The sequence below is a fragment of the Citrobacter sp. MGH105 genome (assembly GCF_001037485.2).
GTDB classification, from domain to species: Bacteria; Pseudomonadota; Gammaproteobacteria; order Enterobacterales; family Enterobacteriaceae; genus Citrobacter; species Citrobacter portucalensis.
Map to the genome: position 1 here is coordinate 4,767,429 of NZ_CP073048.1, position 57,671 is coordinate 4,825,099.

General features: G+C 52.7%; 41 protein-coding genes, 6 tRNA genes, 6 rRNA genes, 1 pseudogene and 1 riboswitch (1 of these 55 only partly in view). Of the genes and pseudogenes, 16 read left to right on the forward strand and 38 right to left on the reverse strand.

The window, feature by feature from the left end:
• Positions 1 to 152: 152 nt before the first annotated feature.
• On the forward strand, positions 153 to 977 hold the full coding sequence (iclR, locus tag SK35_RS22820; protein WP_048215151.1) for a glyoxylate bypass operon transcriptional repressor IclR: 825 nt from the start codon (positions 153 to 155) through the stop codon (positions 975 to 977).
• 86 nt (positions 978 to 1,063) lie between these two features.
• Here iclR and aceK read toward each other — a convergent pair whose 3' ends face one another.
• The 4 genes from aceK to metA form a co-directional block, all read right to left on the reverse strand.
• Entirely contained in the window at positions 1,064 to 2,845 is a 1,782-nt protein-coding gene (gene aceK / locus SK35_RS22825) for a bifunctional isocitrate dehydrogenase kinase/phosphatase (RefSeq protein WP_048215152.1), read from the reverse strand.
• Between the two features lie 102 nt (positions 2,846 to 2,947).
• Positions 2,948 to 4,252, reverse strand: a complete 1,305-nt coding sequence (gene aceA / locus SK35_RS22830) for an isocitrate lyase (protein WP_003826506.1) — start codon at positions 4,250 to 4,252, stop codon at positions 2,948 to 2,950.
• A gap of 31 nt (positions 4,253 to 4,283) precedes the next feature.
• Positions 4,284 to 5,885, reverse strand: coding sequence for a malate synthase A (aceB, locus tag SK35_RS22835; protein ID WP_048215153.1), 1,602 nt, complete (start codon positions 5,883 to 5,885; stop codon positions 4,284 to 4,286).
• A gap of 268 nt (positions 5,886 to 6,153) precedes the next feature.
• Entirely contained in the window at positions 6,154 to 7,083 is a 930-nt protein-coding gene (gene metA / locus SK35_RS22840) for a homoserine O-acetyltransferase MetA (RefSeq protein WP_003826503.1), read from the reverse strand.
• Positions 7,084 to 7,240: 157 nt separating this feature from the next.
• Here metA and SK35_RS22845 point away from each other — a divergent pair, with 157 nt between their 5' ends.
• Entirely contained in the window at positions 7,241 to 7,678 is a 438-nt protein-coding gene (locus SK35_RS22845) for an acetyltransferase (protein ID WP_003826501.1), read from the forward strand.
• 213 nt (positions 7,679 to 7,891) lie between these two features.
• On the opposite strand, the gene rrf (SK35_RS22850) is transcribed toward SK35_RS22845, so the two are convergent.
• The 3 genes from rrf (SK35_RS22850) to SK35_RS22860 all read right to left on the reverse strand — a co-directional run bounded on the left by rrf (SK35_RS22850) (position 7,892) and on the right by SK35_RS22860 (position 12,791).
• Positions 7,892 to 8,007 (reverse strand): 5S ribosomal RNA (gene rrf, locus SK35_RS22850).
• A 100-nt stretch (positions 8,008 to 8,107) separates the two neighbouring features.
• Positions 8,108 to 11,014, reverse strand: a 23S ribosomal RNA gene (locus SK35_RS22855).
• A gap of 235 nt (positions 11,015 to 11,249) precedes the next feature.
• A 16S ribosomal RNA gene (locus SK35_RS22860) occupies positions 11,250 to 12,791 on the reverse strand.
• The 16S, 23S and 5S rRNA genes sit together here, the layout of an rRNA operon.
• Before the next feature lie 624 nt (positions 12,792 to 13,415).
• On the opposite strand from SK35_RS22860, the gene purH reads away from it, so the two are divergent.
• Both purH and purD read left to right on the forward strand, forming a co-directional pair.
• On the forward strand, positions 13,416 to 15,005 hold the full coding sequence (gene purH, locus SK35_RS22865) for a bifunctional phosphoribosylaminoimidazolecarboxamide formyltransferase/IMP cyclohydrolase (protein WP_048215154.1): 1,590 nt from the start codon (positions 13,416 to 13,418) through the stop codon (positions 15,003 to 15,005).
• A gap of 15 nt (positions 15,006 to 15,020) precedes the next feature.
• On the forward strand, positions 15,021 to 16,310 hold the full coding sequence (gene purD / locus SK35_RS22870; RefSeq protein WP_048215155.1) for a phosphoribosylamine--glycine ligase: 1,290 nt from the start codon (positions 15,021 to 15,023) through the stop codon (positions 16,308 to 16,310).
• On the opposite strand, the gene zraR is transcribed toward purD, so the two are convergent.
• Both zraR and zraS read right to left on the reverse strand, forming a co-directional pair.
• Complete coding sequence (gene zraR, locus SK35_RS22875) at positions 16,307 to 17,632, reverse strand: sigma-54-dependent response regulator transcription factor ZraR (protein ID WP_048215156.1); 1,326 nt, start codon at positions 17,630 to 17,632, stop codon at positions 16,307 to 16,309. The genes purD and zraR overlap by 4 nt on opposite strands.
• Before the next feature lie 5 nt (positions 17,633 to 17,637).
• Positions 17,638 to 19,023, reverse strand: a complete 1,386-nt coding sequence (zraS, locus tag SK35_RS22880; RefSeq protein ID WP_032945658.1) for a two-component system sensor histidine kinase ZraS — start codon at positions 19,021 to 19,023, stop codon at positions 17,638 to 17,640.
• A 265-nt stretch (positions 19,024 to 19,288) separates the two neighbouring features.
• On the opposite strand from zraS, the gene zraP reads away from it, so the two are divergent.
• The gene (zraP, locus tag SK35_RS22885) at positions 19,289 to 19,732 is read left to right on the forward strand and encodes a zinc resistance sensor/chaperone ZraP (protein WP_032945657.1); all 444 of its coding nucleotides are present in this window, start codon (positions 19,289 to 19,291) and stop codon (positions 19,730 to 19,732) included.
• 61 nt (positions 19,733 to 19,793) lie between these two features.
• On the opposite strand, the gene SK35_RS22890 is transcribed toward zraP, so the two are convergent.
• The 6 genes from SK35_RS22890 to nudC form a co-directional block, all read right to left on the reverse strand.
• Positions 19,794 to 20,486, reverse strand: coding sequence for a DUF1481 domain-containing protein (locus SK35_RS22890; RefSeq protein ID WP_048216366.1), 693 nt, complete (start codon positions 20,484 to 20,486; stop codon positions 19,794 to 19,796).
• Between the two features lie 11 nt (positions 20,487 to 20,497).
• Entirely contained in the window at positions 20,498 to 20,770 is a 273-nt protein-coding gene (gene hupA / locus SK35_RS22895; protein WP_001044509.1) for a nucleoid-associated protein HU-alpha, read from the reverse strand.
• A 186-nt stretch (positions 20,771 to 20,956) separates the two neighbouring features.
• Positions 20,957 to 21,547 carry a YjaG family protein gene (locus SK35_RS22900; protein WP_003842015.1) on the reverse strand — a complete coding sequence of 197 codons (591 nt, stop codon included), beginning with the start codon at positions 21,545 to 21,547 and terminating at the stop codon, positions 20,957 to 20,959.
• A gap of 33 nt (positions 21,548 to 21,580) precedes the next feature.
• Positions 21,581 to 22,261 (reverse strand): deoxyribonuclease V, encoded by a 681-nt coding sequence (nfi, locus tag SK35_RS22905; RefSeq protein ID WP_048215157.1) that lies wholly within the window; start codon positions 22,259 to 22,261, stop codon positions 21,581 to 21,583.
• Positions 22,262 to 22,270: 9 nt separating this feature from the next.
• The gene (hemE, locus tag SK35_RS22910; RefSeq protein ID WP_048215158.1) at positions 22,271 to 23,335 is read right to left on the reverse strand and encodes a uroporphyrinogen decarboxylase; all 1,065 of its coding nucleotides are present in this window, start codon (positions 23,333 to 23,335) and stop codon (positions 22,271 to 22,273) included.
• 50 nt (positions 23,336 to 23,385) lie between these two features.
• On the reverse strand, positions 23,386 to 24,159 hold the full coding sequence (nudC, locus tag SK35_RS22915) for an NAD(+) diphosphatase (protein WP_003033074.1): 774 nt from the start codon (positions 24,157 to 24,159) through the stop codon (positions 23,386 to 23,388).
• A 96-nt stretch (positions 24,160 to 24,255) separates the two neighbouring features.
• Here nudC and SK35_RS22920 point away from each other — a divergent pair, with 96 nt between their 5' ends.
• The 7 genes from SK35_RS22920 to thiH all read left to right on the forward strand — a co-directional run bounded on the left by SK35_RS22920 (position 24,256) and on the right by thiH (position 30,368).
• Entirely contained in the window at positions 24,256 to 24,744 is a 489-nt protein-coding gene (locus SK35_RS22920; protein ID WP_003826892.1) for an Rsd/AlgQ family anti-sigma factor, read from the forward strand.
• 50 nt (positions 24,745 to 24,794) lie between these two features.
• Positions 24,795 to 24,917: riboswitch (TPP riboswitch) on the forward strand.
• A gap of 83 nt (positions 24,918 to 25,000) precedes the next feature.
• Positions 25,001 to 26,899, forward strand: a complete 1,899-nt coding sequence (gene thiC, locus SK35_RS22925; RefSeq protein WP_048215159.1) for a phosphomethylpyrimidine synthase ThiC — start codon at positions 25,001 to 25,003, stop codon at positions 26,897 to 26,899.
• On the forward strand, positions 26,899 to 27,534 hold the full coding sequence (thiE, locus tag SK35_RS22930; RefSeq protein ID WP_048215160.1) for a thiamine phosphate synthase: 636 nt from the start codon (positions 26,899 to 26,901) through the stop codon (positions 27,532 to 27,534). Before thiC ends, thiE begins: the two co-directional genes overlap by 1 nt.
• Positions 27,527 to 28,285: a HesA/MoeB/ThiF family protein gene (locus SK35_RS22935; RefSeq protein ID WP_003826902.1), complete on the forward strand. Its 759-nt coding sequence runs from the start codon at positions 27,527 to 27,529 to the stop codon at positions 28,283 to 28,285. The genes thiE and SK35_RS22935 overlap by 8 nt, the downstream gene beginning before the upstream one ends.
• On the forward strand, positions 28,266 to 28,466 hold the full coding sequence (gene thiS, locus SK35_RS22940; RefSeq protein ID WP_016155307.1) for a sulfur carrier protein ThiS: 201 nt from the start codon (positions 28,266 to 28,268) through the stop codon (positions 28,464 to 28,466). Before SK35_RS22935 ends, thiS begins: the two co-directional genes overlap by 20 nt.
• Before the next feature lies 1 nt (position 28,467).
• The gene (gene thiG, locus SK35_RS22945) at positions 28,468 to 29,238 is read left to right on the forward strand and encodes a thiazole synthase (RefSeq protein WP_048215161.1); all 771 of its coding nucleotides are present in this window, start codon (positions 28,468 to 28,470) and stop codon (positions 29,236 to 29,238) included.
• The gene (gene thiH / locus SK35_RS22950; RefSeq protein WP_008787119.1) at positions 29,235 to 30,368 is read left to right on the forward strand and encodes a 2-iminoacetate synthase ThiH; all 1,134 of its coding nucleotides are present in this window, start codon (positions 29,235 to 29,237) and stop codon (positions 30,366 to 30,368) included. The genes thiG and thiH overlap by 4 nt, the downstream gene beginning before the upstream one ends.
• A 120-nt stretch (positions 30,369 to 30,488) precedes the next feature.
• On the opposite strand, the gene cspG is transcribed toward thiH, so the two are convergent.
• Entirely contained in the window at positions 30,489 to 30,701 is a 213-nt protein-coding gene (gene cspG, locus SK35_RS22955; RefSeq protein WP_003033098.1) for a cold shock protein CspG, read from the reverse strand.
• 1,093 nt (positions 30,702 to 31,794) lie between these two features.
• Here cspG and SK35_RS22960 point away from each other — a divergent pair.
• On the forward strand, positions 31,795 to 32,100 hold the full coding sequence (locus SK35_RS22960; RefSeq protein ID WP_003033102.1) for a PTS sugar transporter subunit IIB: 306 nt from the start codon (positions 31,795 to 31,797) through the stop codon (positions 32,098 to 32,100).
• 4 nt (positions 32,101 to 32,104) lie between these two features.
• Complete coding sequence (locus SK35_RS22965) at positions 32,105 to 32,422, forward strand: PTS lactose/cellobiose transporter subunit IIA (protein WP_048215162.1); 318 nt, start codon at positions 32,105 to 32,107, stop codon at positions 32,420 to 32,422.
• A gap of 102 nt (positions 32,423 to 32,524) precedes the next feature.
• Here SK35_RS22965 and rpoC read toward each other — a convergent pair whose 3' ends face one another.
• The 13 genes from rpoC to SK35_RS23030 form a co-directional block, all read right to left on the reverse strand.
• Positions 32,525 to 36,748 carry a DNA-directed RNA polymerase subunit beta' gene (rpoC, locus tag SK35_RS22970; protein WP_048215163.1) on the reverse strand — a complete coding sequence of 1,408 codons (4,224 nt, stop codon included), beginning with the start codon at positions 36,746 to 36,748 and terminating at the stop codon, positions 32,525 to 32,527.
• Positions 36,749 to 36,824: 76 nt separating this feature from the next.
• The gene (gene rpoB, locus SK35_RS22975) at positions 36,825 to 40,853 is read right to left on the reverse strand and encodes a DNA-directed RNA polymerase subunit beta (RefSeq protein ID WP_003033111.1); all 4,029 of its coding nucleotides are present in this window, start codon (positions 40,851 to 40,853) and stop codon (positions 36,825 to 36,827) included.
• A 320-nt stretch (positions 40,854 to 41,173) separates the two neighbouring features.
• The gene (gene rplL / locus SK35_RS22980; RefSeq protein WP_003033114.1) at positions 41,174 to 41,539 is read right to left on the reverse strand and encodes a 50S ribosomal protein L7/L12; all 366 of its coding nucleotides are present in this window, start codon (positions 41,537 to 41,539) and stop codon (positions 41,174 to 41,176) included.
• A 66-nt stretch (positions 41,540 to 41,605) separates the two neighbouring features.
• Positions 41,606 to 42,103, reverse strand: coding sequence for a 50S ribosomal protein L10 (gene rplJ / locus SK35_RS22985; RefSeq protein WP_001207203.1), 498 nt, complete (start codon positions 42,101 to 42,103; stop codon positions 41,606 to 41,608).
• A gap of 419 nt (positions 42,104 to 42,522) precedes the next feature.
• Complete coding sequence (rplA, locus tag SK35_RS22990) at positions 42,523 to 43,230, reverse strand: 50S ribosomal protein L1 (RefSeq protein ID WP_003033119.1); 708 nt, start codon at positions 43,228 to 43,230, stop codon at positions 42,523 to 42,525.
• A gap of 3 nt (positions 43,231 to 43,233) precedes the next feature.
• Complete coding sequence (gene rplK, locus SK35_RS22995) at positions 43,234 to 43,662, reverse strand: 50S ribosomal protein L11 (protein ID WP_003033122.1); 429 nt, start codon at positions 43,660 to 43,662, stop codon at positions 43,234 to 43,236.
• Between the two features lie 154 nt (positions 43,663 to 43,816).
• Positions 43,817 to 44,362, reverse strand: coding sequence for a transcription termination/antitermination protein NusG (gene nusG, locus SK35_RS23000; protein ID WP_003033125.1), 546 nt, complete (start codon positions 44,360 to 44,362; stop codon positions 43,817 to 43,819).
• Position 44,363: 1 nt separating this feature from the next.
• Positions 44,364 to 44,747: a preprotein translocase subunit SecE gene (secE, locus tag SK35_RS23005; RefSeq protein ID WP_003033128.1), complete on the reverse strand. Its 384-nt coding sequence runs from the start codon at positions 44,745 to 44,747 to the stop codon at positions 44,364 to 44,366.
• 230 nt (positions 44,748 to 44,977) lie between these two features.
• Positions 44,978 to 46,162, reverse strand: coding sequence for an elongation factor Tu (gene tuf / locus SK35_RS23010; RefSeq protein WP_003031109.1), 1,185 nt, complete (start codon positions 46,160 to 46,162; stop codon positions 44,978 to 44,980).
• Positions 46,163 to 46,280: 118 nt separating this feature from the next.
• Positions 46,281 to 46,356 (reverse strand) — tRNA-Thr (locus tag SK35_RS23015).
• 5 nt (positions 46,357 to 46,361) lie between these two features.
• A tRNA-Gly gene (locus tag SK35_RS23020) sits at positions 46,362 to 46,436 on the reverse strand.
• Between the two features lie 114 nt (positions 46,437 to 46,550).
• Positions 46,551 to 46,635: transfer RNA gene (locus SK35_RS23025), tRNA-Tyr, on the reverse strand.
• Positions 46,636 to 46,643: 8 nt separating this feature from the next.
• A tRNA-Thr gene (locus SK35_RS23030) sits at positions 46,644 to 46,719 on the reverse strand.
• 19 nt (positions 46,720 to 46,738) lie between these two features.
• Between SK35_RS23030 and SK35_RS26955 the strand changes: the two are divergent.
• Together SK35_RS26955 and coaA are read left to right on the forward strand one after the other, a co-directional pair.
• A pseudogene (locus SK35_RS26955) lies at positions 46,739 to 46,819 on the forward strand (hypothetical protein); the annotation flags it as partial.
• Between the two features lie 289 nt (positions 46,820 to 47,108).
• On the forward strand, positions 47,109 to 48,059 hold the full coding sequence (coaA, locus tag SK35_RS23035; protein WP_043018507.1) for a type I pantothenate kinase: 951 nt from the start codon (positions 47,109 to 47,111) through the stop codon (positions 48,057 to 48,059).
• Positions 48,060 to 48,091: 32 nt separating this feature from the next.
• Here coaA and birA read toward each other — a convergent pair whose 3' ends face one another.
• The 9 genes from birA to btuB all read right to left on the reverse strand — a co-directional run.
• Complete coding sequence (gene birA, locus SK35_RS23040; RefSeq protein ID WP_003826969.1) at positions 48,092 to 49,054, reverse strand: bifunctional biotin--[acetyl-CoA-carboxylase] ligase/biotin operon repressor BirA; 963 nt, start codon at positions 49,052 to 49,054, stop codon at positions 48,092 to 48,094.
• Positions 49,051 to 50,079, reverse strand: a complete 1,029-nt coding sequence (gene murB / locus SK35_RS23045; RefSeq protein WP_048215164.1) for a UDP-N-acetylmuramate dehydrogenase — start codon at positions 50,077 to 50,079, stop codon at positions 49,051 to 49,053. Before murB ends, birA begins: the two co-directional genes overlap by 4 nt.
• Before the next feature lie 533 nt (positions 50,080 to 50,612).
• Positions 50,613 to 50,728: ribosomal RNA gene (rrf, locus tag SK35_RS23050) — 5S ribosomal RNA — on the reverse strand.
• Positions 50,729 to 50,828: 100 nt separating this feature from the next.
• Positions 50,829 to 53,735: ribosomal RNA gene (locus SK35_RS23055) — 23S ribosomal RNA — on the reverse strand.
• A gap of 209 nt (positions 53,736 to 53,944) precedes the next feature.
• A tRNA-Ala gene (locus SK35_RS23060) sits at positions 53,945 to 54,020 on the reverse strand.
• Positions 54,021 to 54,129: 109 nt separating this feature from the next.
• Positions 54,130 to 54,206: transfer RNA gene (locus SK35_RS23065), tRNA-Ile, on the reverse strand.
• Positions 54,207 to 54,277: 71 nt separating this feature from the next.
• A 16S ribosomal RNA gene (locus tag SK35_RS23070) occupies positions 54,278 to 55,819 on the reverse strand.
• Between the two features lie 380 nt (positions 55,820 to 56,199).
• Positions 56,200 to 57,051, reverse strand: coding sequence for a glutamate racemase (gene murI / locus SK35_RS23075; protein WP_048215165.1), 852 nt, complete (start codon positions 57,049 to 57,051; stop codon positions 56,200 to 56,202).
• Positions 56,996 to 57,671 carry the 3' end of a TonB-dependent vitamin B12 receptor BtuB gene (btuB, locus tag SK35_RS23080; RefSeq protein ID WP_048215166.1) on the reverse strand. 1,181 nt of this gene lie beyond the right edge of the window, so 676 of the gene's 1,857 nt are visible here — the last part of the coding sequence; its start codon lies beyond the right edge, outside the window — the gene reads right to left on this strand; the stop codon is at positions 56,996 to 56,998. The genes murI and btuB overlap by 56 nt, the downstream gene beginning before the upstream one ends.

Genomic DNA, 57,671 nt, shown 5'->3' on the forward strand with positions numbered 1-57,671 from the left:
AGGTCATACTGGCACAAACCTGAGAGGCGGAAAAGAGAACAACGGCCAACATGAGACATGTTCAGCTTCACTCATCCGATCAGTACAGGAATTCTTGCATTATAATTGAATAAAACGAAAATGATTTCCACGATACAGAAAAGGAGTCTGCCATGGTAGCCACTGTCCCCGCGAAACGCGGTAGAAAACCCGCCGCCGCTACTGCGCCTGCAGCCGGGCAGGTTCAGTCTCTGACCCGCGGCCTGAAGCTGCTGGAGTGGATTGCGGAATCCAACGGCAGCGTGGCGCTGACCGAGCTGGCTCAGCAGGCCGGCCTGCCAAACTCCACGACTCACCGTTTGCTGACCACCATGCAGCAGCAGGGTTTTGTCCGTCAGGTGGGTGAATTAGGCCACTGGGCCGTAGGTGCGCATGCGTTCATCGTAGGCAGCAGCTTTTTGCAAAGCCGTAATCTGCTGGCAATTGTGCATCCGATCCTGCGCAAGCTGATGGAAGATTCCGGTGAGACGGTAAACCTGGCCGTGCTGGATCAAAGCGACCATCAGGCCATTATTATCGACCAGGTGCAGTGCACCCAACTGATGCGCATGTCCGCGCCTATCGGCGGCAAGCTGCCGATGCACGCCTCCGGTGCGGGTAAGGCGTTTTTATCCCAACTGAGCGAAGAACAAGTGACTGGCCTGCTGCACCGCAAAGGCCTGCATGCTTATACACACGCCACGCTGGTGTCGCCAGTGCATCTGAAAGAGGATTTGGCCCAGACGCGCAAGCGCGGCTATTCCTTTGATGATGAGGAACATGCGCTGGGTCTGCGCTGCGTGGCGTCGTGCATTTATGACGAGCACCGCGAGCCGTTCGCTGCGATTTCCATCTCCGGACCCATTTCGCGTATTACCGACGATCGCGTGACCGAGTTTGGCGCCATGGCGATCAAAGCGGCGAAAGAAGTAACGCTGGCGTACGGCGGATTTCGCTAAGATGGGGTTGCCGGGTGGCGGCTACGCCTTACCCGGCCGGCTATCCAAGGTTAGGGCAGATTTGTAAGCCTGATAAGCGTAGCGCATCAGGCACGGCGCACATTGCCGGATGGCGGCGCAAGTGCTTTATCCGGCCTACGGTCGGTTTCATAACGCACGCTGAACCGCTGACGACGTCGGTAGGCGTAAACATCTTCCACGTGACCGTGTTTGATGCGCGTCTGTAGGCCGCGCCAGTAGTCAGCGCTGAACAGGTCAGCGTGCATCTCTTCAAATAGCGGCCCTATACGCGGGTCGGCACATAGCCAGTGACGAAACTCTTCCGGGAAGACATCTCCCGGCGATACGCTGTACCACGGCTCAGCGCTCATCTCATCTTCCGGGTAGCGTGGCGGCGGGATATGACGGAAATTCACCTCCGTCATGTAGCAGATTTCATCGTAATCGTAGAACACCACACGCCCGTGACGGGTCACGCCGAAGTTCTTAAATAGCATATCGCCGGGGAAAATATTGGCGGCGGCCAGCTGACGAATGGCGTTGCCGTACTCTTCAATGGCATCGCGCAGTTGCTGACCTTCGACCTGCTCCAGCCAGATATTCAGCGGCACCATCCGTCGTTCAATATACAGATGGCGAATGACGATCTGATCGCCGAGATCGGTAATTTTTTCCGGGGCTTCCTGCAATAACAGCGCCATCAGCGCCGGATCGATTTGCCGTTTCTCCAGCACAAAATTCTCGAATTCCTGGGTGTCAGCCATCCGCCCAACACGATCGTGTTCTTTGACCAGTTGATAGCAGGCGCGGACGTGGGCGGCAGACATCTCTTTTTGCGGGGCAAATTTGTCTTTGATGATTTTAAACACTCGGTCAAAACCCGGCAGCGTAAACACCAACATCACCATGCCGCGGATCCCAGGTGCTTCAATAAATTGCTCATCGCAATGGGCAAGATAGAGCAGATATTCGCGGTAACTTTCGGTCTTCGCGTGTTTCTGACAGCCAATCGCCATGTACAGTTCGGCGGTGGTTTTACCGGGCAGGATCTCGCGCAGCCACTCCACCAGCGCCGCGGGCAAAGGAGCGTAAACCATAAAATAGGAGCGGGCGAAGCCAAACACAATGCTTGCCTCCGCCGTCGTGGTCAGACAGGTATCGACAAACAATTCGCCTTCATCAGTCCGGTGGATTGGCAGTAAAAACGGTAGCGTCCCAGAAGGAGTAATCAACTTACCGACCAGCCAGGCGGCCTTGTTGCGATAAAACAGTTCGTTCGCCACCTGTAAATGGCAACCCGACAACACATCCGCTCCCAGGGTTTCGGTCAGGTGTTCGATGATGTAGTGGATATCACGATGTTTGTTCTGCCACGGCAGACGCAGGGGCAGATCGCTAAGGACGCGTGTCAGCAGCCACTCCCAGCCGGTATCAGGAAAAAAGTCTTTCGCCAGCGGACGTGGGATCGTGCGAAAACGGCGCTCTGGCTGAGAACTGAAAATAAACAGCCGCTCGGGAGTCAGCGAGCGGTGGTCAAATAACCGACAGTAAACGGAGTTAAAGAAACTCTCCGCAATCTCGAAGCGCGGGTAATCCGGCAGTAGCCGGGTGTAATGCTCTTTCACGCGAAGTAAAAAATCCGCGTCGGTACTTTTGCCGTCAGTAATGCAGCGCAACTGCTCCACCACCAGACCTACGTGATGATCGTAAAGGTGAATACGGCTTTTCATCGCCTGCTGAACCGCATGCCAGTCGGCATGTTCAAAACGCTGCTGCGCGCCGGAGGTGACTTCCAGAAAACGCCCGTACTGGGCGTCGAAACCTTGCAAGATAGTCTGAGCAATCAGTAATTCCAGGCCACGCGTCATCAATGTCTCCCATCCGGCACAACGTCATGCCGGATGGCGCGTTCGCTTATCCGGCCTACATCCCTTCGTAGGCCCGGTAAGCGCAGCGCCACCGGGCATTAATCAAAACTGCGATTCTTCGGTCGAGCCAGTCAGCGCGGTCACCGAGGAAGCTCCGCCCTGAATGATGGTGGTGACTTTGTCGAAGTAACCTGTGCCCACTTCCTGCTGATGGGAGACGAAGGTGTAACCGTCTTTAGCTGCCGCAAATTCTGGCTGCTGAACCTTCTCAACATAGTGGCGCATGCCTTCACCCTGCGCATAGGAGTGCGCGAGGTCGAACATGTTGAACCACATGCTGTGGATACCCGCCAGGGTAATGAACTGGTATTTGTAACCCATATCCGACAGCTGCTGCTGGAAGCTGGCGATAGTTTTGTCATCCAGGTTTTTCTGCCAGTTAAACGACGGCGAACAGTTGTAAGCCAGCAGTTTGCCAGGGTATTTCGCGTGGATCGCATCGGCAAAGCGCTTCGCCAGCTCAAGGTCCGGCGTGGAGGTTTCACACCACACCAGATCCGCATACGGTGCGTAGGCCAGACCACGGCTGATCGCCTGCTCAATACCCGCATGCGTACGGTAGAACCCTTCGCTGGTACGTTCGCCAGTGATGAATTCGCTGTCGTATGGGTCGCAATCAGACGTAATCAGATCGGCTGCGTCGGCATCGGTACGTGCAATCACCAGCGTCGGCACACCCATGACGTCGGCTGCCAGACGGGCGGCCACCAGTTTCTGGATAGCTTCCTGAGTCGGAACCAGCACTTTGCCGCCCATGTGACCACATTTTTTCACCGATGCGAGCTGATCTTCGAAGTGAACGGCCGCTGCACCAGCCTCAATCATCGATTTCATTAGTTCAAACGCGTTCAGTACGCCGCCAAACCCTGCTTCCGCATCGGCAACGATCGGCAGGAAGTAATCGACATAGCGAGGATCGTTCGGCTCAATACCGGTTGACCATTGGATCTGATCGGCGCGACGGAATGTGTTGTTGATCCGATCCACCACCGCCGGGACAGAGTTCGCCGGATACAGCGATTGGTCCGGGTACATGCTGGATGCCAGGTTGGCATCTGCCGCCACCTGCCAGCCTGAAAGGTAGACCGCTTCAATACCGGCTTTCGCCTGCTGCAGCGCCTGACCGCCGGTCAGCGCGCCGAGGCTGTTGATATAACCTTTCTTCGATTCGCCGTGCAGCAGACGCCACATTTTCGCCGCGCCAAGCTGCGCCAGCGTGCATTCCGGGTTGACCGAGCCACGTAATTTCACCACTTCCTCCGCGCTATATGGACGGGTGATGCCTTCCCAGCGCGGTTGAGTCCATTCTTTCTGTAATTCTTCGATTTGTTGAGTACGGGTTTTCATGTGCAGATGCTCCATATTGTTATGCGGTGAATTACGCCAGCAGGCGGTAGCCTGGCAGGGTCAAGAAATCGATCAGTTCATCCGAGGTAGTGATTTGCTCCATCAGGCGCGCGGCATCGTCAAAACGCCCGCTGCTGTAGCGGTGTTCGCCCAGCTCGTCCTGAATCACCAGCATCTCTTCGGCCAGCATCTGACGGAACAGCGGTTTGGTAACCGGCTTGCCGTTGCTGAGCGTCTTCTCGTGGTGGATCCACTGCCAGATGGAGGTACGGGAGATTTCGGCGGTGGCCGCGTCTTCCATCAGACCGTAAATCGGTACGCAGCCGTTACCGGAGATCCACGCTTCGATGTACTGCACCGCGACACGGATATTGGCGCGCATGCCTTCTTCAGTACGCTCACCTTCACAAGGTGCCAGCAGTTGCTCTGCGGTAATCGGGGCATCTTCTTCACGGGTCACGAACAGCTGATTTTTGTTTTCACCGAGTACGTCGTTGAACACCGCCATGGCGGTATCTGCCAGTCCCGGATGGGCAATCCATGTGCCGTCATGACCGTTATTTGCTTCCAGTGCTTTGTCCGCTTTTACCTTGGTCAGAACCTGGTTGTTACGTTCCGCATCTTTGCTGGGAATGAACGCTGCCATGCCGCCCATCGCGAATGCGCCACGTTTATGACAGGTTTTAATCAGCAGACGCGAATAGGCGCTGAGGAATGGTTTATCCATCGTCACCACCTGACGGTCCGGCAGCACGCGATCCGGGTGGTTCTTCAGTGTTTTGATATAGCTAAAAATGTAGTCCCAACGACCGCAGTTCAGACCCACAATGTGGTCACGCAGGGCGTGCAGAATTTCGTCCATCTGGAAGACGGCAGGCAGCGTTTCAATCAGCAGGGTCGCTTTAATGGTACCGCGCGGCAGGTTAAAGCGGTCCTCTGCATAGCTGAACACTTCGCTCCACCATGCCGCTTCTTGCCAGGCCTGCGTTTTTGGCAGATAGAAATAAGGGCCGCTGCCTTTCGCCAGCAACGTTTTGTAGTTGTGGAAGAAATAGAGGGCAAAGTCGAACAGGCTACCCGGGATAGATTCGCCACGCCAGGTGACGTGTTTTTCCGGCAGGTGCAGACCACGAACGCGACATACCAACAGAGCCGGATTAGGTTTGAGCTGATAAATTTTACCCGCTTCGTTGGTGTAGCTAATGGTGCCATTGACCGCATCGCGCAGGTTGATCTGCCCGTCGATAACTTTGCTCCACTCAGGAGCCAGTGAATCTTCGAAGTCAGCCATAAAGACTTTGACGTTCGCGTTCAGCGCGTTGATGACCATCTTGCGCTCAACGGGTCCGGTGATCTCTACGCGGCGATCCAGTAAATCATCAGGAATTCCGCGAATTTTCCAGTTACCTTCACGAATGGAAGCTGTTTCCGAAATAAAATCAGGCAACTTACCGTCATCAATATCCTGCTGCTGCTGGATACGTGCAGCCAGAAGTTTATTCCGCTTTGGCGTAAATCTTGTCACCAGTTCAGTCAGAAACTCCACTGCTTCAGCGGTCAGAATTTGCTGTTCCTGTTCGCCACACGGCCTGGTGAAGACCAGTTCATCGGTTGTCGTTGCCTGTTGATTCATTGCGTAGTTCCTCGTCATTGATCCAAACACATCCCCAATGCGAACGAAGGATCGTTGTGCGCTTTTCGTTCAGCACAACTAAGACTACTCATTTAAATTTCAAAATCAAAAACAATTTCCATTTTTAATTTAATTATCAATTAACCTATTGATAACAATATAAATAAAATTTAATTACACGATGAGGTGCGTTTCGGAAATAAAAAAGGCACCCGAAGGTGCCTGATTCAATATGCTGAAACGCTTAAGGATCGTCTGCTACAGAAGATTAATCCAGCGTTGGATTCATGTGACGCAGATCATATGGCGTGATCTGGTAGACGTAATAGTTGAGCCAGTTGGTAAACAACAAATTACCGTGGCTACGCCAGGTTGCCCGCGGTTTGTTTTGCGGGTCATCTTTCGGGAAATAGTTATAGGGTACTTCCGGCGATAAGCCCGCTTCGACGTCACGAAAATATTCGCTGCCGAGTGTATGGTCGTCATACTCAGGGTGACCCGTCACGAAGGCGATACGTTTGTCTTTGCTGGCAAACAGGTAGGCATCTCCCTCTTCGGTTTCAGCAAAGATCTCGAGATCGGTGTAGTCGCGGATAAGCGCTGCAGGGAAATCAGCATAGCGGGAATGCGGGGCCAGGAACGCATCATCGAATCCACGCGTCAGTAGCGCATGAGGGTGCAGAATATGGTGCTCATAGACGCCTGAGAGTTTGTCCGTGCGGGTTTGCTTGGGAATTCCGTACAGGATATTCAACGCGGCCTGCACCGCCCAACAGACAAATAGCGTCGAGGTAACGTGATCTTTGGCCCATTCAAGCACTTGTTTAATCTGCGGCCAGTAAGCCACATCATTAAATTCAACCAGGCCCAACGGCGCGCCGGTCACGATCAATCCGTCAAAGTTCTGATCGCAGATATCCTCGAAATTACAGTAGAAGTTATTCAGATGCTCCGTTGGGGTGTTGCGTGACTCGCGGGCATCGATGCGCAATAGCTGAACATCTACCTGCAGCGGTGAGTTAGACAGTAAGCGCAGGAACTGGTTTTCCGTTTCAATCTTCTTGGGCATCAGGTTGAGGATGAGCACCTTCAGTGGACGAATTTCCTGACCGGAAGCGCGGGATGTCGTCATCACGAAGACGTTTTCCTCACGCAAAAAATTGACGGCGGGTAGCTCGTCCTGCACGCGAATTGGCATAACCTGATAACCTCACAACATACGTTTAAACGTTTAGACATCCAGATAGCTGAAGATACCCAGGAATCATGCGAATGTCGAGCTTGCATCCTCAAGTTGAGAAAGTTTCACGGCTCCTTGCTGTAGAATAGTGCAGTAAAGAAAAAAGGAGAATGCTATGAACCTTACCATTCGTCGTTCGCGTCAGGACGAAGGAGATAAGTTAGTTTCTATTTGGTGTCGCTCAGTAGATGCCACGCACCATTTCCTCTCTGCGGATTATCGGATTGAGCTGGAGGAGCTGGTACGTTCATTTTTACCAGAAGCCCCTCTGTGGGTTGCAGTGACAGAACAGGATGAGCCCGTCGCTTTTATGCTCCTGACCGACCAGCATATTGATGCTTTGTTTGTCGATCCGGATGTGCGTGGTAGTGGTGTTGGTAAACTGCTGATTGAACATGCTTTATCAATGAGTTCAACGCTAACAACCAACGTTAACGAGCAGAATGAGCAAGCGGTTGGATTCTATAAGAAGATGGGATTTAGCGTGACGGGACGTACAGAGGTGGACGATCTCGGACGACCGTACCCGTTACTCAACCTCGTACGCGGGTAGCAGGACTAGCTTTTGTAGGCCGGATAAGGCGATATGCCGTATCCGGCAGTGTGCAGACGTGTTGCCTGATGCGCTGCGCTTATCAGGCCTACAAAATACGTTCAGCCCGGCCCCTGTAGGCCGGATAAGGCGGTACGCCGCATCCGGCGGTTTTCATTCCACACAGACGCAAAAAAGCCCATCCGTCAGGATGGGCTTCTTCACTAAATTAATGCCTGGCAGTTCCCTACTCTCGCATGGGGAGACCCCACACTACCATCGGCGCTACGGCGTTTCACTTCTGAGTTCGGCATGGGGTCAGGTGGGACCACCGCGCTACAGCCGCCAGGCAAATTCTGTTTATCAACACACCTCCTGGGCATGTCGATGTAATCTGTAATCAAACTGAATCTTGTGTCTGTCTCTTCGCCAAAACATCTTCGGCGTTGTAAGGTTAAGCCTCACGGTTCATTAGTATCGGTTAGCTCAATGTATCGCTACACTTACACACCCGACCTATCAACGTCGTCGTCTTCAACGTTCCTTCAGGACCCTTAAAGGGTCAGGGAGAACTCATCTCGGGGCAAGTTTCGTGCTTAGATGCTTTCAGCACTTATCTCTTCCGCATTTAGCTACCGGGCAATGCCATTGGCATGACAACCCGAACACCAGTGATGCGTCCACTCCGGTCCTCTCGTACTAGGAGCAGCCCCCCTCAATTCTCCAGCGCCCACGGCAGATAGGGACCGAACTGTCTCACGACGTTCTAAACCCAGCTCGCGTACCACTTTAAATGGCGAACAGCCATACCCTTGGGACCTACTTCAGCCCCAGGATGTGATGAGCCGACATCGAGGTGCCAAACACCGCCGTCGATATGAACTCTTGGGCGGTATCAGCCTGTTATCCCCGGAGTACCTTTTATCCGTTGAGCGATGGCCCTTCCATTCAGAACCACCGGATCACTAAGACCTGCTTTCGCACCTGCTCGAGCCGTCACTCTCGCAGTCAAGCTAGCTTATGCCTTTGCACTAACCTCCTGATGTCCGACCAGGATTAGCTAACCTTCGTGCTCCTCCGTTACTCTTTAGGAGGAGACCGCCCCAGTCAAACTACCCACCAGACACTGTCCGCAACCCGGATTACGGGTCTACGTTAGAACACCAGCCATTAAAGGGTGGTATTTCAAGGATGGCTCCATGCAGACTGGCGTCCACACTTCAAAGCCTCCCACCTATCCTACACATCAAGGACCAGTGTTCAGTGTCAAGCTATAGTAAAGGTTCACGGGGTCTTTCCGTCTTGCCGCGGGTACACTGCATCTTCACAGCGAGTTCAATTTCACTGAGTCTCGGGTGGAGACAGCCTGGCCATCATTACGCCATTCGTGCAGGTCGGAACTTACCCGACAAGGAATTTCGCTACCTTAGGACCGTTATAGTTACGGCCGCCGTTTACCGGGGCTTCGATCAAGAGCTTCTCCTTACGGATAACCCCATCAATTAACCTTCCGGCACCGGGCAGGCGTCACACCGTATACGTCCACTTTCGTGTTTGCACAGTGCTGTGTTTTTAATAAACAGTTGCAGCCAGCTGGTATCTTCGACTGATTTCAGCTCCATGAGTAAATCACTTCACCTACATATCAGCGTGCCTTCTCCCGAAGTTACGGCACCATTTTGCCTAGTTCCTTCACCCGAGTTCTCTCAAGCGCCTTGGTATTCTCTACCTGACCACCTGTGTCGGTTTGGGGTACGATTTCGTGTTACCTGATGCTTAGAGGCTTTTCCTGGAAGCAGGGCATTTGTTACTTCAGCACCGTAGTGCCTCGTCATCACACCTCAGCGTTAAAAGGTACCGGATTTACCTGGAACCTCCGCCTACATGCTTAAACCGGGACAACCGTCGCCCGGCTAACATAGCCTTCTCCGTCCCCCCTTCGCAGTAACACCAAGTACAGGAATATTAACCTGTTTCCCATCGACTACGCCTTTCGGCCTCGCCTTAGGGGTCGACTCACCCTGCCCCGATTAACGTTGGACAGGAACCCTTGGTCTTCCGGCGTGCGGGTTTTTCACCCGCATTATCGTTACTTATGTCAGCATTCGCACTTCTGATACCTCCAGCATACCTCACGATACACCTTCAACGGCTTACAGAACGCTCCCCTACCCAACAACACATAGTGTCGCTGCCGCAGCTTCGGTGCATGGTTTAGCCCCGTTACATCTTCCGCGCAGGCCGACTCGACCAGTGAGCTATTACGCTTTCTTTAAATGATGGCTGCTTCTAAGCCAACATCCTGGCTGTCTGTGCCTTCCCACATCGTTTCCCACTTAACCATGACTTTGGGACCTTAGCTGGCGGTCTGGGTTGTTTCCCTCTTCACGACGGACGTTAGCACCCGCCGTGTGTCTCCCGTGATAACATTCTTCGGTATTCGCAGTTTGCATCGGGTTGGTAAGTCGGGATGACCCCCTAGCCGAAACAGTGCTCTACCCCCGAAGATGAATTCACGAGGCGCTACCTAAATAGCTTTCGGGGAGAACCAGCTATCTCCCGGTTTGATTGGCCTTTCACCCCCAGCCACAAGTCATCCGCTAATTTTTCAACATTAGTCGGTTCGGTCCTCCAGTTAGTGTTACCCAACCTTCAACCTGCCCATGGCTAGATCACCGGGTTTCGGGTCTATACCCTGCAACTTAACGCCCAGTTAAGACTCGGTTTCCCTTCGGCTCCCCTATTCGGTTAACCTTGCTACAGAATATAAGTCGCTGACCCATTATACAAAAGGTACGCAGTCACACCCCGAAGGATGCTCCCACTGCTTGTACGTACACGGTTTCAGGTTCTTTTTCACTCCCCTCGCCGGGGTTCTTTTCGCCTTTCCCTCACGGTACTGGTTCACTATCGGTCAGTCAGGAGTATTTAGCCTTGGAGGATGGTCCCCCCATATTCAGACAGGATACCACGTGTCCCGCCCTACTCTTCGAGTTCACAACACATGCACTTTTGTGTACGGGACTTTCACCCTGTATCGTGCGACTTTCCAGACGCTTCCACTAACACACATGCTGATTCAGACTCTGGGCTGCTCCCCGTTCGCTCGCCGCTACTGGGGGAATCTCGGTTGATTTCTTTTCCTCGGGGTACTTAGATGTTTCAGTTCCCCCGGTTCGCTTCATTACGCTATGTATTCACATAATGATAGTGTGACGAATCACACTGGGTTTCCCCATTCGGAAATCGCCGGTTATAACGGTTCATATCACCTTACCGACGCTTATCGCAGATTAGCACGTCCTTCATCGCCTCTGACTGCCAGGGCATCCACCGTGTACGCTTAGTCGCTTAACCTCACAACCCGAAGATGTTTCTTTCGATTCATCATCGGCTTGCAAAAATTTGAGAGACTCGAACACACCGCTTTTCATTTCTTATTACGGAGAAATGAAACAGTGTGTCGTTTCAATTTTCAGCTTGATCCAGATTTTTAAAGAGCAAAACTTCTTAATGCACTCGAAAGTACATTCAGAAGTTCATCATTCATCAGACAATCTGTGTGAGCACTGCAAAGGTCGGTTCTTTAAGGTAAGGAGGTGATCCAACCGCAGGTTCCCCTACGGTTACCTTGTTACGACTTCACCCCAGTCATGAATCACAAAGTGGTAAGCGCCCTCCCGAAGGTTAAGCTACCTACTTCTTTTGCAACCCACTCCCATGGTGTGACGGGCGGTGTGTACAAGGCCCGGGAACGTATTCACCGTGGCATTCTGATCCACGATTACTAGCGATTCCGACTTCATGGAGTCGAGTTGCAGACTCCAATCCGGACTACGACATACTTTATGAGGTCCGCTTGCTCTCGCGAGGTCGCTTCTCTTTGTATATGCCATTGTAGCACGTGTGTAGCCCTACTCGTAAGGGCCATGATGACTTGACGTCATCCCCACCTTCCTCCAGTTTATCACTGGCAGTCTCCTTTGAGTTCCCGACCGAATCGCTGGCAACAAAGGATAAGGGTTGCGCTCGTTGCGGGACTTAACCCAACATTTCACAACACGAGCTGACGACAGCCATGCAGCACCTGTCTCAGAGTTCCCGAAGGCACCAAAGCATCTCTGCTAAGTTCTCTGGATGTCAAGAGTAGGTAAGGTTCTTCGCGTTGCATCGAATTAAACCACATGCTCCACCGCTTGTGCGGGCCCCCGTCAATTCATTTGAGTTTTAACCTTGCGGCCGTACTCCCCAGGCGGTCGACTTAACGCGTTAGCTCCGGAAGCCACGCCTCAAGGGCACAACCTCCAAGTCGACATCGTTTACGGCGTGGACTACCAGGGTATCTAATCCTGTTTGCTCCCCACGCTTTCGCACCTGAGCGTCAGTCTTTGTCCAGGGGGCCGCCTTCGCCACCGGTATTCCTCCAGATCTCTACGCATTTCACCGCTACACCTGGAATTCTACCCCCCTCTACAAGACTCTAGCCTGCCAGTTTCGGATGCAGTTCCCAGGTTGAGCCCGGGGATTTCACATCCGACTTGACAGACCGCCTGCGTGCGCTTTACGCCCAGTAATTCCGATTAACGCTTGCACCCTCCGTATTACCGCGGCTGCTGGCACGGAGTTAGCCGGTGCTTCTTCTGCGAGTAACGTCAATTGCTGCGGTTATTAACCACAACACCTTCCTCCTCGCTGAAAGTACTTTACAACCCGAAGGCCTTCTTCATACACGCGGCATGGCTGCATCAGGCTTGCGCCCATTGTGCAATATTCCCCACTGCTGCCTCCCGTAGGAGTCTGGACCGTGTCTCAGTTCCAGTGTGGCTGGTCATCCTCTCAGACCAGCTAGGGATCGTCGCCTAGGTGAGCCGTTACCCCACCTACTAGCTAATCCCATCTGGGCACATCCGATGGCAAGAGGCCCGAAGGTCCCCCTCTTTGGTCTTGCGACGTTATGCGGTATTAGCTACCGTTTCCAGTAGTTATCCCCCTCCATCGGGCAGTTTCCCAGACATTACTCACCCGTCCGCCACTCGTCACCCAAGGAGCAAGCTCCTCTGTGCTACCGTTCGACTTGCATGTGTTAGGCCTGCCGCCAGCGTTCAATCTGAGCCATGATCAAACTCTTCAATTTAAAAGTTTGATGCTCAATGAATTAAACTTCGTAATGAATTACGTGTTCACTCGTTGAGACTTGGTATTCATTTTTCGTCTTGCGACGTTAAGAATCCGTATCTTCGAGTGCCCACACAGATTGTCTGATAAATTGTTAAAGAGCAGTTGCGACGCGCTTTAGCGCTCTGTCGCGAGGTGGCGTATATTACGCTTTCCTCTTTCAGAGTCAACCCTCATTTTCAGGTTTTTCTCTTCAACCTAACCGGCTGTTTGTGTGAAGTGATTCACATCCGCCGTGTCGATGGAGGCGCATTATAGGGAGTTTCCTGCGGCCCGCAACCCTTAAATGACAGAAAAATGACTGACTGCTGCATTCCACAGCAAAACCCTGCCTTATACCCATTTACACACAGAGTTATCCACAAACCACACGATCGTATCTACGATCCTCTCGTTATATCAGCCTCCTTCAACAGAAAAAGAAGAGGTCAAAATCGAAAATTAAAAATTCGCGAGCGTTGCGCAAACGTTTTCGTTACAATGCCCCCGCAAAACAAGGATGCCCCGTAAGGGGCGTTAGCTGAGTTTTTAGCCAAGAATTCACCTAACGCTCTCTGTAATAGTCAAATCCAGGGGATTTACCATGCAACAACGTCGTCCAGTCCACCGCGCTCTGCTCAGTGTTTCTGACAAGGCCGGTATCATCGAATTCGCTCAGGCACTTTCCGCACGTGGTGTGGAGTTGCTGTCTACAGGTGGCACTGCGCGCCTGTTAGCGGAGAAAGGTCTGCCAGTGACCGAAGTTTCCGATTACACCGGCTTCCCGGAAATGATGGATGGACGCGTGAAGACCCTGCATCCGAAAGTCCACGGCGGCATTCTTGGTCGTCGCGGTCAGGATGACGGAATTATGGAACAGTACGGTATCGCCCCTATCGATATGGTGGTTGTAAACCTGTATCCGTTCGCCGAGACAGTGGCACGCGAAGGCTGCTCGCTGGAAGATGCGGTAGAGAACATTGATATTGGCGGCCCTACCATGGTGCGTTCCGCTGCCAAGAACCATAAAGACGTAGCGATCGTTGTGAAGAGCAGCGACTACGACGCCATTATTAAAGAGATGGATGCCAACGAAGGCTCCCTGACTCTGGAAACCCGCTTTGACCTCGCGATTAAAGCCTTCGAACACACCGCCGCCTACGACAGCATGATTGCCAACTACTTTGGCAGCATGGTTCCGGCTTACCACGGTGAGAGCAAAGAGGCCGCCGGTCGTTTCCCGCGTACGCTGAACCTGAACTTCATTAAGAAGCAGGATATGCGCTACGGCGAGAACAGCCACCAGCAGGCTGCCTTCTATATAGAAGAGAATGTTAAAGAAGCGTCCGTTGCCACCGCGCAGCAGGTACAGGGCAAAGCGCTTTCCTACAACAACATCGCCGATACCGACGCGGCGCTGGAGTGCGTGAAAGAGTTCAGCGAGCCAGCCTGTGTGATCGTTAAGCACGCTAACCCGTGCGGCGTGGCGGTAAGTACCTCTATTCTCGACGCTTACGACCGCGCCTATAAAACCGACCCGACCTCCGCATTCGGCGGCATCATCGCTTTCAACCGCGAACTGGATGCCGAAACCGCGCAGGCAATTATCTCCCGTCAGTTCGTGGAAGTGATCATCGCCCCGTCCGCAACCGAAGACGCACTGAAAATCACCGCCGCCAAACAGAACGTTCGCGTTCTGACCTGCGGTCAGTGGGCACAGCGTGTACCGGGCCTCGACTTCAAACGCGTTAACGGCGGTTTGCTGGTTCAGGACAGGGATCTGGGGATGGTGAGCGAAGGCGAACTGCGCGTGGTGTCCAAACGTCAGCCGACCGAGCAAGAGCTGCGCGATGCACTGTTCTGCTGGAAAGTCGCCAAGTTCGTGAAATCCAACGCCATTGTTTATGCCAAAGAGAACATGACTATCGGCATAGGCGCAGGCCAGATGAGCCGCGTGTACTCCGCAAAAATCGCCGGGATTAAAGCGGCTGACGAAGGTCTGGAAGTGAAAGGCTCTGCAATGGCCTCTGACGCCTTCTTCCCGTTCCGCGATGGTATTGATGCTGCCGCCGCCGTTGGCGTGAGCTGCGTTATCCAGCCAGGTGGTTCTATCCGTGATGATGAAGTCATTGCCGCTGCCGATGAACACGGTATCGCGATGATCTTTACCGACATGCGCCACTTCCGCCATTAATCCACGGAGCAGACGATGAAAGTATTAGTGATTGGCAACGGCGGGCGCGAGCACGCCCTGGCCTGGAAAGCCGCACAGTCCCCGCTGGTTGATACCGTTTTTGTTGCACCAGGTAACGCGGGCACCGCACTGGAACCAGCACTGCAGAACGTGGCTATCGGCGTCACCGATATTCCAGCTCTGCTGAGCTTTGCCCAGAACGAGAAAATTGACCTGACCATCGTCGGCCCGGAAGCGCCGCTGGTGATTGGCGTGGTCGATGCGTTCCGCGCCGCTGGCCTGAAGATCTTCGGGCCAACCGAAGGTGCTGCACAGCTGGAAGGCTCCAAAGCCTTCACCAAAGATTTCCTCGCCCGTCACCAGATCCCGACGGCGGAATATCAGAACTTCACTGAGATTGAGCCAGCGTTGGCCTATCTGCGTGAGAAAGGCGCGCCGATCGTCATCAAAGCTGACGGCCTGGCTGCTGGTAAAGGCGTTATCGTGGCGATGACGCTGGAGGAAGCAGAAGCCGCCGTTCATGACATGCTGGCAGGTAACGCTTTTGGCGATGCGGGCCACCGTATCGTGATCGAAGAGTTCCTCGACGGCGAAGAAGCGAGCTTTATCGTAATGGTCGACGGCGAGCACGTGCTGCCGATGGCCACCAGCCAGGACCACAAACGCGTAGGCAACGGCGACACTGGCCCGAACACCGGCGGTATGGGTGCTTACTCACCAGCGCCGGTGGTAACTGATGAAGTGCATCAGCGCACCATGGAACGCATTATTTGGCCAACCGTAAAAGGTATGGCGGCGGAAGGGAATACCTACACCGGTTTCCTGTACGCGGGTCTGATGATCGACAAACAGGGCAATCCGAAGGTTATCGAGTTCAACTGCCGCTTCGGCGATCCGGAAACCCAGCCGATCATGCTACGCATGAAATCGGACCTGGTGGAGCTTTGCCTGGCCGCCTGCGACGGCAAGCTGGATGAGAAAACCTCCGAGTGGGACGAACGCGCCTCGCTGGGTGTCGTCATTGCTGCCGGAGGTTATCCGGGCAACTACAACACCGGAGATGAGATCCACGGTCTGCCGCTGGAAGAAGTAGAAGACGGAAAAGTGTTCCATGCGGGCACTAAAATCGCCGAAGACGATCGCGTGCTGACCAGCGGCGGTCGCGTGCTGTGCGCCACCGCCCTGGGTCATACTGTGGCTGAAGCGCAGAAACGCGCTTACGCCCTGATGACCGACATCCGCTGGGATGGCAGCTTCAGCCGTAACGACATCGGCTGGCGCGCCATTGAACGCGAGCAACGCTAACGCGAAATTTTCGCCAGCAGCGTTTTACGCGTAATGCCTAACTGACGGGCGGCTTCCGTTTTATTGCCGCCCGTTTTTTCCAGCGCCGCCAGAATCACCTCTTTTTCGACATCCACCAGCGGTTGGATCTCGCCACTGAATTCCGTTTTTATCGGCGTCGCGGCAATCGCCATCGGCAGCTCGCGTTCGGAAATATATTCTCCCGTCAGCAGCACCACCGAGCGCTCAATCGCATTTTCCAGCTCACGAATATTGCCCGGCCAGTCGTAGTGGATCAGCAGATCCATCGCCTGCGGAGTAAAGCCTTTCACCGCTTTACGGTTACGCGCGGCAAAACGCTGGAGAAAATATTCGGCTAACAGCGGAATATCTTCCCGGCGCTGGCACAGCGCTGGCATTTCAATGGTGACGACGTTCAGGCGATAGTAGAGATCCTGACGAAAGCGCCCGGCACTGACTTCCTCGGCCAGATTACGATGCGTGGCGGCGATCAGCCGGACATCAACCGCAATAGTCTGATTGCTACCAACACGCTGCACTTCTCGCTCCTGGATAGCCCGCAGCAGACGCACCTGCATCAGCGGTGAAATATCACCGATTTCATCAAGAAATAACGTGCCGCCATCGGCTTCCACAAAGCGACCTTCCCGCCGTTTATCCGCCCCGGTAAACGCCCCTTTCTCGTGACCAAAAAGTTCGGACTCCAGCAGCGATTCATTAAGCGCCGCGCAGTTGAGCGTCACCAGCGGTTTATCGCGACGGGCGCTGCTGGCATGCAGCGCCCGGGCCACCAATTCTTTCCCCGTACCGGAGTCTCCGTGAATAAGCACCGTAGCATCCGAGGGCGCAACCATCGCGATTTCATTGAGCAACTTCTGCATCGCCGGACTGCTGCCAATCATGCCAAACTGCGCAGCCGACGCCGATGGCAGTTCAGCGCCCGTTTCCCGCGTATGCGCCAGCGCCTTTTCCAGCGTCTCCTGCAGACGGTCAAAATCCAGCGGCTTGATTAAGTAGTCCAGCGCCCCGGTTTTAAGCGCCTCAACGGCGGTCTCCACACTGGAGAACGCCGTCATGATCAAGACCGGAATCGCCGGATTCAGCGCTTTAATCTCTTTCAGCGTTGCGATGCCGTCCATCTCCGCCATGCGTACATCACACAGTACTAAATCAAATACGCGTTCGCGCACCTGTTCCAGCGCCGCTCGCCCGCTATAGGCCAGCGCGACCTCATAACCCCAGCCGCGCAGCAGCGCCTGTAAAATGGTGCAGTGGCTGATATCGTCATCTACCACCAGAATATTGATTTTTCCGCGCGTCATCCTTGTTAATCCTGTTGTTTCGCTTTGGTCGGCAGCCAAAGGGTAAAGGTCGCGCCTTTGCCCTCAACGCTTGCCACCTGAATGGTGCCACCGTGCTGTTCGATAATGTTCTGCACTACCGCCAGCCCGAGGCCGGTTCCGTCAGCTTTGGTCGTATAGTAAGGCGTAAAAATGGCCTCCAGCTGTTCCGCCGCAATCCCCTTCCCACTATCGGTAACCACAATTTTAACGCGATCGCCGCTGCTTTCATTCGCTTCAACCGTGATCGTGCCCTGACGACCAATCGCATGAATGGCGTTCAGATACAGATTCAACAAAACCTGAGTCAGTCGGTCAGGATCGGCCTGGATAGCGGGCAGCGTAGAATTGGCCGAAAAGCGGAGCTGGATTTCCCGGCTTGCCGCATCCTGACTCACCAGGTGTAATGAGTGGGTGATAACCTCATTGAGATCCACCTTTTGCAGCGTCAGATGCGCAGGTTTCACCAGCTCCAGCAACTCACTCACCACCCGATTTAAACGATCCGCCTCTTTCGCCATCACCTGTGCCAGCTCGTGCGACTCGCCTCCTGCCGGGGTTCGCTCGGCAAAATACTTCGCTAACCCTTTGATCGATGAAAGCGGGTTACGAATTTCATGCGCCACCCCAGCCGCAAGATGACCGAGCGCTAACAGTTTTTCTTTACGCTTCATCGCATCCTGGAGTTCTTTGTACGAGCGCTGATAGCGCTGATACCAGAAGAACGTCAGCACGGTGGCCAGCAACACAGCCGCCAGCGCAGAGAGGACTATCAGTGTGTTACGCCACTCCCTTGCCTGAGTCGCTGTCAGATCGCTGGCATCAAAGGCGATAAATATGGTTTGTGCAGGGGTGATAAGCTGCCCGTCATTGCTGGCACAGCGCGCCATGCCGTGGCGTCCTGGACCATACATCGGCTGAAACTGGCGATAAATTTCCAGTGCTGGCGTTTTTTCACCATCCCTCGCTGGAATTTCAATATTCCGCCAGCTTTCTTGCTCCCCAGGACTAAGCTGTCGCAGGACATCCGATGAATAGAGCGTTTTGCCGACCATCGCGGAATTGCTGTGGGTAATAATGACACCATGCTCATCGACGACAGCAAACCATAGCACGCCAGGCTGTACAGCCATTTCCTCCAGTAGCGTCTGCTGCTGGGCATGATGCATGCGCATCCCCATGCCTACGCGCGTACCAGACTCCAGAGCGCGAATGAGCACACTGCCTTTTTCCAGTAGCGTTTGCCGCGCGGCGCCACTTTCCCGCCCATAGTCCCGAATGGTCATAATCGAAAACCAGCCGACCAAAACCAGGATTGCCGCCAGCAAGAGTCGGCTCAACCACTTTGCCACCGTATCCTTATAAAGACGCATACGCTCTCCCTTCACCCCGCTTGTTCCTTTCATCGTTGCAGGTATACAGCAGAAATCATGCCATTTTTTCCCCCTGATAACCCTGCCCTCAGACACAAACAGCTGAAAGTAACGAGTAAAAATGACTCGCTGGCGCGTTCTGGCGAGTCATTTTTACTCGTTTCCCTGCAAAGACGGCGGGTACAACGCCCCGCAGGACTCGGATTGCCGCTTTGGCACGGAAGATGCAAAAGGGAATGTAAGCTAACCAACAGGAGAACGAACGATGAAACGGAACAACAAACTGGCACTGATTGCACTTTCTCTTATCGCACTTGGCTCCACCCCGGTACTGGCACAGAATCACTGGGGATATGGTGATGGAATGCAGCAACGGGGCGGTACGCCAATGACCGCTGAGCAGCAGGCTGCCGCACAGAAAATCTATGATGATTATTATTCCCAGACCAGCGCGTTGCGCCAACAGCTGACATCCAAACGTTATGAGTACAACGCACTATTAACGGCCAGCTCGCCGGACACGGCAAAAATTAACGCCGTTGCAAAAGAGATGGAAGCGTTGAATCAGTCTCTGGACGAGCAGCGCGTTAAACGTGATGTCGCAATGGCGCAGGCTGGCGTGCCACGTGGAGCGGGAATGGGCTACGGCGGATGCGGCGGTGGCGGTAACCATCGCGGCGGCGGTCATATGGGAATGGGCCACTGGTAAAAGACTTAATGCCTGATGACGCTATACGGATCAGGCCTGCTGATTTCCTGTATTCAGGTTTTCAGAAAGTTTTTGCTGTAGGCTGCCAGTGACAAAAATCTTCATTGGCGACCAGCAGTAGCTGCGACCCTTCGGGCGCTTCCAGCCATGCCACACTCACCTCTACGGATGAATGTCTCTGGCGGCGCTCGATATGGTTTATCGCCCACGACTCCAGGTCTGGCTTCAGCGTTTCACCTTCACAGGTTGTGACCGTGTTATCCGCATGCCAACGTCCCTGACGCAATATCACCCGTCCCTGACGCAGCGCATCGCTGGTCTGGCGAATTTGATCGGCACGATAGCGGTAAAGCGCGATTTGATCGCTGGAAAGCTGCTGCTTTTGCCCGTCGACTTCACGCTGCATGAAGCTCAGTTCGCCCCGGTCATCGAAGCGTATACGGACATGTTCAGCCGGTTTACTGTAAACGTTGAGTTCTATCAGAGAGAGCGAATCACCCTGCCAGCGGTATTCACTGGTAGTGGTTTCGCCTTTACGCCACGGACTAAATACCGAGAGCAAGTGAACATCGTCACCGGAGTCTTTACGCCAAATGCGTACCGCCCCCTGATCGCCAACATAGCCGCTGGCCGTGAACGGAGGAAGCTCAGAATGGCTACCGCAGGCTGACAGTAACAGAACACCTGAAAGCCAAAGCGAATGACGCCAGATGGACAAAAGGGGCGAAACCGCCCCTTCGTTAAAACTGTTCACTGCCACGCGAATTACTTAACCGCGTCTTTCAGTGCTTTACCAGAAACAAATGCCGGTACGTTAGCTGCGGCGATTTTGATTTCTTTACCGGTCTGCGGGTTGCGGCCAGTGCGCTCAGCACGGTGGTTCACTTTGAAGGTACCGAAACCAACCAGTTGTACAGCATCGCCTTCTTTCAGAGACTCAGTAATAGCAGCCAGAGTGGATTCCAGAGCAGCTTTAGCCTGTGTTTTAGACAGTTCTGCTTTGTCTGCAATTACATCAATCAGTTGAGTCTTGTTCATAAGTTATCCTTACAATGTGTTTATCGCTTGCTAAGCATCGAGTGCGACGGAAATGCCAGAAAAGCACTCTCCTGCATACACGCACCGATAGCCACTTTTTTTCGCCCCCCAAATGTAGACCAGACCGGGGGCGGATGGGAAGCCTTCAGGCACGACAAATCAGGCGTTAAATCACGTTTTGTGGTGTCATTGCTGAAAATTTATACCAATATTGCTCTCGCCAGCCTCGCGCAGGTCTGCACGCAGCCCTTTTATCAGCTCAATATCGCGTTCTTCACAGTCGGCTAAAAGTCGGAAAATTTCCCACTGAATATCCCATTCTTGCTCAACGGCAGGGTTCTCTTTGAGCTCTTCATCGGTCATTTCGCGACCAGCCTGAGTCATTTCCAGCATCGCAACCGTCGTAATCGAAGCCTTACTCACTTCGATTGCATGCTCCAGCGTTTCACCGCTAAGACGCGAATGCATCAGCTCGCTTAATGCCACACAGGCATCAATCGCCGGATAAACACCGTACAGATCGTAATCGTCTGCAGAAGGAATGGCCTCTTCAAATTTTTCCAGCTGGCTGTCGAAATTGATTTTCGCGTCTTTAACCGTCAGCGCTTCCCAAATCAGATCCAGAATTCGGCGGTAAATCTGTCCATCGCCAAATTCAGTTTGCTTGCAGAACATGGCGTAGTTTGGGTACATGCGTTCGCACAGACAGGCCATAAACGTGACGTGCTGCCAGCTTTCCAGCTTCTCCAGACGCAGGTGAATCGGATTTTGTAACATGATGAGTTCTCAAATACGGAAATTAGCCGCAGTTTACCCGATATAGGGCGTTTTTGCTGCAAGCCGAGTAAAAGCCGGGCGTTCGGATGCTACCGCATCTGCCCAGCGTGTTGGTTCCGGCAAACGATAGCCGTTCATACAGCGTTGAACCCACGCCAGTGCGCTGTCCATACTCACGCGGTGACCCGTAGAAATAAACAACGGGTTACAGCGCGCTTTACTGCGCCAGACCCATGCCAGTTGTTCGCCTTTATCCAGCAACGGCGCTAGCGCACCAGGTTCAGCAGCGAGCGGTTCAAACTTGCCGCACAGCCGCTTTTTCGCCACGCCGATCGTCGGGACATCCACCAGCAGACCAAAATGGCTGGCCACGCCCAGACGACGCGGGTGAGAAATGCCATGACCATCAACGAACAGCAGATCTGGCTTGTGCGAGAGCAGTTGCCAGGCGGCCATCAGCGCGGGAGTTTCACGAAAGGAGAGAAAACCGGGAATGTAGGGCATGGTGGTGGCGATACGCGCCACCTTGTATTCGACCAGTTCAAGCGTGGGATACTTCAGTAAGACCATCGCGGCTCGCGTCACTTCGCCACCCTGCTCAAACCCAACGTCCGCCCCGCCGATCAGATCCGGCTGATCGTTCTTCAGACGATCCTCGCGGATCACTGAAGAAGCCAGTTCAAGCTGCTGCGCGCGTAATGACGCGAGATCCATGATGACTCCTTAGCGGTGGTACTGTTCGGACAACCGATGTACCGCCTCCACAAAGACACCCGCATGTTCTGGCGGGACGTCCTGATGAATGCCGTGGCCCAGGTTAAAGACATGCCCTTCACCCTGACCGAATCCGGCCAGAATTGTCGCCACCTCTTCTTCGATGCGGGCTGGCGGCGCATACAGCATGGACGGATCCAGATTGCCCTGGAGCGCCACTTTATGACCTACACGACGACGCGCATCGGCAATGTCAGTGGTCCAGTCGAGACCTAACGCATCACAGCCGGTCTCCGCCATCGCTTCCAGCCACTGACCACCGCCTTTGGTAAACAGGGTCACCGGTACGCGACGACCTTCGTTCTCGCGCAGCAGGCCATCAACGATTTTGTGCATGTAGTACAAAGAAAACTGCTGATAGTCGCGACCGGTCAGCACGCCACCCCAGGTGTCGAAAATCATCACCGACTGCGCACCCGCTTTGATCTGCGCGTTCAGGTACAGCGTGACGCTCTTCGCCAGCTTATCAAGCAGCAGATGCAGCGCTTTAGGGTCGGCGTACATCATCTTTTTAATCACGGTGAAGGCTTTGCTGCTGCCGCCTTCAACCATGTAGGTCGCCAGCGTCCACGGGCTACCGGAGAAGCCGATCAGCGGCACTTCGCCTTTCAGTTCACGGCGGATAGTGCGCACCGCGTTCATCACGTACCCCAGCCCATCTTCCGGGTCCGGGATCGGCAGTTTGTCGACATCAGCCTTGCTGGTAATCGGAGAGGTGAAGCGTGGGCCTTCTCCTGCTTCAAAATACAGCCCGAGTCCCATCGCATCCGGGATCGTCAGGATATCCGAGAAGAGGATCGCGGCATCAAGTTTATAGCGACGCAGCGGCTGCAGCGTGACTTCGCAGGCCAGCTCGGCATTTTTGCACAGCGCCATAAAATCGCCCGCTTCGGCACGGGTAGCTTTGTATTCCGGTAAATAGCGGCCTGCCTGGCGCATCATCCATACCGGAGTGACATCAACGGGCTGGCGCAGCAGCGCACGCAGATAACGATCGTTCTTCAGTTCGGTCATTTTTGCAGTTCCTTATTGCGTCAGTCCATCAGTGTATCACCACTCGCTCTTTACTCGTACTCAGCCCGACACATTGCCACAGTGTCTTCAATCAATCGACGCGCGACAGTACCCGGCGGGGGTAAGAGCGGTAAGTCGTCATAGCGATACCAGTTCGCTTCCAGCAGCTCTTTCGGGTCGATGACGATTTCGCCGCTATCATACTCCGCCATAAATGCGGTCATCAAAGACTGTGGGAATGGCCACGGCTGAGAAGTGACATAGCGCAGATTTTTCACCTTAATCCCGCTTTCTTCCATAACTTCACGCGCCACCGCCTGTTCTAAGGTCTCACCTACTTCGACAAAACCCGCCAGTACGGTATGCACGCCGTTACGATGGCGAACATGTTGGGCAAGCAGGATGGAATCATCTCGGCGAATAGCGACGATTATGCACGGGGCAATTTGCGGGTAATAACGTTCACGGCAGTGGCTACAGAGCATCGCCCACTCCGTTTTACTCGGGTGCATGGGATGGCCGCAGTAGCCGCAGAATTTATGCGAGCGATAGAACTCCGCCAGCTGTACGCCGCGTCCGGCCAGTTGAAACAGGCCAACATCCTGGTCAATGACCTGGCGCACCGACCCCATATCGTGTCGACGCTGCTGCTGTACCAGCCAGACAGTTTCCCCTTCCCACTCGCCTATTGGCAGCGCGCGCTGACCAATCAGATCAAAACGGGCTGCGTCGCCATAAGGTAGCTCGCCATGAGGTAACCATAACTTTTGCTCATGACTGACGATCCACCAGCCGCTATCTAATTTTTCAATTATACGATCCATATCTCTTGCGCAACCTTTGCTTCACAGGCATGTTGTTTACATTATTTTTACATTTACGGGTGAGCAGTTCCTAAACACCATCTTGCGGAGTCAATCATGCTAAACCAGCTGGAAAGCCTGACGGAGCACGTCGGAGGAAGTAATAAACTGGTTGATCGCTGGCTACATGTACGTAAGCACCTGCTCGTGGCTTACTACAATCTGGTTGGCATTAAGCCTGGCAAAGAATCGTACATGCGACTCAATGAAAAAGCGCTGGATGATTTTTGTCAGAGCCTGGTCGATTACCTCTCCACCGGACACTTCAGTATTTATGAACGTATTCTCCATAAATTGGAAGGGAACGGGCAGCTTTTAAAAGCCACAAAAATTTGGCCGCTGCTGGAAGCCAATACGCAGCTGATCATGGACTACTATGACTCCAGCCTGGAAACTGCGATTGATCATGATAACTTCCTTGAATTTCAACAGGTTTTATCGGATCTCGGCGAAGCACTGGAAGCCCGATTCGTGCTGGAAGATAAGCTGATCATGCTGGTATTTGACGCGATGCACGAGAGCAGCACTCTCAAACGTCATGCTTGAGATTTACGGCATTAACGCGTAGTTTACATTCATTACCTCTTTACTGAGGTTACTTCTTGTCGGAGTGCTTATTTTCCACAGCAGCATGAGTGGAAAAGGCTGAGACCGTTAATTCGGGATCCGCGGAACCTGATCAGGTTAAAACCTGCGAAGGGAACAAGAGTCAATCTACAATAGCATCGCCCCCGGGCGAGCTTCTCTCTTGCTTCATCCGTCGTCTGACAAGCCATATCCTTACTTTTATTTGGAATGAGCTATGTCTGCCACTACTAAACCATCACGCCGCGAACAGCGCGCCCAGGCCCAACATTTTATCGATACCCTGGAAGGGACCGCCTTCCCTAACTCAAAACGCATTTATATTACCGGTTCGCAGCCGGATATCCGCATTCCGATGCGCGAAATTCAGCTCAGCCCAACACTGACTGGCGGTAGCAAAGACAACCCGCAGTTCGAAGAGAACGAAGCCGTTCCGGTATACGACACCTCCGGACCGTATGGCGATCCTGACGTGGCGATTAACGTCCAGCAGGGTCTGGCAAAGCTGCGCCAGCCGTGGATTGCGGCGCGTAACGATAGCGAAGAATTAGACGACCGGAGTTCCGCTTATACCAAAGAACGTCTGGCCGACGATGGCCTGGACGAGCTGCGTTTCACCGGCTTGCTGACGCCAAAGCGCGCCAAAGCGGGTAAACGAGTCACCCAACTGCACTACGCCCGCCAGGGAATAGTGACCCCGGAGATGGAGTTCATCGCCATTCGTGAAAACATGGGTCGCGAGCGCATTCGCAGTGAAGTGCTTCGCCACCAGCATCCGGGGATGAACTTTGGTGCACGCCTGCCGGAAAACATCACGCCGGAATTCGTGCGTGATGAAGTGGCCGCGGGCCGAGCGATTATTCCTGCCAACATCAACCACCCGGAATCCGAGCCGATGATTATCGGTCGCAACTTCCTGGTGAAGGTTAACGCCAACATCGGTAACTCTGCCGTCACCTCCTCCATTGAAGAAGAGGTAGAGAAGCTGGTGTGGTCGACGCGCTGGGGCGCTGACACGGTGATGGATCTCTCCACCGGTCGCTATATCCACGAAACCCGCGAGTGGATCCTGCGTAACAGTCCGGTACCGATCGGTACTGTGCCGATCTACCAGGCGCTGGAGAAGGTCAACGGGATCGCCGAAGATCTCACCTGGGAAGCCTTCCGCGACACGCTGCTGGAGCAGGCCGAACAGGGCGTCGACTACTTCACCATTCACGCGGGCGTGCTGCTGCGCTACGTGCCGATGACTGCCAAACGCCTGACCGGCATTGTCTCACGCGGCGGTTCAATTATGGCGAAATGGTGCCTTTCTCATCACAAAGAGAACTTCCTGTACGAACATTTCCGCGAGATTTGCGAAATCTGCGCCGCCTACGACGTCTCTTTGTCGCTGGGTGACGGCCTGCGCCCGGGTTCAATTCAGGATGCGAACGACGAAGCGCAGTTCTCCGAGCTGCATACGCTGGGCGAGCTGACCAAAATCGCCTGGGAATACGACGTGCAGGTGATGATAGAAGGTCCAGGTCATGTGCCCATGCATATGATCCAGCGCAACATGACCGAAGAGCTGGAGAACTGCCATGAAGCACCGTTCTACACTTTAGGACCGTTGACCACCGATATCGCACCGGGCTACGACCACTTCACTTCCGGGATCGGCGCGGCGATGATCGGTTGGTTTGGCTGCGCAATGCTGTGCTACGTCACGCCAAAAGAGCACCTCGGCCTGCCGAACAAAGAAGATGTTAAACAAGGGTTGATTACCTACAAGATTGCCGCCCATGCAGCTGACTTAGCAAAAGGTCATCCGGGCGCGCAGATCCGCGATAACGCCATGTCGAAAGCGCGCTTCGAATTCCGCTGGGAAGACCAGTTTAACCTCGCGCTCGACCCGTTCACCGCCCGTGCCTACCACGATGAAACCCTGCCACAGGAATCCGGTAAGGTCGCCCACTTCTGCTCCATGTGCGGGCCGAAGTTCTGCTCGATGAAAATCAGCCAGGAGGTTCGCGACTACGCTGCTGCACAAACGATTGAAGTCGGCATGGCAGATATGTCGGAGAACTTCCGCGCCAAAGGCGGCGAAATCTACCTCAAAAAAGAGGAGGCGTAATGTACCAGCCTGATTTCCCGACCGTGCCGTTTCGCCTCGGGCTTTACCCGGTGGTGGACAGCGTGCAATGGATTGAACGCTTGCTGCAGGCGGGCGTATGCACGATCCAACTGCGCATTAAAGATAAGCGTGATGAAGAGGTCGAAGCCGACGTTATGGCCGCCATTGAACTGGGTCGTCGCTATAACGCCCGTCTGTTTATCAACGACTACTGGCGTCTGGCAATTAAGCACCGCGCTTACGGTGTACATCTGGGCCAGGAAGACCTTGAAACCACCGACCTGAAGGCGATTCAGGCGGCGGGGCTGCGCCTGGGGGTCTCCACTCACGATGATATGGAGATCGACGTCGCGCTCGCCGCTAAGCCTTCTTATATCGCGCTGGGTCATGTTTTTCCCACGCAAACCAAACAGATGCCTTCCGCCCCGCAGGGACTCACGCAACTGGCAAACCATATTGAACGATTAGCGGATTACCCGACCGTCGCCATTGGCGGTATCAGCCTTGAGCGCGCCCCGGCGGTACTGGCGACCGGCGTCGGCAGCATTGCCGTGGTCAGCGCCATTACCCAGGCGGCTGACTGGCAGGTCGCCACGGCCCAACTACTGGATATCGCGGGAGTGGGCGATGAATGACCGCGACTTTATGCGTTACAGCCGACAGATCCTGCTCGGCGATATCGCCATTGAAGGCCAGCAAAAGCTACTCGATAGCCATGTGCTGATTGTCGGTTTAGGCGGGTTAGGTTCGCCTGCCGCGCTGTATCTGGCGGGAGCAGGCATCGGAAAACTGACGCTGGTAGACGATGACGACATTCATCTGAGCAACCTGCAGCGCCAGATCCTGTTTACCACTGATGATATCGCACGTTCAAAATCGCAGGTTGCCCAGCAGCGCCTGACGCGGCTCAACCCGGATATCGAGCTGGTGTCACTCCAGCAGCGACTGAAAGGCGATGCGCTTCGGCATGCGGTAGCGCGTGCCGATGTGGTGCTCGACTGTACCGATAACATGGCCACGCGCCAGGAAATTAACGCCGCCTGCGTAACGCTCAACACCCCGCTCGTCACCGCCAGCGCCGTCGGCTTTGGCGGCCAACTGATGGTGCTGACGCCCCCATGGGAACAAGGATGTTACCGCTGCCTGTGGCCGGATGATGTAGAGCCCGAACGCAACTGCCGTACCGCCGGTATCGTCGGACCGGTTGTGGGCGTGATGGGCACCTTGCAGGCGTTGGAAGCGATTAAATTGCTCAGCGGTATTGAGACGCCCAGCGGAGAGCTACGCCTGTTTGACGGTAAAACCAGCCAGTGGCGCAGCTTCGCACTACGACGTGCCAGCGGCTGCCCGGTATGCGGAGGGCAACATGCAGATTCAGTTCAATGATGAGCCGATGCAGTGCGCCGAAGGACAAACCGTCAGTGGGCTGCTCACTGCGCTTAATCAGCTTAAACCGGGCGCGGCGCTGGCGCTCAATCAGCAGATCCTCCCGCGCGAGCAGTGGGAGCAGCAAATCGTGCAGGAAGGCGACCAGATCCTGCTTTTTCAGGTTATTGCAGGGGGTTGATATGTTACGTATTGCCGACAAAACGTTTGATTCGCATCTGTTCACCGGCACCGGAAAGTTTGCTTCATCGCAGCTGATGGTCGAGGCGATTCGCGCCTCCGGCAGCCAACTGGTAACGCTGGCCATGAAGCGCGTGGATTTGCGTCAGCACAACGATGCCATTCTGGCGCCGCTGGTAGAAGCTGGTGTGACGCTGTTGCCCAACACTTCGGGGGCAAAAACCGCTGAAGAGGCGATTTTTGCTGCCCAGTTAGCGCGTGAAGCGCTGGGCACAAACTGGCTGAAATTAGAAATCCATCCGGACGCCCGCTGGCTGTTACCCGATCCAATCGAAACATTGAAAGCCGCAGAAGCACTGGTGAAAAAGGGCTTCGTGGTGCTGCCTTACTGTGGCGCAGATCCGGTGCTGTGCAAACGACTGGAAGAAGTAGGCTGTTCTGCAGTCATGCCACTCGGCGCGCCTATCGGTTCTAATCAGGGGCTGGAAACCAAAGCGATGCTGGAGATTATTATCCAACAGGCGACCGTGCCGGTGGTGGTTGATGCAGGCATCGGCGTCCCTAGCCACGCCACGCAGGCGCTGGAAATGGGCGCCGACGCGGTGCTGGTCAATACGGCAATCGCGGTAGCCGACAGCCCGGTGATGATGGCAACCGCCTTCCGCCTGGCCGTTGAAACTGGCTTGCTGGCACGCCAGGCGGTACCAGGAAGCAAAAGTTCGCAGGCAAGTCCCACCAGCCCGTTAACCGGATTCCTGGAGGCCTTCGCATGAAAACGTTCAGCGACCGCTGGCGGCAGCTGGACTGGGATGACATCCGCCTGCGCATCAACGGTAAAACCGCCGCTGACGTAGAGCGCGCCCTCAACGCTTCGCATCTTAGTCGCGACGATCTGATGGCATTGCTCTCTCCTGCCGCCGCCGATTATCTGGAGCCGCTGGCGCAGCGGGCGCAGAAGCTCACCCGTCAGCGTTTTGGTAACACGGTGAGCTTTTACGTGCCGTTGTATCTCTCCAACCTTTGCGCCAACGACTGCACCTACTGCGGTTTTTCGATGAGCAACCGTATCAAACGTAAAACGCTGGACGAAGATGAGATAATACGGGAGTGTGCGGCTATCCGTGAGCTGGGTTTTGAGCATCTGCTGCTGGTCACCGGTGAACATCAGGCAAAAGTGGGGATGGATTACTTTCGTCGCCATTTGCCTGCCATTCGCCGCCAGTTCGCCTCTTTACAGATGGAGGTACAGCCATTGTCAGAGGCTGAATATGCAGAGCTGAAGACGCTGGGGCTGGATGGCGTAATGGTGTATCAGGAGAGTTATCATGAGGCAACTTACGCTCGCCACCATTTAAAAGGGAAAAAGCAGGATTTCTTCTGGCGCCTGGAAACGCCGGACAGGCTGGGCCGCGCAGGGATCGACAAAATCGGTCTTGGCGCGTTGATTGGTTTGTCCGACAGCTGGCGGGTTGATTGCTATATGGTGGCTGAACATCTGCTATGGATGCAGCAGCATTACTGGCAGAGCCGTTACTCTATCTCCTTCCCTCGCCTGCGCCCATGCACCGGAGGCGTTGAGCCTGCATCGATCATGGATGAGCGACAGTTGGTCCAGACCATTTGCGCGTTTCGTTTACTGGCGCCAGAAATTGAGCTGTCGCTCTCCACCCGCGAATCGCCATGGTTTCGTGACCATGTGATCCCGTTGGCGATCAACAACGTCAGCGCCTTCTCAAAAACCCAGCCCGGTGGTTATGCCGATAACCACCCCGAACTGGAACAGTTCTCCCCGCACGACGATCGTCGCCCAGAAGCCGTTGCTGAAGCACTCATGGCCCAGGGTTTACAGCCCGTGTGGAAAGACTGGGACAGCTATCTGGGGCGCGCTTCACAGGTACCGTAGGTCAGGAGCAATCGCATAAACAAAAAAAACCCGCTTTCGCGGGTTTTTTCTTCACTGGCACTTAACTGCTCGGGCTCTGGCCTTCATCGCTATCGTAAGCGCTCGTGAAATTATCGGCGATTACAGCGCGACAACGTTAACAGCAGACGGGCCTTTAGCGCCATTCTCCACGGAGAACTCCACCTTTTGACCTTCATCTAACGTTTTAAAATCGTTACTCTGGATAGCGGAGAAATGCACAAACACATCCTTGCTACCGTCCTGAGGAGTGATAAAGCCGAAGCCTTTATCAGAGTTAAACCATTTTACTAAACCAGTCATTTTGTTAGACATAGATACTTCCTTTCATGTTTTTGAGCCGCTTATGCAGCGAAGATGGCCTGTTTTGCAGAAATTAACTTATGGGGCACTTAGGGAGGAGGCTCATGAAGAAGAGTATCTGAGGATAACGCTTGAACTGAGAACTGCTTTACTAAAACTGCTTGCATAAGGTCTGTGTTCCAAACCGATGCCGCTATAGTAGACATACTTCTAATCATTAAGCAAGCATTAATTTTTTTAATACCCATTGAGTGATGCAATGTTGAACCATCGCGGCTAAGCATCCTGGATAACAGCTTGATCTACAATGAACAAAAGCCCCGACTATTGCAGTCAGGGCTTTACGTTACTACACACTTCAAATTTAACATTAATAAACTTAACGATTTAATACTGCTGATGGTACTACTTTAAAATGTACACGTTTACTACAGATAATATTGGATATTGATACTAACTAAAGCTTTCCTCTATTTACCGTTAAACACATTCCACCCGCTTGATAATAGAACTCAAGACTGGTGACCTAAACAAGTACACTTCCCCTCGCGACATATACTCTTTGATGCGTTGCCTTATTTCCCTTGTGATAACCAGAAAAGCAGAAACCACAAACATTTACTATAAAATCATGGCGTTACATCGTCGCGTTTTACTGACTTTTTGCGATTAGATATATCAACTACGTGGCCTGAAAGCATTGTCGAAGTGAAAAAATAGCGTTTTCAGCATCGACTATCCCATACAAAAAATACTTCGTGGCCTTTATCGCAAACCCCAATCAAGCTCTACTAACACTTACTACGTTAACAGCAAACTACAATTTCTCCGCTGTTAAGTATTAACATACGGGTTTAAAAAACGCTGTCAATACTGTTTTTTATAACATGTATTTATTGACAGTAATTATATATTCCAGCATGTGATAAGCGAGTCAAAAAGCCGCTGGCCCTGGTCCAGATCGCAGGGTTCCGCCTCTTCTTGTAACCGGTTTCAGAAAAAGCGGCTTTCTTTGTGATGCCTTGCACACAATCGTTGCAAAGCAGTTGTTGCTATGGCTGGCTCGCGATAATTATCAACTCACACATGTTGATCGAGACTGCTTATGAAAAACATCGTTTTATGCTGTGCCGCCGGAATGTCCACCAGCATGCTGGTGCAAAGGATGAAAGATGCCGCCCAGAAAAAAGGCGTCGACGTCACTATCAAAGCCGTCCCGGTGGCCGAGTTTGAAGAGAATATCGCTACAGCGGATATCGTTTTGCTCGGTCCACAGGTTAAGTATGAACAGGCCAAGCTACAGGCGATCGCCGACCCACTAGGCAAAAAGGTCGCCGTTATCGACATGATGGATTACGGCATGATGAAAGGCGATGCGGTACTGGATAAGGCGCTGAAACTACTGGAGTGATGGTATGGAAGAGTTAGAAACGATCATCATGGAGTTATTGGTAAATGCTGGCGCTGCACGCAGCCAGGCCCTGACGGCATTGCAACTGGCGCGTAAAGGTGATTTCTCCGGTGCAGAACAAGCGATGACGGAATCACGCGAGTACGTCAAACAAGCGCATAAAATCCAGACCCAGCTGATCGGTATTGACGAAGGAACTGGCAAACTACCGGTTAATCTCATCACCGTCCATTCGCAGGACCACCTGATGAATGCCATGGTGATTCAGGATCTGGCCGGCGATATGATTGAGCTTTATCGGCGGTTACCACCGATAAATTAATGACACTGCCGGATGGCTTCGTAGACCTGATAAACGCCATCAGAAATAACATAGACATAAAAAAACCCGCCGAAGCGGGTTTTTTATTATGGTCGGCAACGATTAATCGTTGTCAGAACCGCCCAGGCCTGCGTTCAGCAGTTCTGCCAGGCTAGCAGACGCATCTTCAGCAGTTACCTGCGGTGCAGCTGGCAGTTCGCCCGCTGCGCGACGGCGCATACGATCCTGGTGGTACGCATAACCAGTACCTGCCGGGATCAGACGACCTACGATGACGTTCTCTTTCAGACCGCGCAGTTCATCACGTTTACCTGCAACAGCTGCTTCGGTCAGGACACGCGTGGTTTCCTGGAACGATGCTGCAGAGATGAAGGACTCGGTTGCCAGAGACGCTTTGGTGATACCCAGCAGATCGCGGGAGAACGTTGCACCCACTTTGCCGTTCGCTTCCAGCTCGCGGTTTGCGATCTTGACGCGGGAGTATTCAACCTGCTCGCCTTCCAGGAAGTCGGAGCTACCAGCGCTTTCGATGGTGGCTTTACGCAGCATCTGACGAACGATAACTTCGATGTGTTTATCGTTAATCTTAACACCCTGCAGACGGTATACGTCCTGAACTTCGTTAACGATGTAACGAGTTACAGCATGCACACCACGCAGACGCAGGATGTCGTGCGGCGCTTCCGGACCGTCGGAAACCACGTCACCACGTTCTACACGTTCACCTTCGAACACGTTGAGCTGACGCCATTTCGGAATCATCTCTTCGTACGGTTCGCTACCGTCTACCGGGGTGATGACCAGACGACGTTTACCTTTGGTTTCTTTACCGAAGGAAATGATGCCGCTGATTTCAGCCAGGATTGCCGGCTCTTTCGGACGACGTGCTTCGAACAGGTCCGCAACGCGCGGCAGACCACCGGTGATATCCTTGGTACCGCCGGATTCCTGCGGAACACGCGCCAGGGTGTCACCAGAGCTGATCTGTACGCCATCTTCCAGCTGAACAATCGCTTTACCCGGCAGGAAGTACTGAGCAGGCATATCGGTGCCTGGGATCAGAACGTCGTTGCCCTGAGCATCAACAATTTTCAGTGCCGGACGCAGGTCTTTACCACCCGCAGTACGCTCTGCAGAATCCAGAACCACCAGAGAAGACAGACCGGTCAGCTCGTCGGTCTGACGAGTAATGGTCTGGCCGTCGATCATGTCAGTGAAGCGGACGAAACCACTCACTTCGGTGATAACCGGCATGGTGTGCGGATCCCAGTTTGCTACGGTTTCGCCGCCAGCAACCTGTTCGCCATCACCTTTCGCCATAACGGAGCCGTAAGGCACTTTATAGCTTTCTTTGGTACGGCCGAATTCGTCGATCAGTTTCAGTTCGGTGTTACGTGAGGTGATAACCAGTTTACCGCTGGAGTTCACAACCGACTTCGCGTTGCTCAGACGGATGCTACCTTTGTTTTTCACCTGGATGCTGGATTCAGCAGCCGCACGAGATGCCGCACCACCGATGTGGAACGTACGCATCGTCAGCTGTGTACCCGGTTCACCGATGGACTGTGCCGCGATAACGCCGATTGCTTCACCTTTGTTGATGATGTGGCCACGCGCCAGGTCACGACCATAGCAGTGCGCACATACACCAAAGTCGGTGTCACAAGATACAACGGAACGGACTTTAACGGAGTCAACGGAGTTCTCTTCCAGCAGATCACACCACTGTTCGTGCAGCAGCGTGTTGCGTGGAATCAGAATATCCGCCGTACCCGGCTTCAGAACGTCTTCAGCAGTTACACGACCCAGAACGCGATCGCGCAGCGGCTCTTTAACATCACCACCCTCGATAACCGGGGTCATGGTGATGCCTTCCAGAGTGCCGCAATCGTCTTCAGTAACAACCAGGTCCTGCGCGACGTCAACCAGACGACGAGTCAGATAACCGGAGTTCGCTGTTTTCAGTGCGGTATCCGCCAGACCTTTACGAGCACCGTGAGTAGAGATGAAGTACTGGAGTACGTTCAGACCTTCACGGAAGTTCGCGGTGATTGGCGTTTCGATGATGGAGCCATCTGGCTTCGCCATCAGACCACGCATACCGGCCAGCTGACGAATCTGTGCTGCAGAACCACGCGCACCGGAGTCGGCCATCATGTAGATGCTGTTGAAGGAAACCTGCTGCTCTTCTACGCCGTCACGGTTAATAACGGTTTCGGTTTGCAGGTTATCCATCATCGCTTTGGATACACGATCGTTCGCCGCAGCCCAGATATCGATAACTTTGTTATAGCGTTCGCCTGCGGTTACCAGACCAGACTGGAACTGCTCCTGGATCTCAGCAACTTCAGCTTCCGCTTCAGAGATGATCTCGTGTTTCTTCTCTGGGATGACCATGTCATCAATACCAACAGATGCACCTGAACGCGCTGCATATGCAAAGCCGGTGTACATTGTCTGGTCAGCGAAGATAACGGTCGGCTTCAGGCCCAGAATGCGGTAACAGGTGTTCAGCATTTTGGAGATAGCTTTCTTGCCCAGCGCCTGATTGACGATGGAGAAAGGCAGACCTTTCGGTACGATCATCCACAGAATGGCACGGCCAACGGTCGTGTCTTTCAGGCTGGTTTTCGCAACGAATTCGCCGTTTTCATCTTTTTCGTATTCGGTGATACGCACTTTAACGCGCGCATGCAGAGAGGCCAGACCAGCGCGATAGATACGCTCAGCTTCTTTCGGGCCAGTCAGCACCATGCCTTCGCCTTTGGCGTTAACACAGTCACGGGTCATGTAGTACAGACCCAATACAACGTCCTGAGACGGAACGATGATAGGTTCGCCGTTCGCCGGAGACAGGATGTTGTTGGTAGACATCATCAGCGCACGCGCTTCGAGCTGGGCTTCCAGCGTCAGCGGTACGTGAACAGCCATCTGGTCACCATCGAAGTCGGCGTTATATGCCGCACAAACCAGCGGGTGCAGCTGGATAGCTTTACCTTCGATCAGTACCGGTTCAAATGCCTGGATACCCAGACGGTGCAGTGTTGGTGCACGGTTCAGCAGTACCGGGTGTTCGCGGATAACTTCGTCCAGGATATCCCAAACGACAGCTTCTTCACGCTCAACCATTTTCTTAGCGGCTTTGATGGTGGTGGCCAGGCCACGCAGTTCCAGCTTGCCGTAGATGAACGGTTTGAACAGTTCCAGTGCCATTTTCTTCGGCAGACCGCACTGATGCAGACGCAGGTATGGACCTACGGTGATTACAGAACGACCGGAGTAGTCAACACGCTTACCGAGCAGGTTCTGACGGAAACGACCCTGCTTACCTTTGATCATGTCGGCCAAAGATTTCAGAGGACGTTTGTTAGAACCGGTGATCGCACGACCGCGACGACCGTTATCCAGCAGGGCGTCAACCGCTTCCTGCAGCATACGTTTTTCGTTGCGTACGATGATGTCCGGCGCAGCCAGATCCAGCAGACGCTTCAGACGGTTGTTACGGTTGATAACGCGACGATACAGATCGTTCAGATCCGATGTTGCGAAACGACCACCATCCAGCGGAACCAGCGGACGCAGATCTGGCGGCAGAACCGGCAGAACGGTCAGGATCATCCACTCTGGCTTGTTGCCAGACTGTACGAAGGCTTCCAGCAGTTTGATACGCTTGGTCAGCTTCTTACGCTTGGTTTCGGAGTTGGTTTCGTTCAGCTCTTCGCGCAGAGTTTCACACTCTTGCTCCAGATCCATGCTCTTCAGCAGGGCCTGAATAGCTTCCGCACCCATCTTCGCGTCGAATTCGTCACCGAACTCTTCCAGCGCGTCCAGATACTGCTCTTCAGTCAGGATCTGTTGACGTTCCAGGTTAGTCATACCGCCTTCGATAACAACATAGGATTCGAAGTACAGTACACGTTCGATATCGCGCAGCGGCATATCGAGCAGCAAACCGATACGGGACGGCAGAGATTTCAGGAACCAGATGTGAGCGGTCGGAGACGCCAGCTCGATGTGGCCCATACGCTCACGGCGTACTTTGGTCTGGGTCACTTCAACGCCGCACTTCTCACAGATCACACCACGGTGTTTCAGGCGCTTGTACTTACCGCACAGGCACTCATAGTCTTTTACCGGCCCAAAGATACGGGCGCAGAAAAGGCCGTCACGTTCAGGTTTGAACGTACGGTAGTTAATGGTTTCCGGCTTCTTAACTTCACCGAAAGACCATGAACGGATCATGTCTGGCGAGGCCAGAGCAATTTTGATCGCATCAAACTCTTCGGTTTTAGTCTGCGCTTTCAGAAACTTTAATAAATCTTTCACGGATTTGCTCCCGTCGGAGTTAGCACAATCTGGCGCTGGCTGTTACGCCAGCACCAGTGACCTGTTTGATCGAGAGTTACTCGTCTTCCAGCTCGATGTTGATACCCAGCGAACGAATCTCTTTCAACAGTACGTTGAAGGATTCCGGCATGCCTGGTTCCATCTGATGGTTGCCGTCCACGATGTTTTTATACATCTTAGTACGACCGTTCACGTCATCAGACTTAACGGTGAGCATTTCCTGCAGGGTGTATGCTGCGCCATATGCTTCCAGCGCCCACACTTCCATCTCCCCGAAGCGCTGACCACCGAACTGAGCCTTACCACCCAGCGGCTGCTGAGTAACCAGGCTGTAAGAACCGGTAGAACGCGCATGCATCTTGTCATCAACCAGGTGGTTCAGTTTCAGCATGTACATGTAGCCAACGGTAACCTGGCGCTCGAACTGCTCACCGGTACGACCGTCGAACAGTGTGATCTGACCGGAAGTCGGCAGGCCACCCAGCTGTAACAGTTCCTTGATTTCAGACTCTTTCGCACCGTCGAATACCGGCGTTGCGATCGGCATACCTTTTTTCAGGTTTTCAGCCAGACGCAGAACTTCTTCATCGCTGAAGGTATTCAGGTCAACTTTCTGACGAACATCTGAACCCAGATCGTAAGCACGCTGGATGAATTCGCGCAGTTTCGCGACTTCTTGCTGCTGTTTCAGCATGGCGTTGATCTTATCGCCGATACCTTTTGCAGCCATACCCAGGTGGGTTTCAAGGATCTGACCGATGTTCATACGCGATGGTACGCCCAGCGGGTTCAGTACGATATCTACCGGCGTACCGTTAGCATCGTGTGGCATATCTTCGATCGGGTTGATCTTAGAGATTACACCCTTGTTACCGTGACGACCTGCCATCTTATCACCAGGCTGGATCCGACGTTTAACCGCCAGATACACCTTAACAATCTTCAGCACGCCCGGTGCCAGATCGTCGCCCTGAGTGATTTTACGGCGTTTCGCTTCGAGTTTTTTCTCGAATTCGTGTTTCAGTTCGTCGTACTGCTCAGCCAGTTGTTCCAGCTGATTCTGTTTCTCTTCGTCGGTCAGGCCGAGTTCTAACCAGCGGTCACGCGGCAGTTTGTCGAGCTTCTCAGCTTCAACACCACCGGAAACCAGCACTGCGTAGATACGGCTGAACAGGCCAGCTTCGAGGATCTGCAGTTCTTCAGACAGGTCTTTTTTCGCCTGCTTCAGCTGCATCTCTTCGATTTCCAGCGCACGTTTGTCTTTTTCTACGCCATCGCGAGTAAAGACCTGAACGTCGATAATCGTACCGGAAACACCGTTTGGCACGCGCAGAGAAGAGTCTTTAACGTCAGACGCTTTCTCACCGAAGATCGCACGCAGCAGCTTCTCTTCTGGCGTCAGTTGGGTTTCACCTTTCGGCGTTACCTTACCAACCAGAATGTCGCCACCGGTCACTTCCGCACCGATATAAACGATACCGGATTCATCCAGTTTGGAGAGCGCAGCTTCACCCACGTTCGGGATGTCAGCGGTGATCTCTTCTGGCCCCAGCTTGGTGTCACGGGACACACATGCCAGTTCCTGAATGTGGATGGTGGTGAAACGGTCTTCCTGGACAACACGCTCGGATACGAGGATGGAGTCTTCGAAGTTGTAACCATTCCATGGCATGAATGCCACGCGCATGTTCTGACCCAGCGCCAGTTCACCGAGGTCGGTGGACGGACCGTCTGCCAGCACATCACCACGTTCAACCGGCTCGCCCAGAGATACGCAAGGCATCTGGTTGATACAGGTGTTCTGGTTAGAACGGGTGTATTTGGTCAGGTTATAAATGTCGATACCTGCTTCGCCCGGGTACATCTCGTCTTCGTTAACTTTGATAACGATACGGGAAGCATCCACGTACTGAACAGTACCGCCACGTTTAGCAACTGCAGTAACACCGGAGTCAACGGCAACAGCACGTTCCATACCGGTACCAACCAGCGGCTTATCAGCGCGCAGAGTCGGAACCGCCTGACGTTGCATGTTCGCACCCATCAATGCACGGTTGGCGTCATCGTGTTCCAGGAACGGGATCAGGGACGCACCGACGGATACCACCTGCTGGGTGGATACGTCCATGTAGTCAACCTGGTCGCGGCTGAACAAGCTGGATTCGCCTTTGCTACGGCAGGTAACCAGATCTTCTACAAAGTGGCCTTCGTCATCCAGGTTGGAGTTCGCCTGAGCGATAACGTAGTTGCCTTCTTCGATAGCAGACAGGTAATGAATTTCGTCAGTTACAACACCGTCAGTCACTTTACGGTACGGAGTCTCGAGGAAGCCGTATTCGTTAGTCTGTGCATACACGGACAGGGAGTTGATCAGACCGATGTTCGGACCTTCAGGCGTTTCGATTGGACATACGCGACCGTAGTGAGTCGGGTGTACGTCTCGAACTTCGAAGCCTGCGCGTTCACGGGTCAGACCGCCTGGGCCGAGTGCAGAGATACGACGTTTGTGCGTAATCTCAGACAGCGGGTTGTTCTGGTCCATAAACTGAGACAGCTGGCTGGAACCAAAGAACTCTTTCACTGCTGCAGAAATCGGCTTGGCGTTGATCATATCCTGAGGCATCAGGGTATCCAGATCGCCCAGAGACAGACGCTCTTTCACCGCACGCTCAACACGTACCAGGCCAACGCGGAACTGGTTTTCCGCCATTTCGCCTACGGAACGGATACGACGGTTGCCGAGGTGGTCGATATCATCGACTTCGCCTTTACCGTTACGGATATCGATGAGCTTCTTCATCACTTCGATGATGTCGTCTTTGCTCAGGATACCGGAACCTTCGATTTCGTCGCGCAGCAGAGAACGGTTGAACTTCATACGACCAACCGCAGACAGGTCATAGCGGTCTTCGGAGAAGAACAGGTTCTCGAACAGGCTTTCAGCAGCTTCACGAGTCGGCGGCTCACCAGGACGCATCATGCGGTAGATTTCTACCAGTGCGCTCAGACGATCGTTGGTTGGGTCAACACGTACAGTTTCAGAAATGTACGGACCGTGATCCAGATCGTTAGTGAACAGCGTTTCGATACGCTTGTGACCAGACTGGCTCAGCTTAGCCAGCAGATCCAGGCTCAGCTCCATGTTAGCTGCGCAGATCAGCTCGCCAGTAGATTCGTCAACGTAGTCTTTAGCCGCAACTTTACCAGCAATGTATTCAACCGGAACTTCGATATGTTTGATATCGTCTTTTTCCAGTTGGCGAATGTGGCGCGCAGTGATGCGACGGCCTTTTTCGACGTAGACTTTGCCGTTAGCTTCAATGTCAAAGGAAGCGGTTTCACCACGCAGGCGTTCCGGCACCAGTTCCATCTGCAGCTTGTTGTCGCGAATTTCGAAAACAACTTTTTCAAAGAACAGGTCAAGGATCTGCTCAGTGGTGTAGTTCAGTGCACGCAGAATAATGGTCGCAGGCAGTTTACGGCGACGGTCAATACGTACGAACAGGTTGTCCTTCGGATCGAATTCGAAGTCCAGCCAGGAACCACGGTAAGGGATGATGCGCGCGTTATACAGCACTTTACCCGAAGAGTGGGTTTTACCTTTGTCGGAGTCAAAGAAGACGCCAGGACTACGGTGCAGCTGAGAAACGATAACACGCTCAGTACCATTGATTACAAAGGTACCGTTGTCAGTCATGAGCGGAATTTCGCCCATGTAGACTTCTTGTTCTTTAATGTCTTTTACGGTGCCTTCCGGCGCTTCGCGCTCGTAGATCACCAGACGCAGTTTTACGCGCAGCGGTGCGGAATAGGTCACGCCACGGATCTGACATTCCTGAACGTCAAACACCGGTTCGCCAAGGCGGTAGCTGACGTATTGCAGCTCGGAATTACCGCTGTAGCTCTGAATCGGGAAAACGGAACGGAAAGCTGCTTCCAGACCATACTGCCCTTCAGGATCTTGCTCGATGAACTTCTGAAACGAGTCAAGCTGGATAGAAAGGAGATAAGGTATGTCCAACACTTGTGGACGTTTACCAAAATCCTTACGAATACGTTTTTTCTCGGTATAGGAGTAAACCATTAGGGTTCCTCAGCTCGCTGACAAGTCGACCCATCTGTCCGACGAAGGGACAGTTTGTGCAACACTATTTTGTTGACCGGAAAATCGAATACTTTCCGCAATGCCTGTTGCTATCACGCTTAAACCATTTCATTGCGATTTACACAGAACTGATGCTCTGTCGCAGTATATTAAGACGTCGATAGAAACAAGCATTGAAAGGCACAGCAGTAGTCAAACAGTGTGAAATGCTACTGGCGCCTTACAGCGCAAAAAGGCTGGTGACTAAAAAGTCACCAGCCATCAGCCTAATTTCTTAGGCTGCAACCAGAAAAGTTGGCTTATTTAACTTCAACTTCAGCGCCAGCTTCTTCCAGAGATTTTTTCAGTGCTTCTGCGTCGTCTTTGCTGATGCCTTCTTTCAGGGCAGCCGGAGCAGATTCTACCAGGTCTTTAGCTTCTTTCAGACCCAGGCCAGTTGCGCCACGTACTGCTTTGATTACAGCAACTTTGTTAGCGCCAGCAGCTTTCAGAATTACGTCGAATTCAGTTTTTTCTTCAGCAGCTTCAGCCGGGCCAGCAGCTACAGCTACAGCAGCAGCAGCGGAAACACCGAATTTTTCTTCCATTGCAGAGATCAGTTCTACAACGTCCATTACGGACATAGCGGATACTGCTTCAATGATTTGATCTTTAGTGATAGACATTTAAATTGTTCCTGAAAATCAGAATAAGTTTATACGTAAGCAGATGCTTGAGAAAGATAACTGCGATTAAGCAGCTTCTTTCGCATCGCGTACAGCAGCCAGAGTACGAACCAGTTTGCCAGCCGAAGCTTCTTTCATGGTTGCCATCAGGCGTGCAATTGCTTCTTCGTAGGTCGGCAGAGTTGCCAGGCGATCGATTTGCGATGCCGGGATCAATTCACCTTCAAAGGCTGCGGCTTTGACCTCAAATTTTGCATTCGCTTTCGCGAACTCTTTGAACAGACGAGCAGCAGCGCCCGGGTGTTCCATAGAGTATGCAATCAGGGTCGGACCAACAAACGTGTCTTTCAGGCACTCGAACTGAGTACCTTCAACGACGCGGCGCAGCAGGGTGTTACGAACAACACGCATGTATACGCCAGCTTCACGACCTGCTTTACGCAGTTCAGTCATTTTATCTACAGTTACGCCACGGGAATCCGCAACTACTGCAGACAGCGCGCCTTTGGCTACTTCGCTGACTTCAGCAACAATCGCTTGTTTGTCTTGAAGATTTAAAGCCATTAGCTTTGCTCCTGGATGTTTGCCGGAACTCATGTTCCGGAACTCACTTCACTCTCCCCCAACGGAAAGAGCGTCTAAATACGGTGAGCAGAAACAAGCCAGAGTATCAGAAATAATCTTAGCGTTCTGTCACCGTCTACGCAGGGCATTAAGTTTCTTACGAAACACCTGCGGTCTTCGACGGAGGCCTGGATAGGCCAGGCTCCAACGAACAAATCTTGTCTATGACTTCGCCCTTTGAACTGTAACCGCGTTAGCTGCTCTCGTTCACACCGGTCATGTAGTTAACTACACTCCCGGCGATTCACTCAATTGCTGCCTTGCTACAATTCAAATGACTCGCATAGAGTTCTGTTTATTTAAACAGAAACGTGGGGGTAAGATTGTAGACAAAATCACCGCCCACGTAAAGGCGAATATTAGTTCGCCACAGTCGCAGTCAGACCGGACTGATCAACGGCAACACCAGCACCCATGGTGGTGGAGATGCTAACTTTCTTGATGTACACGCCTTTAGCCTGAGTCGGTTTCGCTTTTTTCAGCGCAACCAGCAGAGATTCCAGGTTTTCTTTCAGTTTGTCAGCGTCAAAATCCACTTTACCGATGGTGGTGTGGATGATGCCGTTTTTGTCGTTACGGTAACGAACCTGACCTGCTTTAGCGTTCTTAACTGCTTCAGCAACGTTAGGGGTTACAGTACCAACTTTCGGGTTTGGCATCAGGCCGCGCGGGCCCAGAACCTGACCCAGCTGGCCAACAACGCGCATTGCATCCGGGGAAGCAATAACAACGTCAAAGTTCATTTCGCCTTTCTTGATCTGGTCAGCCAGATCTTCCATACCTACCAGCTCAGCGCCTGCAGCTTTAGCAGCTTCAGCGTTTGCGCCCTGGGCAAATACGGCTACGCGAACGGAACGGCCAGTACCGTGCGGCAGTACAGTTGCACCACGTACGTTCTGGTCAGATTTACGAGCGTCGATGCCGAGGTTAACGGCAACGTCTACGCTTTCTACGAATTTAGCAGTGGCCAGCTCTTTCAGCAGAGCAATAGCTTCGTTGATGTCGTACTGTTTAGTTGCATCAACTTTGTCACGGATCACGCGCATACGCTTGGTCAGTTTAGCCATTTCTTAGTCCTCCACTACCAGGCCCATGGAACGTGCAGTACCTTCAATGGAGCGAGTCATCGCTTCAATGTCGGAACCAGTCATGTCGGCAGCTTTGGTCTGCGCGATTTCCTGCAGCTGAGCGCGGGAAATTTTACCCACTTTGTCTTTGTTCGGCTTGCCGGAACCAGACTTGATACCAGCCGCTTTCTTCAGCAGAACTGCTGCCGGAGGCGTTTTGGTAACGAAAGTGAAAGAACGGTCAGCGTAAACGGTGATAACAACCGGGATCGGCAGACCTTTTTCCATGGAATCAGTTTTTGCGTTGAACGCTTTGCAGAATTCCATGATGTTCACGCCTTGTTGACCCAGTGCTGGACCTACCGGCGGACTCGGGTTAGCCATACCAGCTGCAACCTGCAGCTTGACGTAGGCCTGGACTTTCTTAGCCATTCTAAATTCCTCTAGTTGGGTTATAGCGCCTCAAGGAGGCTCCCCGTGATTAAATTCGTTTTACGGACAGGGCCCATAAAAACAAAAGGCGCGAAATTGTATTCCAATCTCGCGCCTTGTGCAACGATTAAATCGCCGCTTTTTTGATCGCTGTTTAGGCTTTTTCTACCTGGGCAAAGTCCAGTTCTACTGGGGTCGCACGACCGAAGATAGAAACAGAGACTTTCAGGCGGGACTTCTCGTAGTCCACTTCTTCAACCACACCGTTAAAGTCAGCAAACGGACCGTCACTAACGCGAACCATTTCACCTGGCTCAAACATCGTTTTCGGACGCGGTTTATCGCCAACCTGCTGCAGACGGTTCATGATCGCATCAACTTCTTTGTCGCTGATCGGCGCCGGACGGTCAGATGTACCGCCGATAAAGCCCATCACACGCGGCACGCTGCGCACCAGGTGCCAGCTTGCGTCATTCATCACCATCTGGACCAGTACATAGCCCGGGAAGAATTTACGTTCGCTCTTGCGACGCTGGCCACCACGGATTTCGACCACTTCTTCGGTCGGCACCATGACTTCGCCAAACAGCTCTTCCATATTTTGTAACTTGATATATTCGCGCAGCGACGTGGCTACGCGGCCTTCAAAACCGGAAAACGCCTGAACGACGTACCAGCGCTTTTTAGGGGCTTCAGACATCTTAGAACCTCAGGCCAGTGATAAAGGATACCAGGCGAACCAGAATACCATCCAGTCCCCACAGGATCAGTGACATTACTGCGGTAACCGCAGCCACAATTAATGTGGTGTGCAATGTTTCCTGGCGAGTTGGCCAAATGACCTTACGGACTTCGGTTCTCGCTTCACGGGCAAAAGCAACGGTCGCTTTACCTTTTGTTGTCAACAGCGCGACACCACCCGCTGCGGCAATCAGAATCACTACGGCCAGCGCACGCAGCGGCAGCATCATGTCACGATAGAGGTAGTTGCCAACGATAGCTACAAGCAGCAATACAGCGACAACAACCCACTTCATCGCTTCCAGGCCGCGCCCGCTTCCTTGAGCTTCGGTATTCGCACTCATAAACCAACCTGTCAGAAGTATTCTACAAACATTTTCACCCCGCGTAAGCGAGGCGATCCAAACCGAAATGCTCTGGTGCGTTTCGGACTAAACGCCCTCTTCAGAGCCTGTCTCAGCAATGATTATGACAAAAAAAATCACTGATGAGCCAGGTTCTGGTGTGAAAGCGTGCAAAAAGGGCATCAAATGATGCCCTTTTATTGCGCATTGCGTCAAATGTTATTCGGCAATTAGCTCATTACTTTGGCAACAACGCCCGCACCAACAGTACGGCCGCCTTCACGGATTGCGAAACGCAGACCGTCGTCCATCGCGATCGGGTGGATCAGGGTAACAACCATTTTGATGTTGTCGCCCGGCATTACCATCTCTACGCCTTCTGGCAGTTCGATGGTACCAGTCACGTCAGTAGTACGGAAGTAGAACTGCGGACGGTAGCCTTTGAAGAACGGAGTATGACGGCCGCCTTCGTCTTTGGACAGAATGTACACTTCAGATTCGAACTTGGTGTGCGGCTTGATAGAGCCCGGCTTAGCCAGTACCTGACCACGTTCGATTTCTTCACGTTTGATACCACGCAGCAGAACACCAACGTTCTCACCAGCACGGCCTTCGTCCAGCAGTTTGCGGAACATTTCAACGCCAGTACAGGTAGACTTAGCAGTCTCTTTGATACCAACGATTTCAACTTCTTCACCAACTTTGATGATACCGCGCTCTACACGACCGGTAACAACGGTACCACGACCGGAGATGGAGAATACGTCTTCGATAGGCAGCAGGAACGGCTTGTCAATCGCACGCTCTGGTTCTGGGATGTAAGAATCCAGGAAGCCAGCCAGTTCGATGATTTTCGCTTCCCACTCTGCTTCGCCTTCCAGCGCTTTCAGAGCAGAACCACGAACGATCGGAGTGTCGTCGCCCGGGAAATCGTACTGAGACAGAAGTTCACGAACTTCCATTTCTACCAGTTCCAGCAGCTCTTCGTCATCAACCATGTCGCATTTGTTCAGGAACACGATGATGTACGGAACGCCTACCTGACGACCCAGCAGGATGTGCTCACGAGTCTGCGGCATCGGGCCGTCAGTCGCAGCAACAACCAGGATCGCGCCGTCCATCTGCGCAGCACCGGTGATCATGTTTTTAACATAGTCGGCGTGGCCCGGGCAGTCTACGTGTGCGTAGTGGCGAGTCGGGGTGTCATATTCAACGTGAGAAGTGTTGATGGTGATACCACGAGCTTTTTCTTCCGGCGCGTTATCGATCTGGTCGAATGCGCGAGCAGCACCGCCGTAGGTTTTAGCCAGAACGGTAGTGATTGCAGCGGTCAGCGTTGTTTTACCATGGTCAACGTGGCCGATAGTACCGACGTTAACGTGCGGTTTAGTACGTTCAAATTTTTCTTTAGACATCGATTGTCCCTCTAAGACACGGATAAATCGGTGATATCACCACATCAACCAGGCAATATACCTGAGCTGTTGAATGCTTTTAAAAGTAAACAGAGAGAAACGGGAAGGAGAAGTGAAGTGGTGCTGATACCCAGAGTCGAACTGGGGACCTCACCCTTACCAAGGGTGCGCTCTACCAACTGAGCCATATCAGCACGTCTGGAGCGGGCAGCGGGAATCGAACCCGCATCATCAGCTTGGAAGGCTGAGGTAATAGCCATTATACGATGCCCGCATCCTGAAACTCGGCTACCCAGTTCTTTCTGCAACAAAAAAGAGATTTCTCTCTTTTCTGTTCGAGCTGATTAATTTTTTAATCAACTCAGGCGGCGATAACGCTGCCAGAAAGTGGTGGTGGGGGAAGGATTCGAACCTTCGAAGTCTGTGACGGCAGATTTACAGTCTGCTCCCTTTGGCCGCTCGGGAACCCCACCGGACTTGATGGTGCCGACTACCGGAATCGAACTGGTGACCTACTGATTACAAGTCAGTTGCTCTACCTACTGAGCTAAGTCGGCATCAAGTAGCGCGCATTTTATGGAGACACGCGCACTCATGCAACTAAAAAATTGCATAAAATGTTCTATCGCTCACATTTTGCACTATACGACCGATAAATAATCTATTTCCTCTTTGGATTGGACAAATTTCCAACGTCACGTGCCTCCTCTGGGAGGAATTTTGCTCCGGCAGGTACGCTTTGATAGAGAGAAAGCACATCTTTATACATCTGGAATACCCGTCACATTGCATTTCAGAGGATGATTTTTTCTTATTATTCCCCCCCATCTGGTGTTACCCTCCTGCCCATTGTCCAAATTAACTGAAATGTGCGTGCCATTGCGTACCGGGATGATTTCGTTTTTTACCGCAGACCTGATATAGCAATGACAGCCAGACCATGCGTATGAGTATAAAAGAGCAAGCGTTAACGTCGCCTTACCTACAGTTTGATCGCAACCAGTGGGCTGCGCTTCGTGATTCCGTGCCGATGACCCTGACCGAGGAAGAGATTGCTCGTCTTAAAGGCATTAACGAAGACTTATCGCTGGAAGAAGTTGCCGAGATTTATTTGCCTCTCTCGCGTTTGCTAAACTTTTACATCAGTTCGAACCTGCGACGTCAGGCCGTGCTGGAGCAATTTTTAGGCACGAATGGCGAGCGTATTCCTTATATTATTAGCATTGCTGGCAGCGTCGCCGTCGGTAAAAGTACGACTGCGCGTGTTTTGCAGGCTTTGCTCAGTCGCTGGCCCGAGCATCGCAAGGTTGAGTTGATTACTACCGATGGCTTTCTCCACCCTAACCAGGTATTGAAAGAGCGTGGACTGATGAAGAAGAAAGGCTTCCCCCAGTCCTATGATATGCATCGCTTGGTTAAATTCGTTTCCGATCTGAAATCAGGCGTACCTAACGTCACGGCGCCGGTCTATTCCCATCTCATCTATGATGTGATCCCTGATGGCGACAAAACCGTTGCCCAGCCCGACATATTAATACTCGAAGGGCTAAATGTATTACAAAGCGGGATGGACTATCCTCACGATCCGCATCATGTATTTGTTTCTGACTTTGTCGACTTTTCTATTTATGTTGATGCGCCAGAAGAATTACTCCAGACGTGGTATATCAACCGTTTCCTGAAATTCCGTGAAGGGGCGTTTACCAACCCAGACTCTTATTTCCATAACTATGCAAAATTATCAGAAGATGAGGCTATCAACACCGCCACATCGTTATGGAAAGAGATTAACTGGCTGAATTTAAAACAAAATATATTACCAACGCGTGAGCGAGCAAGCTTAATCATGACGAAAAGTGCCAATCATGCCGTTGAGCAAGTCAGGTTGAGAAAATAAATAAAAAAGGGGAGCAACAGCTCCCCTTCTTATTACTCAGCGCTTCTTAGCGATATTTCTCCACCCATCCAGGGTTTGATCTCGCCATTTTGTTCAAGCAATAATGCACCTTGCGCGTCTATTCCACGAGAGATGCCAAATATTTCTTTATCGCCAATAATAAGTTTGACCGGGCGGTCGATAAAGTTATCCAGTCTCTTCCAGCGAGACAGATACGGCGCTAAACCTTCGTGCTCAAAGAGCACTAACGCAGCACGCAACTCACGTATCAGTCGGGCAGCAAGGGTATTGCGATCAATGTTAATGCCCGCTTCCTGCAAGTTAATCCAGCCTTGATTAACCACATTTTCTTCAACCCGGCGCATGGACATATTAATACCCGCACCGATAACAATCTGCGCGGCATCCCCTGTCTTACCGGTCAGTTCAACCAGGATCCCTGCCAGCTTACGGTCGAGCAAATAGAGGTCGTTGGGCCATTTTACACGTACCTTCTCTGCGCCCAGATCGCGTAAAACCTCAGCCATGACGATACCAATAACCAGACTCAGGCCAATCGCGGCAGCCGGTCCTTGTTCCAACCGCCAGAACATTGAAAGGTACAGGTTGGCACCAAACGGTGAAAACCATTTGCGACCACGGCGACCGCGCCCGGCTTGCTGATATTCAGCGACACAGGCATCCCCTGACTCCAGTTGACCTATTCGGTCCATCAGGTACTGATTGGTTGAGTCGATAACCGGCAGGACTGTGATATTTCCACCATCCAGTTGAGAATGAATAAGTGAGGCATCTAATAGTTGGATAGGCTCCGGTAAGCTGTATCCTTTACCTGGAACAGTAAAGACATCAACCCCCCAGTCGCGTAACGTCTGGACATGCTTATTGATTGCGGCACGGCTCATTCCCAACTTTTCACCGAGCTGCTCACCAGAATGAAATTCGCCATCAGCGAGTAATGAAATAAGCGTCAGAGGGACGGTATTATCCTTCATGCAATGATCTCCACAGCATTCATTTCACCCTGCGGGCCAATAAACCGGACCTCTGGTTCGAGCCAGACATTAAATTTCTCACCGACTTTTTGACGTACATGATGTGCAAGTTGCACCACATCCTGACTCGTCGCATTGTCTGCATTGATCAGCACCAGAGCCTGCTGTTGATGTACCGCTGCGCCACCAATGCGCATGCCTTTTAGCTGACACTGATCGATAAGCCAGCCGGCTGCCAGTTTCACAGAACCATCAGCCTGCGGGTAATGAGGTGCTGTTGGGAATTTTGCCAGGAGCTCCTGCGCAATCTCTGCGGTGACAACCGGGTTTTTAAAGAAGCTTCCTGCATTACCGTTTACTTTCGGATCGGGCAGTTTTGTCGTGCGCATATGGCAGACAGAATCAAAAACCTGCTGAGGCGTCACCGTTGTAGGATCCAGGCGCGTCAGATCGCCATAGGTCAGTACCGGATGCCACTGTTTAGACAAGCGTAAACCAACAGCAATAATTGCGAAGCGATCCTGGTATTCATGTTTGAAGATGCTGTCACGATAACCAAAGCGACATTCTGCTGCACCAACGCGCAGATGTTTGCCAGTCGACAGCTCAACGCAGTCTACGTATTCGCAGACGCGCTGTAGCTCTACGCCATAGGCACCAATATTCTGGATTGGCGATGAACCCACGCAGCCTGGGATAAGCGCCAGATTTTCCAGCCCAGGCATACCAAGCTGCAACGTATGCTGGACCAGATGATGCCAGTTTTCACCCGCACCTACGTGCAAATGCCACGCATCAGGTTGTTCTGTAATCTCAATACCCTTAATACGATTGACGATCACCGTACCCTGGAAGGCATCAAGAAACAGGACGTTGCTCCCTTCGCCCAGGATCAGTACTGGATGATGCGATGCATTGGCTGATTGCCAGGCATTCAGTAATTGTTGTTCATTTTCGGCGCAGACAAGTTCATTCGTTTGCTGATCGATACCGAAGGTGTTCCAGGCTTTAAGGGAGTGATTCATAGACGCTTTCCTGATGCAAAATCGCGCCTAGTTTACCGCATATACCGCTGGATGGCTTGTGTTATGGAGGTTTTGGATATTGCTTTGCACCCGATGGTGCGGTGTTGTGATGAGCCTGATGCGCTGCGCTTATCAGGCCTACAAAATACATTCAGCCCTGCCTCTGTAGGCCGGATAAGGCGATACGCCGCATCCGGCAGTATGCAGACGTGTTGCCTGATGCGCTGCGCTTATCAGGCCTACAAAATACGTTCAGCCCGGCCTCTGTAGGCCGGATAAGGCGGCACGCCGCATCCGGCGGTTTTTGCCCCGCACAGACGCAAAAAAGCCCATCCGTCAGGATGGGCTTCTTCACTAAATTAATGCCTGGCAGTTTATGGCGGGCGTCCTGCCCGCCACCCTCCGGGCCGTTGCTGCGCAACGTTCAAATCCGCTCCCGGCGGATTTGTCCTGGGCAGGAGAGCCCTCACCGACAGACAACAGATAAAACAAAAGGCCCAGTCTTTCGACTGAGCCTTTCGCTTTTATTTGATGCCTGGCAGTTCCCTACTCTCGCATGGGGAGACCCCACACTACCATCGGCGCTACGGCGTTTCACTTCTGAGTTCGGCATGGGGTCAGGTGGGACCACCGCGCTACAGCCGCCAGGCAAATTCTGTTTATCAACACACCTCCTGGGCATGTCGATGTAATCTGTAATCAAACTGAATCTTGTGTCTGTCTCTTCGCCAAAACATCTTCGGCGTTGTAAGGTTAAGCCTCACGGTTCATTAGTATCGGTTAGCTCAATGTATCGCTACACTTACACACCCGACCTATCAACGTCGTCGTCTTCAACGTTCCTTCAGGACCCTTAAAGGGTCAGGGAGAACTCATCTCGGGGCAAGTTTCGTGCTTAGATGCTTTCAGCACTTATCTCTTCCGCATTTAGCTACCGGGCAATGCCATTGGCATGACAACCCGAACACCAGTGATGCGTCCACTCCGGTCCTCTCGTACTAGGAGCAGCCCCCCTCAATTCTCCAGCGCCCACGGCAGATAGGGACCGAACTGTCTCACGACGTTCTAAACCCAGCTCGCGTACCACTTTAAATGGCGAACAGCCATACCCTTGGGACCTACTTCAGCCCCAGGATGTGATGAGCCGACATCGAGGTGCCAAACACCGCCGTCGATATGAACTCTTGGGCGGTATCAGCCTGTTATCCCCGGAGTACCTTTTATCCGTTGAGCGATGGCCCTTCCATTCAGAACCACCGGATCACTAAGACCTGCTTTCGCACCTGCTCGAGCCGTCACTCTCGCAGTCAAGCTAGCTTATGCCTTTGCACTAACCTCCTGATGTCCGACCAGGATTAGCTAACCTTCGTGCTCCTCCGTTACTCTTTAGGAGGAGACCGCCCCAGTCAAACTACCCACCAGACACTGTCCGCAACCCGGATTACGGGTCTACGTTAGAACACCAGCCATTAAAGGGTGGTATTTCAAGGATGGCTCCATGCAGACTGGCGTCCACACTTCAAAGCCTCCCACCTATCCTACACATCAAGGACCAGTGTTCAGTGTCAAGCTATAGTAAAGGTTCACGGGGTCTTTCCGTCTTGCCGCGGGTACACTGCATCTTCACAGCGAGTTCAATTTCACTGAGTCTCGGGTGGAGACAGCCTGGCCATCATTACGCCATTCGTGCAGGTCGGAACTTACCCGACAAGGAATTTCGCTACCTTAGGACCGTTATAGTTACGGCCGCCGTTTACCGGGGCTTCGATCAAGAGCTTCTCCTTACGGATAACCCCATCAATTAACCTTCCGGCACCGGGCAGGCGTCACACCGTATACGTCCACTTTCGTGTTTGCACAGTGCTGTGTTTTTAATAAACAGTTGCAGCCAGCTGGTATCTTCGACTGATTTCAGCTCCATGAGTAAATCACTTCACCTACATATCAGCGTGCCTTCTCCCGAAGTTACGGCACCATTTTGCCTAGTTCCTTCACCCGAGTTCTCTCAAGCGCCTTGGTATTCTCTACCTGACCACCTGTGTCGGTTTGGGGTACGATTTCGTGTTACCTGATGCTTAGAGGCTTTTCCTGGAAGCAGGGCATTTGTTACTTCAGCACCGTAGTGCCTCGTCATCACACCTCAGCGTTAAAAGGTACCGGATTTACCTGGAACCTCCGCCTACATGCTTAAACCGGGACAACCGTCGCCCGGCTAACATAGCCTTCTCCGTCCCCCCTTCGCAGTAACACCAAGTACAGGAATATTAACCTGTTTCCCATCGACTACGCCTTTCGGCCTCGCCTTAGGGGTCGACTCACCCTGCCCCGATTAACGTTGGACAGGAACCCTTGGTCTTCCGGCGTGCGGGTTTTTCACCCGCATTATCGTTACTTATGTCAGCATTCGCACTTCTGATACCTCCAGCATACCTCACGATACACCTTCAACGGCTTACAGAACGCTCCCCTACCCAACAACACATAGTGTCGCTGCCGCAGCTTCGGTGCATGGTTTAGCCCCGTTACATCTTCCGCGCAGGCCGACTCGACCAGTGAGCTATTACGCTTTCTTTAAATGATGGCTGCTTCTAAGCCAACATCCTGGCTGTCTGTGCCTTCCCACATCGTTTCCCACTTAACCATGACTTTGGGACCTTAGCTGGCGGTCTGGGTTGTTTCCCTCTTCACGACGGACGTTAGCACCCGCCGTGTGTCTCCCGTGATAACATTCTTCGGTATTCGCAGTTTGCATCGGGTTGGTAAGTCGGGATGACCCCCTAGCCGAAACAGTGCTCTACCCCCGAAGATGAATTCACGAGGCGCTACCTAAATAGCTTTCGGGGAGAACCAGCTATCTCCCGGTTTGATTGGCCTTTCACCCCCAGCCACAAGTCATCCGCTAATTTTTCAACATTAGTCGGTTCGGTCCTCCAGTTAGTGTTACCCAACCTTCAACCTGCCCATGGCTAGATCACCGGGTTTCGGGTCTATACCCTGCAACTTAACGCCCAGTTAAGACTCGGTTTCCCTTCGGCTCCCCTATTCGGTTAACCTTGCTACAGAATATAAGTCGCTGACCCATTATACAAAAGGTACGCAGTCACACCCCAAAGGGTGCTCCCACTGCTTGTACGTACACGGTTTCAGGTTCTTTTTCACTCCCCTCGCCGGGGTTCTTTTCGCCTTTCCCTCACGGTACTGGTTCACTATCGGTCAGTCAGGAGTATTTAGCCTTGGAGGATGGTCCCCCCATATTCAGACAGGATACCACGTGTCCCGCCCTACTCTTCGAGTTCACAACACATGCACTTTTGTGTACGGGACTTTCACCCTGTATCGTGCGACTTTCCAGACGCTTCCACTAACACACATGCTGATTCAGACTCTGGGCTGCTCCCCGTTCGCTCGCCGCTACTGGGGGAATCTCGGTTGATTTCTTTTCCTCGGGGTACTTAGATGTTTCAGTTCCCCCGGTTCGCTTCATTACGCTATGTATTCACATAATGATAGTGTGTCAAAACACACTGGGTTTCCCCATTCGGAAATCGCCGGTTATAACGGTTCATATCACCTTACCGACGCTTATCGCAGATTAGCACGTCCTTCATCGCCTCTGACTGCCAGGGCATCCACCGTGTACGCTTAGTCGCTTAACCTCACAACCCGAAGATGTTTCTTTCGATTCATCATCGACTTGCAAAAATTTGAGAGACTCGAACACACCATTTTCCATTTCTTATTACGGAGAAATGAAACAGTGTGTCGTTTCAATTTTCAGCTTGATCCAGATTTTTAAAGAGCAAAACTTCGCAGTGAACCTTTTCAGGTACACTCTGAAGTTTTCTTGTGTTTTTGCAGTAAGAGATGGTGGAGCTATGCGGGATCGAACCGCAGACCTCCTGCGTGCAAGGCAGGCGCTCTCCCAGCTGAGCTATAACCCCATCGTAGAATGCTAATCTCTGTACCCTAATTCGTTTCCGGGCAAGGCGCGGTGGTGCGAAGCATACTGAAGTATGCGAGCATCGCCGTAACACAGCACGGAGGCGAATTTGGTAGGCCTGAGTGGACTTGAACCACCGACCTCACCCTTATCAGGGGTGCGCTCTAACCACCTGAGCTACAAGCCTGCAGAGATTTTCTTACTGCTAATTTTCATCAGACAATCTGTGTGAGCACTACAAAGAACGTTTCTTTAAGGTAAGGAGGTGATCCAACCGCAGGTTCCCCTACGGTTACCTTGTTACGACTTCACCCCAGTCATGAATCACAAAGTGGTAAGCGCCCTCCCGAAGGTTAAGCTACCTACTTCTTTTGCAACCCACTCCCATGGTGTGACGGGCGGTGTGTACAAGGCCCGGGAACGTATTCACCGTGGCATTCTGATCCACGATTACTAGCGATTCCGACTTCATGGAGTCGAGTTGCAGACTCCAATCCGGACTACGACATACTTTATGAGGTCCGCTTGCTCTCGCGAGGTCGCTTCTCTTTGTATATGCCATTGTAGCACGTGTGTAGCCCTACTCGTAAGGGCCATGATGACTTGACGTCATCCCCACCTTCCTCCAGTTTATCACTGGCAGTCTCCTTTGAGTTCCCGGCCGAACCGCTGGCAACAAAGGATAAGGGTTGCGCTCGTTGCGGGACTTAACCCAACATTTCACAACACGAGCTGACGACAGCCATGCAGCACCTGTCTCAGAGTTCCCGAAGGCACCAAAGCATCTCTGCTAAGTTCTCTGGATGTCAAGAGTAGGTAAGGTTCTTCGCGTTGCATCGAATTAAACCACATGCTCCACCGCTTGTGCGGGCCCCCGTCAATTCATTTGAGTTTTAACCTTGCGGCCGTACTCCCCAGGCGGTCGACTTAACGCGTTAGCTCCGGAAGCCACGCCTCAAGGGCACAACCTCCAAGTCGACATCGTTTACGGCGTGGACTACCAGGGTATCTAATCCTGTTTGCTCCCCACGCTTTCGCACCTGAGCGTCAGTCTTTGTCCAGGGGGCCGCCTTCGCCACCGGTATTCCTCCAGATCTCTACGCATTTCACCGCTACACCTGGAATTCTACCCCCCTCTACAAGACTCTAGCCTGCCAGTTTCGGATGCAGTTCCCAGGTTGAGCCCGGGGATTTCACATCCGACTTGACAGACCGCCTGCGTGCGCTTTACGCCCAGTAATTCCGATTAACGCTTGCACCCTCCGTATTACCGCGGCTGCTGGCACGGAGTTAGCCGGTGCTTCTTCTGCGAGTAACGTCAATTGCTGCGGTTATTAACCACAACACCTTCCTCCTCGCTGAAAGTACTTTACAACCCGAAGGCCTTCTTCATACACGCGGCATGGCTGCATCAGGCTTGCGCCCATTGTGCAATATTCCCCACTGCTGCCTCCCGTAGGAGTCTGGACCGTGTCTCAGTTCCAGTGTGGCTGGTCATCCTCTCAGACCAGCTAGGGATCGTCGCCTAGGTGAGCCGTTACCCCACCTACTAGCTAATCCCATCTGGGCACATCCGATGGCAAGAGGCCCGAAGGTCCCCCTCTTTGGTCTTGCGACGTTATGCGGTATTAGCTACCGTTTCCAGTAGTTATCCCCCTCCATCGGGCAGTTTCCCAGACATTACTCACCCGTCCGCCACTCGTCACCCAAGGAGCAAGCTCCTCTGTGCTACCGTTCGACTTGCATGTGTTAGGCCTGCCGCCAGCGTTCAATCTGAGCCATGATCAAACTCTTCAATTTAAAAGTTTGATGCTCAATGAATTAAACTTCGTAATGAATTACGTGTTCACTCGTTGAGACTTGGTATTCATTTTTCGTCTTGCGACGTTAAGAATCCGTATCTTTGAGTGCCCACACAGATTGTCTGATAAATTGTTAAAGAGCAGTTGCGACGCGCTTTAGCGCTCTGTCGCGAGGTCCCGTATATTACGTTTTCCTCATTCAGAGTCAAGCATTTATTTTTGCTTTTCTCTACGAGATTCTCAGTGGAACCCCGCTGACCCGGCGGCTTGTAATCCGTTGTTCCGTGTCAGTGGAGGCGCATTATAGGGAGTTATTTCAGGCTGACAAGGGGAAATTTAAAATAATCTTCCGAGTGCGTATTTTTTCATCAAAACCACTTAAACTGACAGTTTTTCGAGCGTTTTAAAGCCATAGCGCTGTAGCACAGGCAATAATTGTTCAGCTTCTGTCGTCATTGTCATACAAAATGCGACGTTCTCATCGGTTGATTTCGCATCTGGCGCTTCATGCTCTAACAACCAGGCCGTGCGGCGCGCTATCGCGGCACCAGAATCCACCAGTCTCGTCCCCTCGGGCAGGACCTGTAAAAGCTCTTCCTGTAATAGAGGGAAATGAGTGCAACCGAGCACTACTGTGTCAGGTGGTTCAGACATCCGCAGCCATGGACGCAGAATACGCCGCAGTTCTTCCAGAGAAACTGTTTCACCGTGCAGCTTCGCTTCCGCCAGTTCCACCAGCTCAGCAGAACCCAACATTGCAATTTGGCATTCGTTAGCGAATCGCGCAATCAGCTCATGGGTATACGAGCGCTTCACCGTTGCACGTGTAGCCAGTAGCCCCACAACACCGTTCGCCGTGAGTCGCGCTGCCGGTTTAATCGCAGGCACCACGCCCACAACCGGGAAAGCAAATTTCTCACGTAACGCAGGGAGCGACACCGTGCTTGCTGTATTACACGCGATGACCGCAAGAGAGAGGGGATAGCGCTGCTGGACCGCAGTCACTATCTCAACAACACGCTCGACGATAAACTCCTCGCTCTTCTCTCCATAAGGAAAGGCGACGTTGTCGAAAGCGTAGATATAGTGGAGATCCGGCAGAAGACGCCGGATCTCGTCATAGACCGACAACCCACCGACGCCGGAATCAAACACCAGCACGGTGGGACGGGGATCAGAAGGTGTAGCTGCCAGACAAGGTGTATTCCCGTCCTGCAGTTGCGTAGCCATAAACTGTCTCGTAATCTTTATCGAACAGGTTGGCGATTTTACCACGAACTGTCAGCTGTGAGGTGATTGGATATGACACTCCGATATCCCACAAGCTGACGCCGCCCAATTTAACATCACGATTATTGTCATAATCATTATCGTAACGTTCACCTATATATTGATAAGCAACGTTCCACCCCAAGTCCTGAACCTGCCCAGTTAACTCATACTTAACCTGCTGTTTTGCTCGGCGATAGAGTACCTTATTCGTATCATCATCCCGCGGGTCAACATACTGTAGCGTCAGGTGATGATCTACTGGGCCAGTCGTAACATTCCCAGTCCATTCCAGCCCTTTAATCGTGGCTGACTTAACGTTGATATACTGGTTATTCTTGTAATCGATCAGGTTTTGAATTTCATAATGATATGCAGAAAGACGCCAATCAAGCGGCCCTGTCAATCCATCAATCCCTGCTTCCCACTGTTTAGATTCTTCCGGTTTCAAATTCGGGTTGGCTGCAATACCCGGCCCATAGGAAGAGGCAAAACGCGTAGCCCCGTATTGCTGACCAAGTGAAGGAGCCAGGAAACCTGTGCCATAAGAGAGCGTTGCACGGTAGCCATCAACAAACTCC

Excerpts from the sequence above, each read along its gene's own strand:
- iclR (WP_048215151.1), top strand. The coding sequence starts at position 153 with ATGGTAGCCACTGTCCCCGCGAAACGCGGTAGAAAACCCGCCGCCGCT.
- aceK (WP_048215152.1), bottom strand. The coding sequence starts at position 2,845 with ATGACGCGTGGCCTGGAATTACTGATTGCTCAGACTATCTTGCAAGGT.
- aceA (WP_003826506.1), bottom strand. The coding sequence starts at position 4,252 with ATGAAAACCCGTACTCAACAAATCGAAGAATTACAGAAAGAATGGACT.
- aceB (WP_048215153.1), bottom strand. The coding sequence starts at position 5,885 with ATGAATCAACAGGCAACGACAACCGATGAACTGGTCTTCACCAGGCCG.
- metA (WP_003826503.1), bottom strand. The coding sequence starts at position 7,083 with ATGCCAATTCGCGTGCAGGACGAGCTACCCGCCGTCAATTTTTTGCGT.
- SK35_RS22845 (WP_003826501.1), top strand. The coding sequence starts at position 7,241 with ATGAACCTTACCATTCGTCGTTCGCGTCAGGACGAAGGAGATAAGTTA.
- purH (WP_048215154.1), top strand. The coding sequence starts at position 13,416 with ATGCAACAACGTCGTCCAGTCCACCGCGCTCTGCTCAGTGTTTCTGAC.
- purD (WP_048215155.1), top strand. The coding sequence starts at position 15,021 with ATGAAAGTATTAGTGATTGGCAACGGCGGGCGCGAGCACGCCCTGGCC.
- zraR (WP_048215156.1), bottom strand. The coding sequence starts at position 17,632 with ATGACGCGCGGAAAAATCAATATTCTGGTGGTAGATGACGATATCAGC.
- zraS (WP_032945658.1), bottom strand. The coding sequence starts at position 19,023 with ATGCGTCTTTATAAGGATACGGTGGCAAAGTGGTTGAGCCGACTCTTG.
- zraP (WP_032945657.1), top strand. The coding sequence starts at position 19,289 with ATGAAACGGAACAACAAACTGGCACTGATTGCACTTTCTCTTATCGCA.
- hupA (WP_001044509.1), bottom strand. The coding sequence starts at position 20,770 with ATGAACAAGACTCAACTGATTGATGTAATTGCAGACAAAGCAGAACTG.
- SK35_RS22900 (WP_003842015.1), bottom strand. The coding sequence starts at position 21,547 with ATGTTACAAAATCCGATTCACCTGCGTCTGGAGAAGCTGGAAAGCTGG.
- nfi (WP_048215157.1), bottom strand. The coding sequence starts at position 22,261 with ATGGATCTCGCGTCATTACGCGCGCAGCAGCTTGAACTGGCTTCTTCA.
- hemE (WP_048215158.1), bottom strand. The coding sequence starts at position 23,335 with ATGACCGAACTGAAGAACGATCGTTATCTGCGTGCGCTGCTGCGCCAG.
- nudC (WP_003033074.1), bottom strand. The coding sequence starts at position 24,159 with ATGGATCGTATAATTGAAAAATTAGATAGCGGCTGGTGGATCGTCAGT.
- SK35_RS22920 (WP_003826892.1), top strand. The coding sequence starts at position 24,256 with ATGCTAAACCAGCTGGAAAGCCTGACGGAGCACGTCGGAGGAAGTAAT.
- thiC (WP_048215159.1), top strand. The coding sequence starts at position 25,001 with ATGTCTGCCACTACTAAACCATCACGCCGCGAACAGCGCGCCCAGGCC.
- thiE (WP_048215160.1), top strand. The coding sequence starts at position 26,899 with ATGTACCAGCCTGATTTCCCGACCGTGCCGTTTCGCCTCGGGCTTTAC.
- SK35_RS22935 (WP_003826902.1), top strand. The coding sequence starts at position 27,527 with ATGAATGACCGCGACTTTATGCGTTACAGCCGACAGATCCTGCTCGGC.
- thiS (WP_016155307.1), top strand. The coding sequence starts at position 28,266 with ATGCAGATTCAGTTCAATGATGAGCCGATGCAGTGCGCCGAAGGACAA.
- thiG (WP_048215161.1), top strand. The coding sequence starts at position 28,468 with ATGTTACGTATTGCCGACAAAACGTTTGATTCGCATCTGTTCACCGGC.
- thiH (WP_008787119.1), top strand. The coding sequence starts at position 29,235 with ATGAAAACGTTCAGCGACCGCTGGCGGCAGCTGGACTGGGATGACATC.
- cspG (WP_003033098.1), bottom strand. The coding sequence starts at position 30,701 with ATGTCTAACAAAATGACTGGTTTAGTAAAATGGTTTAACTCTGATAAA.
- SK35_RS22960 (WP_003033102.1), top strand. The coding sequence starts at position 31,795 with ATGAAAAACATCGTTTTATGCTGTGCCGCCGGAATGTCCACCAGCATG.
- SK35_RS22965 (WP_048215162.1), top strand. The coding sequence starts at position 32,105 with ATGGAAGAGTTAGAAACGATCATCATGGAGTTATTGGTAAATGCTGGC.
- rpoB (WP_003033111.1), bottom strand. The coding sequence starts at position 40,853 with ATGGTTTACTCCTATACCGAGAAAAAACGTATTCGTAAGGATTTTGGT.
- rplL (WP_003033114.1), bottom strand. The coding sequence starts at position 41,539 with ATGTCTATCACTAAAGATCAAATCATTGAAGCAGTATCCGCTATGTCC.
- rplJ (WP_001207203.1), bottom strand. The coding sequence starts at position 42,103 with ATGGCTTTAAATCTTCAAGACAAACAAGCGATTGTTGCTGAAGTCAGC.
- rplA (WP_003033119.1), bottom strand. The coding sequence starts at position 43,230 with ATGGCTAAACTGACCAAGCGTATGCGCGTGATCCGTGACAAAGTTGAT.
- rplK (WP_003033122.1), bottom strand. The coding sequence starts at position 43,662 with ATGGCTAAGAAAGTCCAGGCCTACGTCAAGCTGCAGGTTGCAGCTGGT.
- nusG (WP_003033125.1), bottom strand. The coding sequence starts at position 44,362 with ATGTCTGAAGCCCCTAAAAAGCGCTGGTACGTCGTTCAGGCGTTTTCC.
- secE (WP_003033128.1), bottom strand. The coding sequence starts at position 44,747 with ATGAGTGCGAATACCGAAGCTCAAGGAAGCGGGCGCGGCCTGGAAGCG.
- tuf (WP_003031109.1), bottom strand. The coding sequence starts at position 46,162 with ATGTCTAAAGAAAAATTTGAACGTACTAAACCGCACGTTAACGTCGGT.
- coaA (WP_043018507.1), top strand. The coding sequence starts at position 47,109 with ATGAGTATAAAAGAGCAAGCGTTAACGTCGCCTTACCTACAGTTTGAT.
- birA (WP_003826969.1), bottom strand. The coding sequence starts at position 49,054 with ATGAAGGATAATACCGTCCCTCTGACGCTTATTTCATTACTCGCTGAT.
- murB (WP_048215164.1), bottom strand. The coding sequence starts at position 50,079 with ATGAATCACTCCCTTAAAGCCTGGAACACCTTCGGTATCGATCAGCAA.
- murI (WP_048215165.1), bottom strand. The coding sequence starts at position 57,051 with ATGGCTACGCAACTGCAGGACGGGAATACACCTTGTCTGGCAGCTACA.